We start from the raw sequence: 56,816 nt of genomic DNA on the forward strand, positions 1-56,816 counted from the left end.
CATCAGCACCAGATCCGGCACGCCGCGCACCAGCGTGGTGTAGAGCGTGCCGATGCCGTGAATCAGCCGGTTGCGCGACAGCTTGGCGCTGGCGGTCAACAACCCCAGGATGACTGCCAGTATCAGCGAGAGCACGGCCAGTTCGACGGTGACCAGCGCCCCCTCGAGCAGCCGCGGGCCGTAGCCTTGCAGGTCGATCATGATGGTGTCCGCCTCAGTGCTTGGGCGCCAGGAACTGGCGCAGGCGCTCGGAGCGCGGGTTGTCGAGGACATCGGCCGGCGCGCCAACCTCTTCGACCACGCCCTGGTGCAGGTAGATCACCTGGCTGGAGACATCCCGGGCGAAGGCGATCTCGTGGGTCACCAGAATCATGGTACGGCCCTCGTCGGCGAGGTCGCGCATGACCTTGAGCACGTCACCGACCAGCTCCGGATCGAGCGCCGAGGTGGGCTCGTCGAACAGCATGACCTCCGGGTCCATCGCCAGTGCCCGGGCGATGGCGCCGCGCTGCTGCTGACCGCCGGACATCTGGGTCGGGAAGTAGTCGGCGCGATCCAGCAGGCCGACGCGGTCGAGCAGGGCGCGGGCCTCGTCGATGGCCTGTTTCCTGGTTTTCTTCAGCACATGGACCGGCGCCTCGATGACGTTCTCGAGCAGCGTCATGTGCGACCAGAGATTGAAGTTCTGAAACACCATCGAAAGCTTGGCGCGAATACGCTCGACCTGTTTCCAGTCGGCGGGCTCGCGGCCGTGCTTGGTGGCGCGGAAACCGATCGTCTCGTTGTGAACGATCAGCTCGCCTTCGTCGGGCTGTTCCAGCAGGTTCATGCAGCGCAGGAACGTGCTTTTCCCGGAACCGGAAGCGCCGATCAGGGTGATGACGTCGCCTTTCTGCGCCTGGAGAGAGATCCCCTTGAGTACCTCGTGATCGCCGAAGCGCTTCTTGATGCCCTTCGCTTCCAGGGGAATGGGGGTCGCGGCCATGATGTTGTCCACCGAGTGGGTTGGCTGGCTGGCGGGGAGCGGCTTGGCGTCTGACGGCCCTTGTCGCTGTCGATCGTGCCCTCGTCGATGGCGTGGGCGACGCCGACTCCCCGGCGAAAAATCCGGCGATTCTAGCAGTTTCGCCGTTAGGTTCCAGACAACGCCAGATCGGAGCGCCGGCGGGGTAGGGGTAGTGGAAGGTAATCGAACGGTAAGTCATTGTTCATTGTAGAAAACTCCTGGGTCGTGTTGTCGTTGTTGAACGCAGCGAAAATCGTCCTGCTCGACTCGGCGATCGTGGTCGTCGATGTCGTCGTCAGGGCGAGCCGGGAACCCCGCAGGGCCGGACCAGCAGTGCCGCGCGCGCGCCGAGCTCGACGCGGGCGTTGGGAAAGACCACCGACAGCGGCGCCGTTTCCACCACGAAAGGCCCTGCCTCTGCGTCCTCGGCCAGCCTTTCTCCCACCGCGAACTCGCTGAAATTGGCGACGTCCTCGGCAAAGGTGAGTCGAAAGGTATCGCTCGTGCGCATCAGCTCGAATGCGACCTGGAAGAACCGAAGATCGTCCACGTTGCCTTCGGCGGGCGGGACGCCCTGCGCCAGAGCGGCGAGCCACGCCCGCATGCCGTTCAGGGCGTCGAGGTCGTTGTCGCCGAAGGGGCGCACCTTGCCGAGTTCCAGCGTGTAGGCCTCGGCCGCGTGGTAGTGACGCGAGTAGTGGGAGAAGGTCCAGCTGTGTCGATGCTGCAGCAGCACGGCCTGCATGCCGGCCGCGGCCAGATCGGGCCATGCCGAGCGAGGCTGGGTCCCTGCCTGTCCGTCCGTATAGGGCACCACGGCGAAGCGTGGATAGCGACTGTCGCGTATGGCGGTGTGCATGTCGAGATGCAGCGGGCGATGGCGGTGGCGGGCGAAGAAGTCGTCGACCGCATGCATCAACGCCCGTGCCCGCTCGGGCTCCTCGCCCTCCTGGTCGAGCCCGCGCTGGAACAGTCGGTTGAGATTGGTGTCGACGAAACGGGTCTGCGCGCGAATCGAGGGAATGTTGCCGAGAATGACCAGCAGCGGCGCGCCCAGCGCGAGACGCCCGGCCTCCAGCGCGGCGAGCAGCTCGCCGGCCAGCTCGATGGGAGCGGTCTCGTTGCCATGGATGCCCGCGGAAATCACCACGCTGCGTGCGTCGGGAGCGGCGACATCCGGTATCAGTTCGAGAATCCCTTCGCCATGGACATGGTAGCGCCCGCCGGGGAGCGGGCCCGTGGCGGGTCGACCGGCGACGCTGCCCTCCAGCGTTGCGGAGAGCCAGTCATCGAGCATGGGGATCTCGAGGCATCGCGGCGCTTCCCGAACGCTCCTGGAACCACAGGGAGGACGCGGTCGGCGCGAACAGAGGGTGGATCGGGTTCATGCCGATTCTCGGCTGCTTCAGGGAAAGCCCAGCTTACCCCGATCGTGGATCCCGACAAGCGACCTCGTCGATACACTGAAAAAACGCGGCCTCATCGTGAAAACCGGGGGCACCGAACCCGACGGCGGCGTTGGCATTCATACCCCCCGGGTGCCGGTGTAGAGGGTGTAGATCGAACGGCTCGCCGCCATCAGCAGCCGGTTGCGATGTTCGCCGACGAAACAGAGATTGGCGCACACCTCCGGCAGCAGGATCCGGCCGATGCGGTCCCCGTTGGGAGAGAAGATCGAGACGCCGTCGTGGCCCTCGCCGCCGGATGTCGCCGCCCATAGGTTGTCGTCCTGATCCAGGGTGATGCCATCGTAGGTCTCGGCGTCCTTGCTCGATACCAGCGTCTCGCGGTTGCTGAGCGACTGGCCGTCCTGGGAGAGCGCCCAGCGCGACACCGTTGCCGGGCGGTCGGGGAAGTGAGAGGGAGCGGTATCGCTGGCATAGAGCGTCCGGCCATCGCCGGACAGGGCGATGCCGTTGGGCTTGCCCAGTTCGTCGCTCAGGAGCTTGGGGGCGTCCAGCGTGTCGTCGATGTAGTAGATCGCCGGCTTGATCTCCAGCTCTCGCTTCTCGCCCTCGTAATCGACGTGGGCGCCGTAGCCGGGATCGGTGAATATCACCCCGTCGTTGGGCAGGATCACCAGATCGTTGGGGGCGTTCAGCCGCTTGCCCTGATAACGGCTGGCCAGCACGGTGGTGGTGCCATCCCATTCGTAGCGCACGACTCTCGCCGGCGAATGCTCGCAGGCGACCAGGCGACCGTGATGGTCGAAGGCATTGCCGTTGGAATGGCCCACGCCTTCGCGCAATACGCTGACCTGTCCGGTCATCTCGTCCCAGCGCATCTGCCGGGCGCGGGGAATATCGCTGAAGACTGCATAGCGGCCGACCGCGTTCCAGGCGAGCCACAGCCCGCCGGACCAGTGGCGTTCGAGCGGCGTATTGAAGAGATAGTAAGGCTTGAAGCGGTCGTCCAGCACTTCCCACGCCTCGTCGGGATAGCGGGCGGGAGGGGCCTCGGTGGTCCGAGCCAGCAGGCTGGGCGAGAACGCGACGGAGGCGCCGATCAGGGCAGAATTACGCAGTAGCTGGCGACGATCGAGGGTCATGGTGGGCTCCGGGTGAGAATGGCTGTACCCACTATAGAACGTCTTTCGGCGGCTACCGCCGCAGGCCCCGGGATGTCGACCAAAGCATGAGTGCCAGCCTCAGCCGCGGGTTTGTCCCGGCCCGTCGGCACGCGGGCAGTCATCCGGGTCCTGGGAGACCTGGACCAGTTCGTCGACCGGAAACTCGAGTTGGCGGGCCTGCGATATCAGCGCCGTATAGGTGGGCTCGTCCAGTGTCGGATCCCGCGAAAGTATCCACAGGTAGTCACGGTCCGGACCGGCGACGAGGGCATGTTGATAACTCTCGTCCAGCGCCAGCACGCTGTAGCCCGCGTAGAAAGGCCCGAAGAAGCTGACCTTCAGGTGGCCGACGTTGGGGTCCCCGGCGAAGCTGGCGTGCCCCTCGGCGCTCTCCCAGCGCCCCTTCGCAGGGTCGTAGCCGCGATTGACGACGCGGATTTCGCCATCGGCGCGGCGAGTGTACTCCGCGGTGACGCACTCCAGGCCTTCCTCGAAGCCGTGGTCGAGCCGGGCGATTTCGTACCACTGGCCCAGATACTGGTCGATCTGAAAGTCACCGACGGGCTGCGTTCCCTCGGGGACGCCCGTACAACCCGCGAGCAGAGTAAAAGGGGCGAGCCAGGTCAGCCGCGGATATCGCGGGAGTCTCGAGGGCAGCAACATGAGGATCCTTCCTTTTATGGCTGTTGCTGAGAGTTTCCCGATGAGAAAAAGTTGCATCCGCCGTCGCCGGATCCTGGAGAGACAATGCAGACGACCGCTCCGGCTGGAGCGGTCGGCAGGTACCGTCATTCAGCTGGCTTCCCGGCTCTCCATCTCGTGCCGGTAGGTCCTGGCCAGATCGGCCTTTGTCGAGTCGTCCAGCGCGCGCCCCGCCAACTGGAAGACCTCATGCTCCTCCTCGTCGAGATGATGCGTCACCAGATGCTGGAGTTTCTTGGCGCTGGCCAGCCAACCCGGAGAGTCGTATTCGGTGGCTTCCAGCGTTTCCAGCAGCTCGTCGATCTCGTGGTGTTCGGCAACGCTGTGCCGGGCCTTCTCCTGGGTCATGTCATATTCCATCATCGGAATATAGAGCGCCCGTTCTTCGGCGGCGGCGTGATTCTCGAGTTCGGCGCGCAGTCGTTGGAACAGCTCGTCGCGGCCTTCACTGTCGCCGTGGGTCTTGACCAGCAGATCCAGCAGGCGGCGCTGCTTGTCGTGACTTTCACGTAGGTCTTCGAAAAGCGTCATCGTCCTCATCCTTGTGTCGCGGTCCTTGCGGGTATCGGCAGCGATTCATGGTCGCCGCTCGCTACAAGGTTAGGCGATGAAAGCGGGTGCTGCTAAATCCCGTTCATGCCCGCCTCACGACTGGTTGCGGCTTAAGTCGGATGTCATTGCCGCGCCAACTGTGGTTATTTGTGTCGATAATATTATTAATAATATTGACGATGAGGGCGCCATGGCAACCGACGGATCCAGCGACAAGCGGCATGACAACCATGACGAGGTGCGACAGACGGGCCTCAACCAGGGCCTGGTGAACTACGGCGACGCCGGTTTCTCCCTGTTTCTGCGCAAGGCCTTCATCAAGGGCGCGGGCTACAGTGACGATGCACTCAATCGCACCATCGTCGGTATCGCCAATACGGGGAGTGGCTACAACCCCTGTCACGGCAACATGGCGCAGCTGATCGAGGCGGTGAAGCGCGGTGTGATGCTGGAGGGCGGACTGCCGATCGAATTCCCCACCATCTCGATCGCGGAGAGCTTTTCGACGCCCACCAGCATGTACCTGCGCAACCTGATGTCGATGGATACCGAGGAGATGATCCGCGCCCAGCCGATGGATTCGGTGGTGCTCATCGGCGGCTGCGACAAGACCGTACCCGCCCAGCTGATGGGCGCCGCTTCCGCCAACCTGCCGATGCTCGAGCTGGTGACCGGCGCCATGCTCACCAGCGGCCATCGTGGCGTCCGCGTGGGCGCGTGTACCGATTGTCGTCGCTACTGGGGCATGTATCGCGGCCAGGAGATCGACGAGCAGGAGATCGAGGAGGTCAACGCCAAGCTGGTCGGCAGTGTCGGCACCTGCTCGGTCATGGGCACGGCCAGCACCATGGCCTGTATCAGCGAAGCGCTGGGCATCGCCTTGCCGGGCAGCGCCTCGCCGCCGGCGGTGACCGCGGATCGCATGCGCGTCGCCGAGGCGACCGGTCGCCAGGCCGTGATCAACGCGCGGGCAGGCGTGACGCCGGACAGGATCCTGACCGAGAAGGCGTTCGAGAATGCGCTGCGGGTGCTGCTGGCGATCGGTGGTTCCACCAACGGGATCATTCACCTGACCGCCATCGCCGGACGCATGGGCATCGACATCGATCTGGCCGCCTTCGACCGCATGAGCCGCGAGACCCCGGTGCTGGTCGATCTCAAGCCATCCGGTCAGCACTACATGGAAGATCTGCATCGTGCCGGCGGGCTGCCGACGGTGCTGCGCGAACTGAAGCCGTTGCTGCATCTGGATGCCATGACCGTGAGCGGTCGCACGCTGGGCGAGGAGATCGATGCCGTGCCGGTATTCGAACAGCAGGTGGTGCATCGCTTCGATGCGCCGCTCTATCCCGCCGGCGGGATCGCCTTCGTGCGCGGCAACCTGGCCCCCGACGGCGCGATCATCAAGCAGTCCGCCGCGGATGCCCGGCTGATGGAGCACGAGGGACGCGCGGTGGTGTTCGAGGATGCCGAGGACATGGCGGCGCGCATCGACGATCCGGCGCTGGAAGTGACGGCGGAGGATGTTCTGGTGCTCAAGCGAATCGGCCCGGTGGGCGCACCGGGGATGCCCGAAGCCGGGTATCTGCCGATTCCGCGCAAGCTGGCCCGGCAGGGCGTGCGCGACATGCTGCGAATCTCCGACGGCCGCATGAGCGGCACCGCGGCGGGCTCCATCGTGCTGCACGTGACGCCGGAAGCCGCCCTGGGCGGGCCGCTGGCACTGGTCGAGAACGGCGACCGGATTCGCCTGAGCGTCAGCGAACGCCGCCTCGAGCTGCTGGTCGATGACGCAGAACTGGCGCGACGCCGGGAAGGCTGGCGACCGGTCGCGCTGACCGCCGAACGGGGGTATCGCAAGCTGTTCCTCGAACAGATCACCCAGGCGGATCAGGGCTGCGATTTCACCTTTCTGCGGCCGCCGAACATCCAGCGTCGGGTGCCGAAGTGATGGCGGGCCTCGAGGCCGATCACTCGTATCAGCCGCCTTCCCGGAGCCGGTAGAGATGCAGATAACGCTCTTTCGAGGGCTGGAGATGCTGGTAGCAGAGGCGATGTAGCTCGGCGCGGTCCTGGCGCTCGAGCGCGTCGATCATGGCGAGATGCTCGTCCCGGGCCAGCAGGATGGCCTCACGGTCGGTGGTACCGATGAAACGAATGGCGTGGGCCTTCTGGGCGAACTCGTTGATCGTATCGGCGAGATAGTCGTTGCCGCAGGCCGCGAACAGCGTGCGGTGAAAGGCGATGTTGTGATGGAACACCGCGCGCAGGTCGCCGCTCTCCACCGCTGCGCTGTGCCGGTCCTGTATGTCGGTCAGGGCATCGATCAACGCGGGCGGCGCCGGCATCGGAATACGGTCCGCGGCGGCCTCCTCGAGGAGCTCGCGCATGACGTAGATCCCCTCCACCTCCTGGGGCGTATAGGACTTGACGAAGGCCCCGCGATTCTTGATCCGCTCCACCAGGCCGGCGTTCTCGAGCTGAAACAGCGCCTGGCGCACCACGTGGCGCTTGCCGGCGAAGCGCTGCATCAGATCCTCCTCGACCAGCCTCTCCTTGGGGTGCGCGCGATTGAGCACGATGTCCTCTTCGATGGCCGAGACGATATCGGCCACGTTCGCCCCCTCGGCCTGAGTGTCCGCGGGTTCGTCGGCGAGACGATGGCCGGTGTCGGCGGTGGTCGGTCTGGCGGTGTCTCGCTTTGGCATGGATGTGTTCCCGTCACGATGAAGTTCCCGTCACTCGGTTGCCATTGTCCGCAGCGGGCGGGGGTTGGAGCAAGCGTCACACGCTGCTGGATCGACGATATCGCGCCACGCCCGGCGGCAGAATCGATTCTGCCGCGCCGACTTCGGCGATGACGCTGGTTTTTCGGCTTATGGCGCCATTTTTCACGACGTTACTGCTTTAGTCTCTATTGGCGTCAATATTATTGACAATCTGATCGATAAATTAATACGTTCTTCTCATCGCGGCAAGAACAGCAAGACAAGAACCGGCGCGACAAGGACAGATAAGACAAGGACAGATACGACAGCGAACAGGCACGACAACGATAAACAGACTCCGTCAGAGAGGAATCGATCATGCACGCCAAAGCCCTTCGCCACTGGCTGACGATCACCGCCGTGGCCATCAGCCTGTCTCCCCTGGCGCAAGCCGCCGATTACGTGGGAGGCGATGAAGTCACCGTACTGCAGGGATTCAAACCGGGGGGCGGCAGTGACGCCCTGGCGCAACTAGTGCAGCCGCGCCTGAGCGAGATCCTCGGCGTCGATTTCGTCAACGAGTACATGCCTGGCGCCACCGGGGCCGTGGCCTGGACGCGACTGGCCAAGCAGTCGCCCAACGACGGCGGCACCATCAGCATCACCAACACGCCGATGCTGATGACCAACTACATCATGAACGATGCCATCACCTACAACACCGACGAGATGACCCCGATCGCCAACGTGGTGACCGACCCGGGCATCGTCGTCGTCAGTGCGGACAGTCCCTATCAGACCATCGAGGATCTCTTCGCGGCCGCCGAGCAGAGCCCGGGTACCGTGACCATCGGCAACTCCGGCGTCGGCGGCGACGACTTCTTCACCACCATCCTGCTCGAGCAGGCCAAGGGGCTGTCGTTCAAGAAGGTGCCGTTCCAGGGCGATGGCCCCTCCGCGACGGCGGCCATGGGCGGCAAGATCGATGCCAGCTTCAACAACGTGGGCAACGTCTACGGCCAGGTCGAGTCCGGCAACCTGAGGGCGCTGGCGGTGTTCGCCGAGAAGCGGCTGACCAGCCTGCCCGACGTGCCCACCATGAAAGAGAAGGGGGTCGACGTGGTGGCGGGCTCCTCGCGCGGCTACAGCGCGCCGGCGGGCATTCCCGACGAGGCCCGGCAGCAGCTGATCGAGGCGTTCCAGACCCTGGCCAAGGATCCCGACTTCCAGGCCCAGGCGGAAAAGCGGGCGATGAATCTCGATGTGGTCACCGGTGACGACTACCGCGCCATGATCGATCAGATGGAAAGCGACTATCGGGAAATCTGGGATTCGGTCAAGGATCAGGTCGGCCGTTGAGTGACCGCCAAGTTGCCGAGGAGGAGGGCGCCATGAACGTCAGTCGTCTGCTGCTGGGCGTGTTCGGCATCGTCGTGGCGGGCGTCTTCTTCTTCGACGCCAGCCAGTACCCGCGCGCCGCGGCCCAGATGCCGATGATCTACGCCGTGGCCGTGGCGCTCATGTCGCTGGCGATGGTGGCCAGCGAACTGCGCCTCGGGCGTCGTGCGCCGGCCACTCGCGATACCGCCACCGAGGCATCCGACCCGGCTTCGGACGCGACATCGCAAGCGGCGCCTCGGCGCTGGACGGCGGTCGCCGCCATCTTCCTGCTGGCGGTGGGGTATGTCGCAGTGATGACGACGCTGGGCTACGTGCTGGCCACGGCGCTGTTCATGGCCCTGGCGCTGGCGATTCTGGGCACCGTGAAGTGGACCTTCGCGCTGATCGCCGGAGCGGTATTGATCGCCATGGTCTGTCTGGTGTTCGTGCAGTTCCTGGGCCTGCCGATTCCGCTGTTGCCGAGCTTCCTCTAGGGCCCGTCGGAACGGGTGGCCACGACGCTCGATTCGAGCACAGGAGTGTAGACGCGCATGGATTCCTCTCTGGTGATGATCGGGCTGGCCAACGTGCTCAGCGTCAACAACATTGCCTGCATCCTCGGCGGTACGCTGCTGGGGCTGTTCGTCGGGGCGATGCCGGGGCTGTCGGCGACGATGGCCCTGGCCCTGCTGCTGCCGCTGACGTTCAGCTTCGATCCGGCCACCGGGCTGAGCATGCTGGCTTCGCTCTACGTGGGGGCGTCCTACGGCGGTTCCATCGCCGCGATCCTGCTACGCACGCCGGGCACGCCATCGGCGGCGGCGACCGTACTCGACGGTTTTCCGCTGTCGCAGCAGGGGCGTGCCGGCGAAGCGCTGGGGATCTCGCTGTTCGCCTCTTTCTTCGGCGGGCTGATGAGCGGCATCGCGCTGCTGACGGCGGCCCCGCTGCTGGGCACGCTGGTGCTCGAATTCGGCCCGGTCGAGCTGTTCGCCATCGCCGTGCTGGGCATCACCATCATCGGTTCGCTGGCCCAGGGATCGGTGATCAGCGGTCTGCTCTCCGGTGGACTGGGGCTGCTGCTCAGCACCGTCGGGATGGACCTGACCACCGGAACGCCGCGCATGACGTTTGGCCAGATCAATCTGTTTGCTGGGATCGACTTCACGGTGGCATTGATCGGGCTGTTCTCGGTGCCCCAGGCGCTGACGCTGATCGAGAACTCCCACCGCGGCGGCAAGGTGGCGAGCCGCATCACCGACCGCCTGATGCCGCGGTGGCGCACCGTCAAGCAACTGATGCCCAATATCCTGCGCTCCAGCGGCATCGGCATCATCGTGGGCTTGATACCGGGGACCGGTGGCGATACCGCCAGCTGGTTCGCCTACAACGAGGCCAAGCGCTTCGCCAAGGACAAGAGCCGCTTCGGCAAGGGCGAGATCGCCGGGGTCGCCGCGCCGGAGGCCGCCAACAACGCGGTCGTCGGTGGCGCGCTGATACCCACCATCGCCCTCGGGATTCCGGGCAGCTCCTCCACCGCGATCCTGCTCGGCGCGCTGATGGTGCAGGGCATTCTGCCCGGCCCCAATCTGCTCACCGACTATGGCGATGTCACCTACACCCTGATCTGGGCGGTGATTCTCGCCAACATCGCGCTGCTGGTGGTGGGCCTGGCGTTCACCAAGATGAGCGTGTCGGTGACCCGGATTCCCGACGGCTTCATCGCCTGCGCCATTCTGACGCTCTGCATCATCGGCGCCTTCGCCATCAACAACAGCCTGTTCGATGTCGGGCTGATGCTGGGCTTCGGTCTGTTCGGCTACTGGATGAGCAAGGCGGGTGTCTCGCCGGCGCCGATGGTGATCGGCCTGATCCTGGGGCCGGTGATGGAGACCAGCTTCCAGCAGTCGATGCTGATCGGCAACGACAGCTTCGGCGTGTTCCTGGAGAGCCCGATCGCCACCGTGCTGCTGATCCTCGCGCTGCTGTCGATCCTGCAGGCGACACCGTTCTTCCGCTGGCTGCGCGTGCCGTTCAAGCGTCGCCTCAAACCCGATTGATGCCTTGGAATGTCAACCACCCGGAGAGATGACCGATGACCCGAATCACCGATGTACAGGCGCGAACGGTCAATGTCGCGCTGGACAATCCGACCAGCTTCTCCAACCGGCAGGTCCTCAAGCGGGACTACGCCCTGGTCAAGGTGACCGGTGACGACGGTATCAGCGGTGTCGGCTTCTGCTACGGCGGCAACAACGCCGGCCACCTGGTGACCCAGGCCGTGCGCGATCTGCTCAAGCCGGTGCTGATGGGGCAGGACACCCATCGCGTCGAGGGGTTGTGGCAGGAGATGTATCAGGAGAGTTTGCTGCACGGCCGCGCCGGCTCGGTGATGCGGGCGCTAAGCATCCTCGACGTGGCGCTGTGGGATCGCAACGCCCGCGCCGCCAACCTGCCGCTCTACCAGTTTCTCGGTGCCAGCGACGAAGAGAGCGTGGCGGCCTACGCCAGCGGCGGTTACTACCTCGACGGCAAGACGCCGGCCAGGCTGGCGGACGAGATGACCGGCTACGTCGACAAGGGCTTCAAGGCGGTCAAGATGAAGGTGGGACGCGAGAACCTGGCTGGCGAGGAGGCGCGGCTGGCGGCCGTCCGCGAAGCCATCGGCCCCGATGTGCTGCTGATGATGGACGCCAACAACGCCTGGCACGATCTGCCGTCGGCCCTGGCCTTCGCGCGGATGGCCGAGCCCTACTCTCCCTACTGGATCGAGGAGCCGTTCAGCCCGGACGACATCGACAACCATCGCCGCCTGGCCGAGCGTACGCCGATTCCGGTGGCGACGGGCGAGATCGAGGCCGGTCGCTGGCGCTTCAAGGAGCTGCTGGACAAGGAGGCGGCGATGATCCTGCAGACCGATGCGGCGGTCTGTGGCGGGATCACCGAATTCCGGCGGATCGCGGCCACGGCGGCCAGTTACGGGGTGGAGATCTGCCCGCACTGGTTCCACGATCTCCACGTGCATCTGGTCGGCTCGACGCCGAATGCGCCTTTCGTCGAATTCTTTGCCGACGATCAAGTGCTTAACTTCCGTAGACTGATCGATACGCAGTTGACCTTCAGCGACGGGCGCCTGCAGCTGCCCCAGACGCCGGGATTGGGCTTCGACTTCGACGAGGCGGCGCTGTCGCGCTACGCCGTCGAACCCTGGTCCTGAGCCCAACGATCGGGGTCGACGCTTTCCATTTTTCCACTACCTGTTTCCCCATTACCTGCCTGCCAGAGGTCCGTGCTCATGTCGTCGAATGCGCCCTGCGGTACCGTACTTTCGCCGGTCATCACGCCGTTTCGCGATGACCTTTCCCCGGATGCGGCGCGCTTCGTCGACCACTGCCGCTGGCTGATGGCCAACGATGTCGGGCTGGCGATCTTCGGCACCAACTCCGAGGCCAACTCGCTGTCGGTGCAGGAGCGTCTCGAGCTGCTCGACCACCTGGTCGCGGCGGGGATCGACACCACCCGGCTGATGCCGGGAACCGGCTGCTGCTCGATACCCGACAGCGTGACCCTGACGCGACATGCCGTGAGCCAGGGCGTGGGGGGCGTGCTGATGCTGCCGCCGTTCTACTACAAGGGCGTCTCGGAGGAGGGGCTGTTCCGGTTCTACTGCGAGGTGATCGAGCGGGTCAACGACGAGCGGCTGCGCCTCTATCTCTACCACATTCCACCGGTGGCGCAGGTGCCGATCGGCCTGGGTCTCATCGAGCGACTGCTGAAGCGCTATCCCCAGGTCGTGGCGGGGATCAAGGACAGCTCCGGCGACTGGGCCAACACCCAGGCCGTCATCGACGCCTTCGGCCAGCAGGGATTTCGTGTCTACGCCGGCAGCGAGCGCTTCCTGCTGCCTACGCTGCGGGCCGGTGGCGTCGGCTGCATCAGTGCCACCGCCAACGTCAATCCCCGCGCGATCTCGGCGCTGGGCGCCAGTTGGCAGGATGACGACGCCGATGCGAATCAGCAGGGACTCAACGAGATTCGCGATATCTTCGAGAGTGTGCCGATGATCCCGGCGCTCAAGGCCGCCACCGCCCATTTCAGCGGCGATGCCGGTTGGGATCGCCTGCGGCCACCGCTGGTCTCGCTCGATGAGGGGCAGCGCGACAAACTGCTGACGGCACTGAAACGGGTCGGTTTCACGATGCCGGGCGTCGCAGGGTGACTATTGGTGATTTAGAGCCTTGGTGATTTAGAGTCTTGGTGACGTAGAGTCGATCGTCTTTTCAGTGATAAGGATCATCCGTGACGCGTCAACAGCGCCGCCTTTCCCGTATTCGCAACTTCCTGGATCTCGAGCGTGCCGGCAAGCGCCATCTTCCCCGGCCACTCCATGGATACGTCGCCAACGCGGCGGAAGATGGCAAGAGCCTGGCCGCCAACCGCGCGGCCTTCGACGATTACTGCTTCCTGCCGCGGGCGCTGATCGATGTCTCTCGCGTTTCCCTGGAAACCGAACTGCTGGGCCGCCGCTATGCGGCGCCGTTCGGGATCGCGCCCATGGGGATCAGTGCGCTTTCCGCTTATCGGGGGGATATGGCGCTGGCTCGCGCTGCAGCGCAGGCTGAGGTGCCGATGATCATGAGCGGCTCGTCACTGATTCCGATGGAAGAGGTGGCCGCGGTGGAGGGCTGCGACTGGTTCCAGGCCTATCTGCCGGGAGACCGGCCGGGCATCGAGGCGCTGATCGCCCGTATCGGGCGCGCCGGTTTCCGCAATCTGGTGATTACCGTCGACTATCCCGTCCCCCCCAATCCCGACAACAACCGGCGCAGCGGCTTCTCGTCACCGATTCGCCCCAGCCTTCGCCTGGCCCTGGATGGATTGGTCCGGCCACGCTGGCTCTACGAGACGTTCTACAAGACGCTTCGTCATCACGGGATTCCTCACTTCGAGAACAATCACGCGACCCGGGGCATTCCGGTCATCTCGCGTCACGTCAATCGCGACTTCTCGGGGCGCTCTCACCTCGACTGGGACTACCTCGCGCTGGTACGGGAGCGCTGGCCGGGGAACCTGATCGTCAAGGGCATCCTGCATCCCGATGACGCCCGGCGCGCCAAGGCGCAAGGTGTCGATGCCATCATCGTCTCCAACCACGGCGGCAGACAGCTGGACGGCACGATCTCGCCGCTACGAATGCTTCCCGAAGTGGTCGATGCGGTCGGAGACTTCCCCGTCATGATCGATAGTGGCTTCCGGCGCGGTACCGACGTGCTGAAAGCGCTGGCGCTGGGTGCCCGCTTCGTCTTCTTCGGTCGTCCTTTCAATTACGCGGCCGCCTACGCTGGCGAAGCGGGGGTCAGCCATGCGATCCAACTGATGCAAGACGAGCTCGCTCGGAACATGGCGCTGCTCGGCATCACGGAGGTTCGTCAGATGGACTTGAGCCGGTTACGAAAAAACGTCTGACGCCTCCGTCGCGAATCGTAACTCCCCGACAGCGTTTCCCGAGTCTCCACGATGGGTCTGGTCACTGGGCGAGTCACGCCAATATGAGTATGCTGTGATGGACGCTCTGCGAATTGGCGGACGAAGTCAAGGCTGCCTTTTGGCCCGGCCAAGCAGCGCACGGGGCAGCACATAATAATGTAGTGGTAGGGGACAGCAACGATGCTGAAAGAGAAAGCCGGTAGCCTAATCCATGAGATAGCCGCCGTTCCCGGTGTTGTTCCGGGAACATCAGCCACTCCGACCTGCCATGCTGGCCGATGAATCGAATAAGACCAAGTCGCAGATGTCTCTGAAATGCAATCGATTTCGGGTCGGAGTTTGTCTTTGACACTCATCATGGCGCAAGCAGACGGATCGGGGAGTCGTGACGCATGCGGCGGACGTTGACCGGCTGTGTGCTGCTGCTCTCTCTGTTATCCGTCGATAGTTTCGGAGACGAGCCCGCAACCGTCGTTATCGCCAACAAGTCGGTACAGCAGGCTTCTCTTCCGCTGGAGACGTTGAGGGCCATTTTCGCGATGCGACAGAGAACCTTCCCCGACGGGCAGGCCGTGCACGTCTTCGTCCTGCCGGACGACAATCCGATTCACGAGGATTTTTCCAAGAAAGTATTGGGTGTTTATCCGCATCAACTCCGACTCGCCTGGGATCGTGCCGTGTTCTCCGGCACTGGGCAGGCCCCCAACGAGGTCGCCAGCGAAGCCGAAATGATCGAGGACGTCGCCTCCACGCCCGGCAGTGTCGGATACATCAAAAAAACAAGCCTGAATGGTCAGGTTCGGGTGCTCGACATTGAATAAATCGTTATCAAGTGACTTTTCGAAAGCCGCCATTCTCGTCATGGTCGGCCTGCTGTTCCAGGTACCCGCAAGCAGAGCCGCACCGCTGCCCGATACCTTTCAGGTGCACGGTTTCATGAGCCAAGCCCTCATCGTGACCGACCATAACGATTTCTTCGGACCCAGTAGCGAGGGCGGCGGAAGCTGGGAATACACCGAACTGGGCCTGAATGCCTCTTTTCGACCGCTAAGCAACGTGTTGGTGGCGGGGCAGCTGCTTGCCAGGCAAGCCGGAGATGATGGCGAGCTGAATGATCCCGAGCTCGATTATGGTGTGGTGGATTATCAGTTTCTAACCGATAACGAAAATACAATGGGTGTACAGTTTGGGCGATTCAAAAACCCGTTCGGGTTGTACAACCAGGCAAGAGATGTAGCGATCACGCGCCCCGGCATACTGTTGCCACAGTCCATCTACTTCGACCGTACTAGAAAGCCGGCGCTGAGTTCTGACGGCGTCATGGGATACGCTGAACGGCGTATGGATAACAGTGTGGTTAGGTTTCAGGTCGGCGTTGGAAAACCCAGATTCGATAGCCAAGTGGCAGGATCATTGTTAGGTAGTGATGATTTAGGAGATTTTTCCGGAGAAAATTCCTACATTGGCCAGTTGAAATACGAGTACGGCGGCGGTGCCTTCGTGCTGGCACTGACCAATGCCAGGGTAAAAGCCGAATTCGACTCTAGGGAAGAGGCGCCGGGGGATGGGGACTTTTTCTTCGAGCCGTGGATTTTTTCCTTTCAATACAATCAGGAAAAATGGTCGTTTACGACCGAGTACGCGCTCAGAGGGTTGAAGACGGAAGGCTTTACCGACCCCTACAACTACGACGTTACCGGTGAGAGCTGGTATGTCCAGTACTCAAGACGCCTGAGCACAACCTGGGACTGGATTTTGAGGTATGATTCCTACGTCGTGGACCGTAAAGATAGACGGGGAGAAAAATTCGCGGAACAGACCAATCGGCCTGCGTTTTCTCGATATGCAAAGGATTGGACAACCGGATTTCAATGGCAAGTTTATCCCCGTTTCCTTCTGTCGTCAGAACTGCATCATGTTGAAGGCACAGGATGGTTGCCGGTGACTGGTGGTGGTTCTGAAAACCAAGATAAATATTGGAACATGCTGCTATTCCAGGCTTCTTATTTTTTCTAGCGACGCCAGTTTAAGGCTGATTAAATGCGCAATCGGAAGGGCTTTTTTCGGGTTAGTCTCAAGTGGAGGGCATTGGCATTTACCAGTCTTTTGCTGCTGGCATTAGCAAGTCTCGTTGCATGGGTGAGCAATCACGCCTTGGTACAGCAATTCAGCCAGTCTCAAAAAGCTTTCTATGATCGACAGCGGTATGAAGTATCACTGACTTTACAAAGTTCGGCAGATACCATGCGGCAAATAGCTAGCTTGTTGGCATCCTCCCCCAGCTTGAGTCATGCTCTACTTGAAGGCGATTCTTCGGACATAGAGTCAGCTTTGTCACCCCAGTGGCCAACGCTGCAATTAGATGCAGGGCTTGATGACGTCAGCGTCTACGATAGTGATACTAAAAGGATAATAACACTGGGCCAAGGGCAAAACGCCAGTCGAGCAACGATGGATGCCAAGTGGCTGAGAGAAGTCATAAAAGAAGAGAAGCCAATGAGAAGGCTTGTCTGCTATCGGGAGTGTCGCCAATATGTGGCCGTTCCTATATTGGCAGAAGGCACGGATGCCGGAGTCATCATCGTTTCCCGTTCTCTTGCCGACGTGACTCGCTATATGCAAAGAAGCTCGGGTAGCGAAGTTGCGCTGCTAGTCACTACCTCGGAGCCGACCAGCTTTGCCAATGACAGATTTTTGGAAAGCTGGAATGCAAATTTGATTGCCTTGACACATGAAGATACCAGCTGGCCATTATTCAATTCCATTGCCAAAGGAATAGCGTTCTCAGACGTCAATGGCAAGGTCGCTCGATATCGCGAGGGTGACAAGACTTTTGAAGTCATTGCGATTGCCATTGATAAAGACAATCAACAGACGGGCGGGAGATCCGGATATTTCCTGCTGGTTTCGGATGTCACTGCTCAGATAAGTTCGATTTCCAGCACGACGCGCATGGTTCTTCTGATCGCACTGCTAGGATGGCTGGCTTCGGAAGCCATCCTGTTCATCATGTTGAAAAATCGAATGGATAGATTGAGGCTGATTAGTCGAAAGCTGCCTTTGTTGGCACAGCGAAGGTACGACGTGATGCGGGATTCGATGCCGCCAACAAAGGCTTTCTTCCTGGATGAGCTCGATGTGCTGGAGGGCACGGCGATCGAGCTGGAAACCAAGCTGGAGGATATGGAAAGAGAGATCGGCCTTCGCGGAGTCGAACTGGAAGATCGCGTGAAGGAGCTGGCAAGAGAACGAGACTTCGTGTCGGGTCTTTTCAATACGGCTCAAGTTTTGATCGTGATTCACAATCGTAATGGCCATATCACCTTGACCAATCGATTTTGCGAGTGGCTGACGGGGCAGTCGGGTGATCAGCTGTCTGATAATAAGTTCCAAGACGTGTTTGCGGCGGATCTGGTTAATATTGATGAATTTTTTGATGGTGGTGGTCAACAGGAAAGCAAGTTAGTCTCGGGGGGTGGCGAGGTTAGAACTATTGTTTGGTATCACACTCCATTGGATACGGATGGTCGAAGTGATTATCAGGAACTCATCTCCGTAGGGGTGGATATTACCGAGCGAAAGCTGGCGGAAACGAGGCTGCTTTGGCTGGCCAGTCGAGATTCACTGACCGAACTTTACAATCGACGTTTCTTTGAAGAGGCCCTGTCTCGCGCTGTCACGCCCAGCTCTTTTGGTGCGGTTCTCTACCTGGACCTGGACCGCTTCAAGGAAGTCAACGAGACGAGTGGGCATCAGTCAGGCGATCAGCTGTTACGGTCGGTTGCCACGGACTTGTCGGAACTGGGCCAGGGCCACGTCGTGGCCCGCCTGGGAGGCGACGAATTCGCCATTCTCCTCGAACATGCCTCTCAGCAGAGTGCTATCGATATGGCTCAGCAAATCGTGAACCGTCTGGAACAGAAGACATTGCATGTCGAGGGCCGTATCCATCGGGCCAGCGCCAGCATTGGTATCGCGATCTACCCGGACAACGGTGCGTTTCCCGACGAGCTGATGGCCAATGCCGATTACGCGATGTACCTGGCGAAAGACGATGCCGTACAACGATGGCACCTTTTGTCACCTGAACAGCAGGGACGGGAAGAGATAAAACAGCGTGTGTACTGGGTCGAGATGATTCGCAATGCGCTACTCAATGACGATTTTGAACTCATGGTTCAGCCGATTTTTCGACTGGTCGATTTCGACGTTCAACACTATGAGGTTCTTCTCCGGTTAAAAGACGCCAATGGTGAGAGTTTGTCTCCCGGTACTTTTATCCCGATCGCCGAGCAGAGCGGACAGATCGTTGCGATCGACAGATGGGTGTTGTCGAATGGTATTCGCTTGATGTCCACGCTGGGAGACACTACGGCTAATTTGGCTATCAATCTATCCGGGCAGTCTTTACATGACAGTGACTTGACCTCCTTCATGAGACATGAATTCGAGCGTTACGCGGTTGACCCTACCCGGATAATCATTGAGGTTACCGAGACTGCCGCCGTGACTGATTTTGCCTCGGCGAGAGGGGTATTGGAGAGCGTTCGAGCATTGGGCTGTAAGGTGGCGCTGGATGATTTTGGCGTTGGCTTTAGTAGCTTTCATTACCTGGGACAGTTTCCTGCCGATTATATAAAAATAGATGGTTCTTTTATTCAAAAGCTTCCCGAGAGCGAAGAGAGTCAGTTGATAGTCAAGGCCATTGTGGATATTGCTAAGGGTATGGGTAAGAAAACAGTGGCGGAGTTTGTCGATAGGCCTGAGCTGTTGCCTTATCTTCTAGGTTATGGTGTCGACTATGTTCAGGGGTTTTATTTGGGGAGACCTTCTTCTGTAGCCGATGCCAAATTTTACAAGGTATAAGGGGGACGGGGTGGAGAATGACTTTTTTGACCTTTTCAAGGTGGTTTTTGCTGCGTCGGACAGTGACCGGCTACGAGTCTTTTCTCTCAGACACAAGGTTTATTGTGAAGAACTTGGATATGAGCCCATTGACGCGAAGAACCGGGTCGAGCGGGACGAGTTCGATGACCGGTCTCTCCATTGCCTGATAGAGCACAGGGCGACGGGGCTCTCCGCGGGCTGTATGAGAATCGTGTTTCCCGATACCCATAATCGACCCGGCTATGGTCTCCCCATCGAGGAACACTGCGGTGAACACGGCGTCAAGATTGAGCTCGATCCCAAGATTCGATCCGAGGGCCTTTGCGAGATATCCCGTGTGGCGATCCCGAGTCATTTTCGGTCCAGCAGGGTTGAGGAAGCAGAGGTGGATGGCTTTGGTGAGTTCGTTTTTTCGCAGCAGGAAAGGCGCTTTTTCCCCATGATCGGAGTTAGCCTTTTTCTATGCGCTACGGCATTTACGGGTTTGATTGAGCGCTTTCACGTTCTTGCAATGATGGAAAATCGTTTTCAGAGGTTGCTGGCGAGGTCCGGTATTCGCTTCTCCCAGGTATCCCAGCCGATCCATTTTCGCGGTGAGCGTGCTGCGTTCTATATCGACCAGCGGTATGCCGAGGATGGCATGCGAGGCTCGATTCTTCCCCTGTATCGTTCGATTCAGGATGAATTGTCGCGACAACTCCTTGAAAAAGGCAGCGTCCCCGGCGTTTTGAGCAGTCAGGCGCTCTGTAAAATACTACTTTGATGCCGGCTTGCCGTGGCCGATCGCGGCGACGCCATCATTGGAAAGCGACGACGGGCCGACCCGCCGTCGCCAGTCTCGCTTCAACCGATCGCTGCGGCGATCTTCTCGCCCAGGCTCTGGGTCGTTCCCTTACCTTTCAGGTCCGGGGTCAGCGCTGACTTGTCGTCATCTGCCAGGACTTGCTCGATCGCACTGACCATCGCGTCGCCCGCCTCCTTGTAGCCCAGATGCTCGAGCATCATCGCGCCACACCAGATCTGGCCGATCGGGTTGGCGATGCCCTTGCCGGCGATGTCCGGGGCGCTGCCGTGGACCGGCTCGAACAGGCTCGGGAACTTGCCTTCCGGGTTGATGTTCGCAGAGGGCGCGACGCCGATGGTGCCGGTGCAGGCGGGGCCGAGGTCGGAGAGAATGTCGCCGAAGAGGTTGCTGGCGACGACGACGTCGAACCAGTCCGGGTGGAGCACGAAATTGGCGGTCAGGATGTCGATGTGGAACTGGTCGATGCTGACGTCCGGATAACCCTTGGCCATCGCTTTCACCCGTTCGTCCCAGTACGGCATGGTGATCGAGATGCCGTTGGACTTGGTCGCGGAAGTGAGTTTCCGGCGCGGTCGACTCTGCGCCAGGTCGAAGGCGTATTTCAGCACCCGGTCGACCCCGGTGCGCGTCATCACGGTCTCCTGCATGACCGTTTCCCGCTCGGTGCCCTCGAAGATTTTGCCGCCGATGCTCGAGTATTCCCCTTCGGTGTTTTCCCGCACCACGTAGAAGTCGATGTCGCCGGGCTCGCGGTCGGCCAGCGGGCTCTTGATGCCGGGCATCAGGCGGCAGGGCCGCAGGTTGATATACTGGTCGAAGTGGCGCCGGAACTGCAGCAGCGAACCCCACAGCGAGATGTGGTCCGGCACCTTGTCCGGCCAGCCTACTGCGCCATAGAAGATGGCATCGAAGCCGGAGAGCGTCTCGAACCAGTCGTCCGGCAACATCTTGCCGTGCTCGAGATAGTAGTCGCAGCTGCCGAACTCGAAATGCTCGAACTCGAGACCGATATCGAAGCGCCTGGCGGCCGCTTCCAGTGCGCGCAGTCCCTCCGGAACCACCTCGGTGCCGATGCCGTCGCCGGCGATGACGGCGATCTTGTGGGTCTTGGCTTGAGCGGGTTTGTGAGCCATGACTGGCTTACCTCATGAAGTGGGTGAGTTGCTGGAAGAGCGCATCCGGCGCTTCCTCGGGAAGATAATGGCCGCAGGGCAGGGTGCCGCCTTCGACGCTGTGACGGGAAACCGCCCGCCACTCGCCGAGAGCATCGAAGCAGCGCTCGATCACGCCGTGCTCGCCCCACCACACCGCCAGCGGAACCTGAAGATGCCGGCCGGCATCGCGGTCGGCGCGGTCGTGCTCCAGATCGATGGTGCGGGAGGCGCGATAGTCTTCACACAGGCCATGGGCCGCGCTCGGGAGGGCCAGGCAGCGCTGGTACTCCGCGATCGCTCGCGGATCGAACGGGCCCAGCCCGGCATGACGGCCACCCACGATCCGGGTGACGTAGTCGGCGGGCGCGGCTTCGATCCAGGATTCCGGCAGAGGCCTGGGTTGAATCAGGAAGAACCAGTGCCAGTAGGCCGTGGCGAAAACGAGATCGGTGGCCTCGTACATCGCCAGCGTCGGCGCGATGTCCAGCACCATCAGTTTGTTCACTCGCTCGGGGTGGTCGAGCGCCAGCCGGTGCGCGACTCGTCCGCCGCGATCGTGCCCGCAGAGGAAGAACCGCTCGAACCCCAGGGCCCGCATGACCGCAACCTGGTCATGCGCCATCCGGCGCTTGCTGTAGTTGAGGTGCCGTGCGTCCCCCTCCGGCTTGCCGGAATCGCCATAGCCGCGCAGGTCGGTGGCGACCACGGTGTAGTGCTCGGCGAGCCGAGGGGCGAGAAGATGCCAGATGACATGGGTCTGCGGATGACCGTGAAGCAGCAGTAGCGGCGGGCCTTTGCCCCCGATCACGCCGTGGATGGCGATGTCCCGTTCTACCTCGATATCGAACTCGCGAAATCCATCGAACATCGGTCTGGCCTCGTTCTTGGGCGCATTGGGTCGCTGGCACCAGTGTAGTCGCTGCCGGATTCGGGATAATCCGGTTAGAATCGAAACGACTATTGCGCTGAGGTGGAGAATTCGATGTCCGCGGTCGACGATCTGGCCTTCTTCCAGCGGGTCGCCCAGGCAGGCAGCCTGACCGGCGCGGCCCGGGAACTGGGGCTGTCACTCTCGGCGGTCAGCAAGCGGCTGCAGCAGCTGGAGAGGCGTCTCGGCGTGTCACTGGCGGCGAGGACGACGCGGCGCTTGTCGCTGACAGCGGAGGGGGAGCGCTATCTGAAGCGCGGGGCGATGATCCTCGATGACCTGGGCGATCTGGAGAACTCGCTGCGGGACCAGGGCGCCGTGCTCTCGGGGCGGCTGAGAATCAACGCCACCTTCGGTTTTGGCCGGCGCCATGTGGCACCGCTGATCTCGCGTTTCGCCGCGCGTCATCCGCAGCTGGAACTGCTGCTGGAGCTGACCAGCTTCCCGGTCGGACTCGACGAGCAGGGGTTCGACATCAACATTCGTGTCGGTGAGCCGCCGGCGTCGCGCTGGATCGCCAGGCGACTGCTCGCCAACCGCCGGATACTCTGTGCCACCCCCGGTTATCTGGCGAGCGCGCCCAGGCTCGAGCGGCTGGAGGATCTGGCACGGCATCGCTGCCTGATCGTGCGGGAGAACGATACCGACTACTCGCTGTGGCGGTTCGAGGCCGCCGACGATACCCGCACCCGTCGTGCCATCCGCGTTCATGGCCGGCTGGCGAGCAACGATGCCGAGGCGATGACGCGAATGGCGCTCGATGGCCACGGCGTCTTGCTGCGCTCCTGGTGGGACGTTCACGAGCATCTGGCCAGCGGTGATCTGATGCCGTTGTTGCCGCAGTGGCAGGGGATCCGGGCTGACTTCCACCTGCTCTACGCCGAGCGGGCAAGAGACAGTGCCCGGATTCGGCAGTTCGTCGATTTCATGACGACCGAGATGACGGGACGGGTGCCGCCACTGCCTTGATCTCGGGGAAGCACCGACGAGCGCTGAATGCCGGGAACACGGACAAGAAATTTCCGGGAGAAATTCCTGACGTCGCGTCAGGGATGGCAGAGCACAAAAAAATGCCCACCAGGGGATGGTGGGCAAGTAAGGGATCATTCAAGGGAACACCTACTCAGAGTCAGCCTTGCTGCATTAGTTCCGGGCGAAGACAAAAAAATCGCCACGAATTTGTAACGGTTTTTTGCTACGTCAAGCCGTGACCCGGCGGTGACTCCCGATATCTTGATCTACAAGGAGAATTTTTTCTGCACCGCTTCCCAGGCCGGCTCGCCTTCGCGCGTGGTGACCCCCTTCATCATGGCTTCGACGCGATCCGGATGGTTCTCGATCCAGGTCGTGGCGACCTCTTCCATCGGCTTCTCCTCCTGGCCGTACTGCTTGATCATCCAGCTCTGCTCCTCGGCGGAAAACGAGAACTGATCGAAGAAGGCCACCAGATTCGGGTTGGCCTCGGCGTAGTCGCTGGCCATCAGCGTGCGCACGTCGCTGGCACCGTTGCCTTCGCCGAACAGGTTCTTCGAATCGCTGAGGTAGCGCATCGGCAGTTCGAGGTTCATCCAGTGCGGCGTCCAGCCGACCCAGACGATGGGCTCCTCGTTGGCGATATGGCTCTTGGCGGCGCTCAACATGCCGACGGTGCTGGTATCGACCAGGGTCCAGTCGCCGAGGCCCCAGGTATCGTCCTCAATCGCCTTGTTGAGGATTTCGCTGGCAGCGGAGCCGGCACCGAACCCGTAGATCTCGCCATTGAACTCGTCGCGATGGGCATCGAGGTCGGCGAAGGAGGTGACGCCGCTGTCGTAGACATAGTCCGGCACTGCCAGCGTCATCTGTGCGCCGGTGACGTTGGTGGCCAGGCGGGTGATGCTGCCGTCGGCTTCCAGTGGCTCCAGCATCGGGTTCTGGGCCGGCAGCCAGGCCCCCAGGAAGACGTCCACATCGCCAGTATTCAGCCCCTGATAGATCACCTGCAGACCGATCTCCTGGGCCTTGCCCTGATAGCCCAGCGGCGCCAGCAACTGGCGGGCGATCTCGGTCTTCACGGTGATCCCGGGCCAGGACGGCACGCCGAAGTTGATGGGTTCGTCAGCCGCCACTGCCGAACCCGTGCCGGCCAGCACCACGCCGGTACCCATCATCAAGCCGGTGGTCAGCGTCAGGGCGGAAATCGTCTGCGGTCGTTTCATTTGTTGTCTCCTGTCGTTCCCTAATGGGCGTGTCTTCCCTGGCCAGAGTGTACCGGGAATACACGCGGAAGAGCCGCCCGGTCATGCAGTGATGACGTCGGGCGGCTCGTATCAACGCGGTGCCGTGCGGTTCATCTCGACAGCACGCGCAGATGCGATTGCAGCATGTCCAGATCGAGATAGGTGCCCTGGAGATGGCGTTTGCCGGTGTTGGGGTCGAAGGCGTTGCGACCGTGCAGCACGCGGCGGTTGTCGAAGGCGACCATCTGGCCGGGTTCCAGCGTCAATTCCACCCGGCCCTCCGGCCGACGCAGGATCTGCCACAGTGCACGATAGGCGTCGTACCACGCCTCGATCCGGTCCGACGGCAGGCTCAGCGTGTCGCGAATCCAGTTGTTGAAGCGGATCTCGCGGGGGCGGCCTTCGCCATCCAGATCGATCACCGGCTCGCGCACGGCGATATCGTGGCCGTCGTCCTGGAAGCGGAAGTCGATGGGCGTTTCCGCCAGTATCCGGAAGGCTTCGGGATCTCCCGCCCGCAGGGTCTCGGCGGCGGCGAAGCCGTCGGCAAAGCTGGACTCGCCACCCTCGGCGTCGTTCTCCAGGCAGTAGAGCAACTGGATATCCGGCGGTTGGCGCCAGTTGGGCAGGTCGGTGTGCAGCTCGAGGCCGATCGCCGTATAGGCGGCGTTGTTCGGATTGGGGACCGAACGCACGTCGAACCGGCCGCCGAAGTTGGTCGAACGCATGGGGCCGATGCTCTCGGCGATACGCGACACTTCCTCCAGCTCGCAAGGCCCCTGATCGAGTATGACCAGGCCATCACGCAGCAGGGCGGTGGCCCAGCGGCTGCGGCCGTCGCTGCCATCGACGAAGTCGGCATGGCTGACGCGGCTCGGCGTGAAGTGCGTCGGCCACGGCTTCGGTGTCGGCAGCAGCGTGGCGAGTTCCTGTCCGGGGCAGCGCTGGTGGAGCCAGCCGGCATCGAAGCGCGATACGTGGCCATCCTGCCAGGCCAGCGTCAGTGCGTTGGCATCGAACGCGAACGAGGCCAGCGCGTCGTCGCCGTCGAGGCGCTCCCACAGGGGATCGTCGAGCAGCTTGTAGAGGCGTTCACGGGTCAGCGGATGGCGGCACTGGTCGCAGGCGCAATGGTCACGCAGCCACATCATCGGAAACTGCCCGGTGCGGCCGTCGGACCAGTTCAGCGTCAGGCGGCGCGCCTTGCGCGTCACGCTCTCCAGCGTGGCGGCCGGTGCGCCACTGCCCTGGCGATAGCGGCGCAGTTCGGCCATATCGATGGGCGTCTGGCCCTGACGAGCAGTCAGAGCGTCGTTGAAGGCGCCTCCGGATGATAAAAGAGCGGATGACGAAAGAGCGGATGACAAAGGGCACTTCCTCGATGGCTGTCGCGGCCATCTTCGTGAGTAACGTGTGTTATTGCGTTTCACTAGGATGCGGATTGCTTCTGGCCATGACAAACGATTAATCTGGCCGCTGAGGCCAAGCTTGGCTAATGGCTGGCTTTGGCTATTAGCCCAATGGTTGATTTCGGTAGCGCGATTTCAGCCAGACCCTTTCCGCGAGACGCTTTCAGGAAACGAGATGTCCGAACTTCCCCCGGTACTGTGGCTGCAGGCGTTCGAGGCGGCAGCGCGAACGCTGAGCTTCACCGAGGCGGGGCGTGAGCTCGGCGTCACCCAGTCGGCGATCAGTCAGCGTATCCGGCTGCTGGAGGATCGCGTCGGGCAGTCGCTGTTCGTGCGCTATCCACGCAGTCTGGCGCTGACGCCGGCGGGACAAGCCTGGTTACCCAGCGTTCAGGGCGCTTTCACGCGCCTGGCGGAGGGCACGTCCGAGGTGTTCGGTCCCAGCCCCGGCGCGCCGGTGACGCTCAGAGCCACGCCGGCCATGCAGCAGACCTGGCTGGCGCCTCGGCTGATCCATTTCCAGCGGATGCACCCCGAGATCACCCTGCGCCTGGTCAGCGCGATCTGGGCGGACGATTTCGGCGCCGAAGGAGCGGATCTGGAGATTCGCTACGGCCATGGCGACTGGAACGATGTGACGGCGGAGTGCCTGGGGGAGGAGCGGCTGCTGCCGGTCTGCTCGGCCGCGCTGGCGGCGGAACTCGAGACGCCCGAGGATCTCGCCGGCAAGACGCTGCTGCACGCGGCGGGATTCGCCGCCGGCTGGCCGCGCTGGCTGGTGGAAGCGGGGTTCGCCGGCCTTGAGCACCGTTGCCAGGCGATGATCTGCGACACCCACGTGACCACGCTGGCGCTGGCTTCCTACGGCGGCGGTATCGCGCTGTCGCATCGCCGTCTGCTCGAGGCCAGCCGCGATCTGGTGGCACCGTTCGATCTCGACATGCCGACCGACGAAGCCTTCTGGCTGGTCCGGCCCAGCCGTCGGCAGCTGCGCCCGCCGGCGGCGGCGCTGTGGGAGTGGCTCTCCCAGACCAGTGAATCGCCGCCGTGAATCCGCGCCCGGAATCGCGGCGGGCGCTACACTATGCTGACGCAGCAGATTCTTACCGGAGGTGGACCATGCGAACGCCCTTCACGCCCGCCAGGCGCCGAAATACGCTGACCGCGACCTGTCTCGCGCTGATGCTGGCCGGCACGACGCTGGTCAGCGCCCCCGCCGTTGCCGATGGCGTTTCCGTCGTCGACCCCCAGACCGGCCACCGCGTCAGGCTGCCGGACAACGACCGTGACGGACGCGCCGACTACGTGCCCAAGCGCCTGGACGTCCACGTCAGCCCCGGATTGACCTATCCGCGGGAAACGCGAGAGCAGCGGCCCAGTGGTGGCGGCTCGATCTGCCACGGCAACGATGGCGGCTCGACCATCTCCACCGCACGGCGGAACTGCGACCCCAGTGCCCCAGCCGGCGATGGCGGCGCCCAGGATGCTCCTGGCACTTCCACGAACTCGCCGTCGACACCGACTCGCCCCAGCTCCTCTTCGTCGACTCAGCTCAACTGAGCGAATCGCTTCACCCGCGTTCGAAGTACTCGCCAACGACGTCGACGACGCGGTCGATATCGGCCATCGAGACATCGCGGTGGGTGACGAAGCGCGGCGCGTAGAGTGCGCCGACCAGGATGTCGCGCGCTTTCAGCCAGGCGTGCAGATGGGCCGGATCGAGCGCCGGGCGGGTGAACTCGACGAACACCATGTTGGTGGCCTGTGCCGTCACCGTGATGCCGTCGATCTCCGCCAGGCCCGCCGCCAGACGTTCGGCCTTGGCGTGGTCTTCCACCAGCGGCGCGAGCTGATGCTCCAGCGCGTATTCGCACGCCGCCGCCAGCATGCCGACCTGGCGCATGCCGCCGCCGACCACCTTGCGCCAGCGCCGGGCCGTCTCGATGAAATCCGCAGCCCCGACCAGCACCGATCCCGCCGGTGCCCCCAACCCTTTCGAGCAGCAGATCGAGATCGTGTCGAACGGGCTGCACAGCGCTTTCAGGCTGGCACCGGTCGCCGCCGCCGCATTGCCGATTCGCGCCCCGTCCAAGTGAGTCGCCAGGCCGAAGCGCCGTGCCAGGATCGTGGCCGCTTCGACATAACCGGCGTCCAGCACCTGGCCGTGGAAGGTGTTCTCAAGCGTCAGCAGGCGCGTGCGCGCGAAGTGCGGATCGATCGGTTTGACGGCGGCCTCGATCTTCTGCAACGGCAAGGTACCGTCGGCCTCGTTCTCGATCGGCTGCGGCTGGATGCCGCCCAGCACCGCCGCGCCACCGCCCTCCATGCGATAGGTGTGCGCCTGCTGGCCGACGATGTACTCGTCGCCGCGCTGGCAGTGGCTCAACAGCGCCACCAGGTTGCTCTGGGTGCCGGAGGGGAAGAACAGTGCCGCCGCCTTGCCGGTGCGCTCGGCGATATAGGCTTCCAGGTGCGCCACGCTCGGGTCGTCACCCCAAACGTCATCGCCCAGCGGTGCCTCGAACATCACCCGGCGCATCGCCTCGCTGGGGCGGGTGACGGTGTCGCTGCGGAGATCGATCATGGGGATAGCCTTGAGAGGGTTATATGGTAGGCGTCGATGTGTGCTTCGATGACTAGCCCCTAGTATCCATCATCTACGGACTCTGTTGTCCAACTCGTCCAGCCACCGCTGGATATGCCCTGCGACTTCCTTCGGCGCTTCCAGTGGCAACAAGTGGCCGACACCTGCCAGTTCCTGTATTTCCGGGGTCGGTAGAAAGGGCACGAGTCGGTCGGCGAGCACGGCTGGAGGATCCACTCGATCGCACTCACCGGTCAACAGTAGCGTCGGCACATTGATGCATTGTGTCGTCTCGCTGATGTCCTCGAGCATGGCGGCTGCAGGCCAGGCGGCCTTGGCAGCCGGATCGCCGGCCAAACTGTCGGCAATGGCGCGTTCGCGGATCATCCCGGCGAGCGGCGTCTCCGTGAGAACATTATCGAGTGTCTCTTCGACACTCGCGCGGCTGTCATAGGCCGATTGCATGGCAAGACGCTGAGACTCCGGAATATCCATTGGCAGGGCAGGGGACGATGCCACCAGCACCAGTTCCTTCAGCCAGGCCGGCCGCTGGCCCGCGAGATACTGGGCAATCTTGCCACCCATGGAATGACCGACCAGCACGACATCGCAAAGCTGATACGCGTCAATCATCCCGCTAACCGACTCGGCCAGGTCCGCAATCCGATACCCGCGCCGCGAAGGACCGGACTGCCCCCAACCCGGTAGATCCGGCATCAGGCAACGACTCTGCCCGCCAAGTGTCGTGGCCACGTCGGTCCAAGTGCGGCCGGAACCGCCCCAGTAGTGGAGAAACACGAGCGTGCGGTACGCAGCGCCATGCTCCGAGACATGAAGAGCGGCGCCATCCGTTTCGATCATCATCGCTTTCTACTCCCAACATGTACGAGAAGCCGCTATCCTGAATAAGATCGCCAGGCGATGGAATGTGGCATAAATGAAACGCCATCGATCATGAAATGAGGGAATCGGGTTGATGGATCGTTTCCGACAAATCGAAGTCTTCATCGCGGCGGTCGAACACGGCAGCATCGCCGCCGCTGGGAGAGCGTTGGATCTTTCGCCTGCCATGGCCGGCAAATATCTGAGTGCGCTTGAATCGACGTTGGGAACGCGACTCATGCATCGCAGCACCCGCGCGTTGTCGCTAACCGACGCCGGCCAGCAATACCTGGTGGCGTCAGAGCGCATCATCGATGCCCTGTTGGAGGCGGACGCCGAGGCACGCGAGGGCCGCAGCCAGCTTGCCGGGGAGATCCGTCTCGGCGTGCCGCGTGCGTTCGGCACATTGACGCTGGCGCCGATACTGGCCGCGTTCTGCAGGGCGCACCCGCGGATCACGCTGAATCTGCGCACGGATGAGCGTTACGTGGATCTGGTCGATGGCCGGCTGGACCTTGCCGTGCGTATCGGGGAACTCCCCGCTTCGGCTTTGCATACACGCCCGCTCGGGAGTATCCGTATGGGCCTCGGCTGTGCGCCCGGCTTGCTAGCCCCTGGCGCGCGGCGTGATGTTTCGCACATTTGCCAGCTACCACGACTGGTGTTCACGGAGGCCCGCTCGCCCGGCGACTGGATGGTAAGTGACGGCAAGAATGGTGCGCACGTCATCGACGGCCCTGCCGTCATGCGCTCGGACGACATCACCCTGCTGGTTCGTGCGGCGATCGAAGGCCTCGGTATCGTGTATGCGCCCATGTTCGTGCTCGACGAGCCGCTGAAAGAGGGCCGCCTGGTACGGCTCTTGGCCGATCACCAGGCGACACGACTCGGCCTGCAGATCGTCTACACCGATCGCCACCATCAGCCCGCACGGGTTCGCGCCCTGATCGACCATCTGGCGGCCGGTTTTCATGAGACACAGACGTGAGGCGGCAGTCGGCGTGGCCTCCCTCCATCAACAGGGTTGGCTCGAGGCCGGGCTCTCAGGTCTGTCGACTTACGTGTACACAAGAACTTTCCCAATGACTTGGTGTGACTCCAGTGCCTCATGGGCGGCGACAATATTTTCCAGAGGAAAATTCAATCCGATTCTTGGAGAATATTTTCCCGCCAATAGACAAGAGGTGATGTCCTTGATGGCTTTCTGCTTTGCCTCGTCAGGCACGTTGTAGATATAGACGAAGCGGAAGACGCATCCATGAATCATGGACTGCAGTAACGGAATGGATAGTTCGTCCATCGCGCTATCGGTGGCATAGGCGCTAATGATTCCGCCTTGAGATAAGCAGGCCAAGTTGGTGGCAAGGTTTGACTTCAAAGCGACATCCACAATATGGTCGACGCCGAGCCCATCGGTTGATTCTAGAACAAGGCTCGCAACATCTCCCGATGCTCTGTCGAGAACCATATCCGCCCCGTTTTCCTTTGCTACAGCAGCCTGATCGGTATTCGTCACCGTTGTTGAAACCCATGCGCCAGCCCATTTCGCCAACAGAGTTGCCGCTGTTCCGACCGCTCCGGCACCGCCATGTATCAATACCCGCCGACCTTCGAGAGTGCCATCGGAAAACAGGCAGCGGTGAGCGGTTAACGCCGGGATGCCAAGCGAGGCACCCACTTCGAACGATACCGCGTCAGGCAAATGAACTGCCTGACTCGACGGTAGCACGACGTATTCTGCCGCCGTTCCCATGGCTCGGCCAAACTGCGCTTCATAAACCCAAACCCGCTCGCCACGTCTGTCGGGTGATACATTGGCGCCGACAGCATCAACAACGCCTGCGCCATCCTGGTGAGGAATGATTCGCGGGTAGGGCATTTCCGCTGAGAATCCGGTTCTCGCCTTGATATCAGTCGGGTTCAATCCGGAAACATGAATGCGTACCCGGACCTCATCCGGACCGGGTTCTGGAGTCGGCAACTCGTCGACAACCAATACCTCCCGGGCGCTGCCCTGGGCCTCATAGTAGGCTGCTTTCATCAGTATTCTCTCCACGCCCTATATCAGAAATGCACGCGACAAGGCTGTTACCGCTGCGGGAATGGATTCTGGAGTCTTTCATGCACGTTGAAAAGTAGGTACATTGTTTATACATAGGTATAAAATTTATACTAATGGGCCCTTTTTGGACAATGAAAAATCGAGATATGCACGAATATCGATGCACTGTAGAAGCAACCGTTGCCGTCGCCGGCGGTAAATGGAAGCCGCTTATCATTTACTATTTATTGAGTGGAACGAAACGGTTTGGGGAGCTTCGTAACCTTATCGGTGGTGTGACTCAACGGTCTTTGACGTTGCAGCTTCGAGAGCTTGAAGCGCATGGCATCATCTCCCGCGAAGTGTTTGCGGAAGTTCCTCCTCGCGTAGAGTACTCACTCACGGAGCTTGGGTTGACGCTTTCCCCTGTGCTTGATGCCATGAAAACGTGGGGAGACAACTACTTATCGTGGCAACAGGCCGACGAATAACAGGTGCGCAGATTGATGTTTCGGGTAGATGACACCTTCGGAAAATGTAAAGCCAAGGTTGACCACCGAGGCCAATTTGCTTGGTCAAGAAAGCTGACGCATGATGCCGATTCTCTCCAATGATCAACGAACGGCAGGAGCACCGCATGAAGCAGTATGCCGTGGTGGCTTACGACTACACCGACGACGACGCGCTCGAGCGCCGGCTGGCCAATCGCGAGGCGCATCTGGCAGGCGTACGGGAGCTAGCCAAAAAAGGGAAATTCCTCAGCGGCGGCGCGATCCTGGATGATGACGGCAAGATGGTCGGCTCCAACGTGCACTTTCGTTTCGACGAGCGCGCCGATCTCGACGCCTGGCTCGAGACCGAGCCCTATATGACCGGGCGGGTGTGGGAGCGAATCGACATTCGCGAAGTGAAGCTCTTCGATCCGAACGCCTAAGAATCATGACCGACGCTCAATCCCTCCCCGCGCAGGTTCGTCATCTTCTCGAGACAGCGCCTCGCGAGACTCTGCCGCTGACCTACCAGCAACTCGCTGAGGCGTTGGGATTGCGACCGCCGCGCACCATCCAGCGCGTCGCCCAGGCACTGGAGAGCACGATGCGCGAGGATGCCCAGCAAGAACGGCCCTTTATCGCCGCAATGGTCGTCAGCCGCCGTGGGGAAGGGCTGCCGGCGCAAGGCTTCTTCGATCTCGCGGTAGAACTCGGGCGATTTCCCGCCGAGCCGTCACGGCAGGCCGAGGCTTGGCGGGAGGAGGCCGAGCGTGTGCTGGCGGCTATGAGGTAGGAGCCGTTGGGAGGCCGGCTTCCCGCGCCCATTCCAAGGCGTCCGCCCCCGCGGGCGTGTGCATCGGCGCGGCCGGATCGGTTGCTGCACGCCAGACCGCCTCGGCCACATCCATGGCATGGGTGACCGGGCCCGATTCGTCGGTGATCCGTGCGATAGTCTGTTGAATCAGATCCGCGTAGTCAGCACTCTCCAGGCCGTGACGGTACGCGTTGTCACCGAACTGCGTTTCGGGAGAACGGCCGGGCAGCACGACGCGCACACCGATGCCGAACGGTGCAAGCTCAATGGCCAATGACGCCGAGAACGCATTCACCGCGGCCTTGCTGGCCGTATACATCGATAGCAGCGGCAATGCCTTGAGCGTGACGGTCGAGGTCACATTGATGATGGTGCCGGCGCCCCGAGCACGAAATTGCGGCAGGAAGGCTTGGGTCATCGCCATGGTGCCGATGGTGTTGGTCTCGAACAGCGCACGTGCCAGGTCCGGGCCGGTGAGCTCGAACGGTGCGGCCGCGCCCACGCCGGCATTGTTGACCAGCACGTCGATCGGGCCGGCGGCGTCGACGGCCGCGGCTATGCTGGCGGGATCGGTCACGTCGAGTGCAAGCACGCGTAGACGATCGGAGGTCGGTAATACATCCGCGCGCGGCGTGCGCATGGTGGCGATGACGCGCCAGTCGCGCTCAAGAAAATACCGCGCGATCTCCAAGCCGAAACCGGACGAACAACCCGTGATCAGAACCGTCTTCATGGGAACTCCTTTGATCCGAACATTGAGCTACACACGATAGGCGTCACTCACCGCACTCACTACAATCCATAATCCAAATTTCATTGGTGAGAGTCCGATCATGATCGATCCGCTGGCCGAGGTGGTTTCCTTGCTACAGCCCAGCATGCGGTTTTCCAAGCTGATCGTCGGTGGCGGGCCCTGGCGCGTGCGCCGCAGCGATCCGGGCGACTTGTTCTATTGCGTCGTGCTGGAAGGCGAGTGCCTCTCCTCCCCCGGTGCCGGGGAGCCGATCCATCTCACTGCCGGTGATTTCCTGCTGGCTCCATCGGCGCAGGACATCGTTGCGTCCAGTCATCCTCCACCGCCACTCGATGTCGAGAACTGGCCTGTCGCCATCGGTGACGGCGTATTCCGGCTTGGCGCGGCGGACGCGGCGCCCGATGTGCGCATGCTGATCGGCCATTGTCACTTCGAATCGCCCGACGCGGCGTTGCTGGTCTCGCTGTTGCCGCAACGCGTGCATATTCGCGGTCAGCAGCGACTGGCGATGCTGGTCAAGCTTGTCAGCGAAGAGTCGCGCGCCGATCGGCCGGCGCGCGATATGGTGCTGTCGCGGCTGCTGGAGGTACTGATGATCGAAGCGCTGCGAGTCACCGGAGAAACAGCGGCCTCGCCCGGCCTGGTGCTCGGGCTCGCCGATAATCGCCTGGCGAACGCGATACGCGCCATGCACGCCGAGCCGACATACGCATGGACGGTTGCAGAATTGGCGCGGCAGGCGGCGTTGTCACGGTCGGCTTTCTTCGAGCGCTTCAAACAGACGGTCGGCCTTGCGCCGATGGCGTATCTGCTCGCCTGGCGCATGGCGCTAGCCAAGCGAATGTTGAGAAACGATCGGAGTCGTATCGCCGATGTTGCCGAGCGGGTCGGCTACAGCTCGGCGAGCACCTTCAGCGTTGCCTTCACGCGCCACGTTGGCACGCCGCCGACGTGGTACGCCAACGACAGAAAGCCGCTAGAAGCTAAATCAGATCAGTCGTCAAATGATCAGGGTCAGTGACGACCTTGGACTGCTTACGGACAAAAGTTGGGTGCTTACATTGGGTGCCATCCAATGACTCGCAAAAGAACTGCCGGCTCGGCGCTTCTTCGGCTCCCCGCCGATCCGGCGCAATATACCAAGGCTTGGCGGCAGGAGTTCGAGCGCGTGCTGGCGGCGAAGGCATAGGCGCACGCTGCTAACTGCCGATGCAAACCGAAGCGTGGATCAGTCGTCCTTGGCGCCGATCGCAGGCAGTTCCATCAATAGCGGCCCGCCGGCCAGCGCCTGCTGCAGGCGAGTGGCGAGAAGTTCCAGGATGGCGTCGTTCTCGCCCACCAGCCGGGTCGTTACGACATTCAGGCCAGGGGCGCGAGACATCGCCTGGGCGCAGATCTCGGCGATATCGCCGCCTTCGCCGGCGTGTCGGCCCGGCGAAAGAAACAGCATCGAGAGGATCACGTCACCTTCGGCCAGCTCCGGTGAGGCCAACAACGTCTCCAGCAGTGGCTCGTTGAAGCGGTAGGCGTCGCCCTCGCGGCGCTCCATGGAGGCAAAGGTCACACACTCGGCCTCATCGGCCAGCAGCGCACTCAGTTGCCCGGCGAGATAGTTGCGCACCGCCGTGACCTCCGGGATCGGGCTGCCGTGGTCGACCAGCACGACCTTGGGCCGCGATAGGCCGGTCATTCGCTCGCGCACGTTCTCCGCCAGCAGCCGGGCCAGACGCAGATCCGGCGCCAGCAGCGTATCGACCAGCGGCGGGGCGACCTTCACCGACAGCTGCGGGTAGCTGGCCTGCACCTCGGCCAGACGCTCCGGCAGGTAGCGGGTCAGCGCCTGGCTGGGCCCGAAGAAGAACGGCAGGATCAGCAGTTCGGTCACGCCCTCGGCCGCATATCGTTCGGCCAGCGGCCCCACCGAGACGGCCTTCTGCCCGCCGAGCTGCTCGGGCGGAATCTTGAACGAGTGCAGTAGCGATGCGGCCTCGACCGCCTCGCCCGTGGCCTGGCTCAAGGCGTCGGCAAGACGACGCAGATTGAGCGTCGCGGCGGGGCGGAGGGAGCCGTTGTCGACGAGCAGTATCTTTCGCATGGGGCCTCAAAGCTGGCGCAGATGGGTGTCAAATCAAGCCTTTCGCGGCAAAACGAGCCGACACAAAACCAGCATAACCGGGTTTTCCCAATAGGGAAAAATAGCCAAGCGGTGGGCCGATGGCGCTCTGGCTTTCCCTATCGGGAAGTGGGTAGCCTTCTGAGCGGTCTGATCAGATGAGATGGCTAATTAGTCCGCTTTCGGCCAAAAGCGGTCATTGGTTTATCTCCAATTCCTCTTGCTTAAAAATTTGAAACCCGCGCGCCTGATAATTTCCAAGCGCAGCATGATGATCGAATGTGCAGGTGTGCACCCACACCCGTTCTGTATTAGGCCACTCCCATGCCGACTGGATTGCGTGAGTTAGTAGCGCGCCGCCGAAACCGCACCCCAGAAACTGAGGTGCCAGTCCGAAATAACGGATTTCGGTGTTGCAACCATCAGGGCGATACAGTTCATAATAGCCGGCGATTGCTCCGCGGTGATAAGCGACCCAGGTTCGGTGGCAGTCCTGTTCGACGAGAGTCTGCCAATCAGCATCGCTCCAGGCATCCAGGTCTCCCCACTCCCAGGGCGTGCCAACAAGCTCGTAAAGAAATCGATTTAATGCTGCCTGAGGCACCTCGCATTCGATGATATTCAGATCATGCGGCTGCGACTTTTCTCGCAGTGCTTCAGCTGAGGTCATTTCCAGGTAATAAGTGGTGAAAGTTCGCTCCATCGGTAGATTCCCTTTATGTCCTGGAGGCTGCTATGCAAACATACTCGCTGCCGGCCAGTCTCGGCTAGTTCCATCGGCAGCTTCAAATCGCTTGTGCTGATCGTAATGGACAGCAACCGGCCTATCTGACATGCCGAAGCCACCAAGAGCTGCCGATGGAAACTGGTACAAATCGGCCAGTAGGTTTTCGTTCTTATCAGACCAAAATAAGCGAACTTAATGTGACGTGAAAATTTTAAAATCAACATCAAGCTCATCCGCAGTGCTCAACCAATCCTCAATAAGCTGATATGCTTGAATGCTAGTGGCCGAACATGTTGACGGGGTTTCCATACTCTTGATGAAGTGCTTGGCGGAAAAGGAATTCCCGGCAACAATCCAGATCTCTTTCTTGCATTTCATGGATGCTCTCCGCTTGCAAATAACATCCCAGACCTTTTCAGAAATTGAATCGTCGGGTGGTGCAGGATGATTGATAATTCCTTCCGCCAATCTATAACGAGTGTCCAGCGGAAACTCTGCACCAGCCGCAGGCCAAGAATGCTTCCATGTAGTAAAATTTCCAGGCTTCACCTTGTTAAGGCCTGAAACCAGCATGTGAATGTTTTTTATGGCCTGACTACCAACTTCAGCAAGAGCGCCGGCTGAAGATCCTGGATTTAAGGAGCTTCCACATTTAACATGAACGAAACACAACTTGTCCGGAGAGGATAAAATGAAATCAGCTGGTTCAACGCCCATGTCACAGCAAAGAACGATGTCGCAGCCAGGAATATGTGTTGCAAACGGCCCAAGTGATCCAACTGAAGTTGCTGGATCACCATAACCCTTCAATAAGTCAATCAGATGAAAAATGGAATCCGTATCAAAACTATCACTAGTGGTCCGATGGTAATTGTTATTTAGGGTGTGACCCTTCTCTTTAAGGTTCGGAGCTTTAAGTGCATCAAGCGGGAAAAGGGCGTTACCTGCAAAACTGTCTTCTACAGGAATCCCACGCTCATAGGGTAAGGCCAGCTTATAAAAGGCTCCTGCGAGATACGTTATGCCATCTTTGTACAGCACTTTAATTCTTTGACCAGAGTTTAAGTACTCAACGATCCAGTCGATGTCCGATCTTCCTGCGGAAGCTCCAGCTAAAAGAACCTCAAAACATCCATTGTCATTCGAATAATTCAGCGCAAGTTCTATAATATCACCTTGAGCGTCGAAAAAAATCCCTTGCTGGTAGTCCGTATAAACAAAATCGGGGTAAACTACACCATTATCAGTGTATGCCGGGCTATCAAGATCCGTAAAATCTAGTAGCACGGACAAAATTTCTGAAGCGGGTTCTTCCGTAATGGGCTGCGCATAGGACTTGATCAGCCGCCCAGCGTGTCCTCCAGTATTTATACATTGACCGACAGCATCGATCCATTGAGATATATCTTGAAGGGTGAAATTGGATTCTTTTTGGTCGACGACTCGTCCCGACCTAGCACCAATGTAAAAGCTGCTATCTCTTTTTCCGTCTAGACCAATATTATCGACCTTCACCATAGTCAATGCGTACCTTGAATTGCTCTGACTACCCCGTCCACCGTCTAGGTTCTGTCCCTTTAGAGCTACGGATTCTGGACGACGTACAGCTTGGCCGACGGCGCGGGCGTGAGTTTCTTTGATCTGATGAATTGCTGTTTTTGCAGCTAAAGCAGTCAGTTTGTCAATGTGAATCGCATTGCCGAGTCGGTAATTTTCCTGGTTATAATATCGTCCGCCGGAACTATCGAAAACAGCTACGGCAGAATCAACTTCTTTCACAATAATAACGTGAAGCTTTGGTTCAAAGAAAAGCTTGCGTGTAAAGAATTTCGAGCTATTGAATTCCACATAAATCAACACGCGCAGGTCAAGAACCTCTTCATATGTCTTAACTAGTGAGCCAGAACCGTGCAACTTCCAATATATTCGATCCATTAATAGAGGAAGAGAGAAATCATCTTTCTTCTGGATAAAGCATACCGATGCATGTGGTATCTTGATGTCGTCTTCTGGGTCGATAATATTAAGATCAACCCTCTCTTTGAAGCTGCGATCAAAGTAGCTGTACTTAGGAAAGTTATCGAGAAATGACTCAATTAGATAACTTGTGCTTAACGAGCCAACAAATTCTGATGTGCCACCATTAGCGAGATAGTCATCAAATTTTTGATACCCTTCCCACATACTATTATTCGCGCCACGGCTTAGGTCGATCACCAATGGCTGGACTTCTCCATAGCTGCGAATTATCCTACCTACTGCTTGTACTAGCTCACGTCCGCTCCCTAATTCATAGGTGAGGATCAGTAGCTTAGCCTCAGGGATATCAATTCCTTCGTCAAGTTTATGCTGGTGAACGATCACCTGCAGCCCTTCGACTTTAAGTGCTGGACCAACTCGCTTGAACTGATTTTGTGTATCGTCGTTTTCAAGTCGCTCATGCACACTTGCTGTGATAAATGATTGAGAAAGAAGGCGATGATATTTTTGTATTTCCTCAAGGCTCTTGCACTTCACGATACATTTTACATTTTTGCTCACTCCTAGATAGTCCTGAATGCGTGAAAATAGGGCGGCCTCACCATCAACTTGTTCATAATGGGGATCCATGATGACCCTATCTTTGACGGCATCTCTAAATGTAAAAACATAAAAATGGTTAGTGCTTACATTCAGCTCGAACAAATCATTGCGATAAGGCGTTGCAGTAACCACTACTTTCATTGCCGCGGACTGACGTATTATTTCTCGCCAAACAGGAGAAGGCTCGGAGTGTCCTTCGTCCACAATGATGAGGTCAAAGTTGCCTTGTACACTTCTTAATTCTTCATCACTCAGCATGGTCAGTTTTTGGAAGCTGGTGATATAGATTCCGTCGCCTTGATCGAAATTAGAGTCCCGATAAGTCTTCTTTAGCTCCAATTCTTGGTCATTGATCGTGCCACGAAAAAATTTCCTTGACACTTCTCGGAATAACTGATCTTTTACGGCTTTTCGATGACATATAACAAGAACTTTCAAAGCATCTGATAGATGTGATATTAAAGAGATAACTCCTGTTTTCCCAGCGCCTGTGGGCAGGTTGATCAGGAAACCTCTCTCATTATTGTTTTCTTCGACATACCTCACGAAACTGCGCACTGCTTCAAGTTGACATTTTCTTAGCTTTTCTTCAGCAGAATCTAAGTATTCCAAGATGGTCACGGCTGTCTTCCAAGAATTAATAAAAATCGTATCGGCTGTTCAGGCCAAGATGTGCAGAATGAATGTTAAAAGGCCATGACTTCACCTACATTGGAGCCAATAGCGCTCTATGATCACCATAATCAGAATAGTAGAGCCTCTCCGGTCTAACTACGTCAAAAACTCACGCTCGATAGCCGCTCTAAGCCAGAAGCTAACATTCAGCGCGGAGAAATATATCGCCCAAGTCAGTCGACGTCCGAAACATGCCAACGTTTTGGGCGACAATTGCAGCGAACCCTTAGAGCGCAACCAGTTCAGAGAGCTTCGCTGCGATGTCCGCCATTGGCTCTTCAGCAGTACTCAAACCACTACGTGAGCCAAGCAGGGGACTTACTTCACGAAGATCTTCATAAGTGGTGTCGTGCACGATAGGCACGAGCAGATCACGTGCCAAGAGAGCCGAGAGCTCTTTATCTGCAATACCCTCTGCTTTAACGCGGCGCAGTAAAGCAGGCGTAACGAGTACGATGCCGACTCTTGAATTAGCCAATCCCTTATCGATTTCACGAAGTAAGGACGAGCCTAGAACAACATCTTTTTCGCTGAACCATACAGAAACGCCTTGAGACTGAAGCTGATCATATAGCTCTTTAGCAGCTACTTTGCGGTCGTCCCACGCATGGCAAAGGAAGGCGTCACGTAGATCAGGCACAGAAGCTCGCCGTTCGACGCTTTCACGAATTGGATCAAGCGTCCGGATCTCCGCGGGCGTGTACATCACAGATGAACTGGTTTTTGACCAACGAGGCTTTCTCGTTCGCCCGGAACCACCTCTTCCACTGCTTTTAAAACGCTCCCCGCTGCCGCCGTCTCCGTAGGGGGAGTAAGATGACGGTGAATATGAATGTGACCGGTAGCCGCTATAGCGACCGCCACAGGCGGGACAAGCAGCTGCACCACTAGCTGTACGGTGACCATTAACTGGCGCTGTGCATCTAGCCATATCTTATTCTCCTTGCTACTAGTAGTGACTCTTTAGAATTCTGTCGCAACGCGCCTCAGATACACCACAAACCACCTCGCACTAAATCGGGTGCGCTTCAGCAGGTATGGGTCGCAAGCCGCCTTGACCTTCTTATGCCAATCCCCTAGCCGCGTTTTCTCGCCGCACCGGCTCCTTAGTATCTGCACCAATGTAAACCAATGTTTACTCCGAGTAACGCCTCTGAGACCAATTCTCTAGTCAGGGTTGGCTTGAGCGTCAAGATCAGCAGGGCGGGATGATGATTGGTGCGCGGCAAGAAGAATCGAAGTTCGATCCTATGGTTGATCGACCCCAGCCGTCTGCCTCCGCTCAAACCGCGCCAGCGTTTCCTGTCGGAAGTAGCGCTTCAGCAGGTCATAAAGCTCGGGGTAGACCTCGATCAGTTGATCCGGGGCGGTGAAGAAGAGTTCGCAGCATACCGCGAAGCATTCGCCGGGGTGGGTGGCGGCGTAGTCGTCGATGGGGGTGGGTTCGTCGCGGGCGAGGTGGGCCTGCAGGTCGTCCCACACCGCGGTGAAGATGCGATGCCACTCTTGGGCGGTGACATCACTGTTGGCGGCGAGCGGGGGGAAGCCGTCGACATCCTGCGAGTTGCCCAGGTCGAGCTTGTGGGCGAATTCGTGAATGATGACGTTGTAGCCGGTGTAGTCGCCGCTGTCGGCGACATCGGGGATCGCCAGCACCACCGGGCCGCGCCAGGAGGTTTCCCCGGCGCGCTCGTCGACGTATTCGTGCATCACGCCGAAGTCGTCCATCTCCTCGACGTGGCGATGAAAGGCGTCCGGCAGCAGGACGATCTCGGTGACGTTGTCGAAGGCGGCGCTGGCGTCGCGGTCCGACCAGCCCAGGGTGAGCAGGCTGGCCTGGGCGGCGATGGCGAGCAGGGCGGCATCGTCGACCTCGACCCCATCACCGGCGACCCAGCGTTTGCTCTGCAGTAGTTGCCAGGCGCGCGGGCCGAGACGCTCGGCATCGGCATCATCGAGATCGGCCAGCAGCGGCAGGCCGTGGCGAATCGGCCGCCATGCCTCCGGGTCGAACGGCTGGCGCGTGCGTTGTCGGGCATCGCCGCTCAGGCCCAACCAGGCTTTCCACGAACCACTCCGCAAGCCCATGGATCAGGTCTCTTCCTGGCGCGCCCCGGATTTCCACGACCAGTCGCGCAGGCGCAGATCGAACAGGTCGAGACGGCGATCCTTGAGGTTGGTCACCGCGCCTTCGGAGCGCACCAGCTTGAGCTTGGTCAGGTCGAGATCGGAGAACATCACCATTTCGGTGTTGGGGGTGGTTTCCGACAGCACCGCATCGTGGGGGAAGGCGAAGTCCGACGGCGAGAACACCGAGGACTGGGCGTACTGGATGTCCAGGTTCTCGATCGAGGGCACGTTGCCCACGCTGCCGCAGACCACCACGTAGCACTCGTTCTCGATGGCGCGGGCCTGGGCGCAGTGGCGCACGCGCAGGTAGCTGTTCTTGGTGTCGGTCCAGAACGGCACGATCAGGATGTCCATGTCCTGCTCGGCCAGCAGCCGCGGCAGTTCGGGGAACTCGACGTCGTAGCAGATCAGGATGCCGACGCGGCCGGCATCGGTCTCGAACACCTGCAGCTCGTCGCCGCCCTCGACCACCCAGTCGCGCCGCTCCTGCGGGGTGATGTGCAGCTTGGCCTGGCGGTCGATCTCGCCGTCGCGGTGGCACAGGTAGGCAACGTTGTAGAGCTTGCCATCCTCGCCCAGCTCGACCATCGAGCCGGCCACGATGTTGATGTTGTAGGAGATCGCCATGCGCGAGATCTCGGTCTTGAAGCGCTCGGTGAAGCCGGCCAGGAACTGGATCGCGGCGACCTGGTCGGTCTGGTCGGTCAGCCCCATCAGCGGGGTGTTGAACAGCTCCGGGAAGACCGCGAAATCGCTCTGGTAGTCGGAGATCGCGTCGACGTAGAACTCCACCTGCTGGAGCACCGCCTCCACCGAGTCGAATTCGCGCATCTGCCACTGCACCGCGCCCACGCGAACCTGGGTGCGGCGGGTCTCGATGATCCGGCTGGCCGGTTCGTAGAGGATGTTGTTCCACTCGAGCAGGGTGGCGTAGCCCATCGACTTCTCGTCTTCGGGCAGATACTTGGTCAGCAGGCGCTTGACCAGGAAATCGTTGGCCAGCTGGAACGACAGGATCGGGTCGTAGAACTCCTTGCGCGCCACCCGATCGATGTACTCGGCGGGGGTCATCTCGTCGGCGTGCTGGTGGTAGTTGGGGATCCGGCCGCCGGCGAGAATCGCGCGCAGGTTCATCGAGCGGCACAGATCCTTGCGCGCTTCGTAGAGGCGTCGGCCGAGCCGGTAGCCGCGATAGGCTGGGTCGATCAAGACATCGAGCCCGTAGAGCGCATCGCCGTTGGCATCGTTGAGAATGATCTCGCGATGCCCGATCAGCTCGTCGTACTTGTGGGGGTTGGAGAAGCGGTCGTAGTCGACCAACACCGTCAGCGCGACACCGACGATCTTGCCGTCGTCCTCGATGATGATCTGGCCGTCGGCGAATTCGCCGATCAACTTGTCGATCGTGAGCTTCGACCAGGCGCCACCGATGTCGTCGTAGACGGCATCCATCAGTCGCTTGAGCTGCGGGTAGTCCTCGGGCGTGAGGTTGCGCAGATTGAGGTGCAGTTCTTCCAAAGACATTGAGCGCCTGACTCCATCCGGAAAAAGAAATAGGGCGTCGCCAACCGGCTCTGACCACCGGGCGTTTAATGACAAAGTCTAACACGCCGAGTTCCCCGCGCCCCCGCGGTATCGGGATCTGAATCGTCGTACCTCGGCGAATCGACCCTTCAGAAAGATACCGGCCTGCCGACAATGTCTCCCGCAACCCTAATTTTCCTTTGCGGCGGCGACAGGTCGAACGCGCCGCCGGAGACGCTGCATGAGACGATTACTTCCGGTCTGCCTGGGGCTGATCCTGTCGGTGACGAGTGTCGCCGCCGAGGCCCGGCCGCTGACGGACGATGGCCGACTGAGGTTCAGCGGCTTCGGCACCCTGGGGCTGATTCACAATGATCTCGACGAGGCCGATTTCACCCGCGATATCAGCCAGCCCAAGGGCGCCGGCAAAGGCTGGAGCGCGCGCACCGATTCGCTGCTCGGCGCGCAGGTGGGTTACCGCTTCACTGACCAGCTCGATACGGTGGTTCAGGGGATCAGCCGCTACCACGACAGCGGCGATTTCAGCCCGGAAGTGAGCTGGGCGTTCCTGCGCTACCGGCCGGACCCTGGGGTGCAGCTGCGCCTCGGCCGACTGGGCTGGGATGTCTACCAGCTCTCCGACTCGCGCTACGTCGGTTATGCCTATCCCTGGGTACGGCCGCCGGTGGATCATTTCGGCACCCTTCAGCTGACCTACATCGATGGCGTCGATGTCACTTTCAAGCAGCCGGTCGGCAGCGACCTGGTGCTGCTCAAGCTCTACACCGGCCGCTCCGATGGGGATGTGTTCATCGGCAAAGGGCTCGAGGCCCATTTCGACGTCGACAAGGTCTACGGCGGGCATGTCGACTACGAGACGGGGCCGTGGCGCTTTCGTCTCGGCTACACCGAAGTCGAGTCCAATATCGACTTTTCCGGCGACGCCCCGGATCAGCTCGACGCCCAGTTCGATCAGATCCGCGCATTCGATCCTTCGTTCGACCTGACCGCCAACGGCGTTCTCGGAAGTTCGTTCGGTTTCGACCGTCTCAAGCTCTATTCGGTGGGGGCGGTCTTCGATCGCGGCCCGGTGCAGCTGCAGGCGATGTGGAATCGCAGCAAGACCAGCGCCGACGGCGCCGTGGACTCGGGGTTCGTCTCGGCGGGCTATCGCATCGAGCGCGTCACGCCCTACCTGGTCTATTCGCAGGTCGAGACGACGTCGGACGGGGAGGGGGGCAGCGAGGGCGACTTCAAGCAGCGGACCTATTCGGTGGGCGCGCGCTATGATTTCACGGCCAACATGGCCCTGAAGGCGCAGCTGGATCGCGTTCACGTTCAGCGCCCCGGATTCTTGTGGCGAGACATCGACAGCGACTGGAACGGAGGCTGGGGATCGATCTTCAGCCTCGGTCTGGACTTCATTTTCTAGGGGAATGTCCATGAACCGAGTCCAAAGGCTTCTCATCGCCTCAACCCTCTCCGCCACCCTGGTCGCCGCCGTTCCCGCCAGCGCCGACATCGCGGTGGTGGTCAACGCCGGCAGCGGTATCGATCGGCTGACACGGAGCGACGTGGTCAATATCTTCATGGGGCGCTATCGCAAGCTGCCCACCGGCAACGTCGCGCTGCCGGTGGATTCGTCCTCGCTCAAGGCGCGCTTCTACCGGGCACTGGTCGACAAGGATCTGGCGGAGATCAACTCCTACTGGGCCCGGCTGGTGTTCTCCGGTGAGGCATCGCCGCCGCAGCAGATCGTCTCCATCGGTGACGTGCACCAGTTGGTCATCCAGAACATGAACGCCTTGGGCTACGTCGATAGCAGCCAAGTACCCGCCGACATGCACGTCGTGCTGACGTTGAGCGAGTGATCGCATGTCTCGCCTGTTGCTGTTGCTGCATACCCGGCTGGCGCTGCGTACGACGGCGATCATCCTGCTGATCGTCACGCTGCTGGGCGTCCTGTTCCTCGCGCTGGCCGTCTACCTGCGGGCGGAGAGCGTTCAGCGGGAACAGCAATCGCGGGTGCAGGAACTGCTGACGACGGTGGAGCGGACCGCCCAGATTGGCTGCTTCCTGGGGGATCGGCAGCTGGCGCAGGAGGTCACCGACGGCCTGCTCAGCAACAATATCGTCAGCGCCGTGCGCATCGATTCCAGCGACGGTACGATCCTCGCCAGCGGTCGCGCCGACCCGGAAGGGGAGCCGGCGGCCAGTGTCGTCCGGGACGTCTCCTCGCCGTTCGAGCCGGGAACGTCGGTCTGCCGGATCACGGTGGCGCCCGACCAGGCCTATATCGACAAGCTCGTGGCGCAGGCCTCGAACTTCATCGGCGGCGCGTTGCTGCTGCAGCTGATAGGCATCGGCTTCTGTGTCGTGCTGGTAGTGGTGAAGTTCGTTACGCGGCCGATCACTGGCCTCTCGCATCGGCTGAGCGAGCTGGAGGCGGAGACCGGCCAGCAGTTGCAGGCGCCGCGTGGCAACAAGGACGACGAGATCGGTCAGCTCGTCATCAGCGTCAACGCCATGATCGACAACCTGGTCCAGAGCCTGGGCGAGGAGCGCCGGCTACGGCTCGAGCGCGAGGTCGAGGAGCGCCGCTATCGGGCGATCTTCGACAACGTGGAAGCGGGGATCTTCGAGCTAGACAGCGCCGGCTTCGTCCGCTCGGCCAACCCCGCCTTCCTGCGACTGTTCGACATGGCGAGCGGCACCGACCTGGAGCGCCATCCGGTCGCTTTCGCCTCGCTGGTGGGTGACGGCGAGGGTGAGATGCATGCTTTCGCCGTCGACGACGAGGCCGGCGGGTACGAGCGACAGTGGGAAGTGGCGCTGGACAGCGGCGAGCGGCAGCGCTGGATCAGCCTGATCCTGAGCCCGCTCGAGACGGGGCGGCTGCAGGGCGTGGCGCACGACGTTACCGAGCGCAGGAAAGCCGCGGATGCCGCCGAAAGGATGGCGATGACCGACGCCTTGACCGGCTTGGGTAACCGTCGCGGCTTCGACCATCGCCTGGCGGTGATGGCGCGTCACCATCGTCTGTATCCGGAGCGCTGCCATGCGCTGATCACGCTGGATTTCGACCATTTCAAGCAGATCAACGATACCTACGGCCATCCGGTCGGCGATCGCGCGCTGTGCCATGTCGGCGACATCCTGGCCGGGCTGATGCGTCAGCGTGACTACGTCGCCCGGCTGGGGGGCGACGAGTTCGTCGTGCTGCTGGAAGGGTGCAATCAGCGCAGCGATGTCGAGGTCGTGCTGGAGCGTTTTCTCCATCGCCTCCGGAAGCCGCTCGAGGTGGAGAGCGGTATCGAGATCGTGATCGGGGTCAGTATCGGTATCGCCATGGTGGGGCTGGATACCGATGATGCCGAGCAGGCGGTCCGGTTCTCCGACATCGCGATGTATGCGGCCAAGCGTGCCGGCCGCAATACCTGGCGATTCTACGAACCTGTCACGCAATCCTGAGTCACCTTTGGAACAGGATTCACCAGGTCGCCCGGATTCGCCACGTCACCCGTGGCTGTCATCCGTCAGCTCGGCCGGTACATCTTGAAGTTCTGTTCCTGGCTGATCTCGAAATAGTCCGCCGGGCCGCCGCCACGCAGGATCGGCCGGGCGGCGGCGGTTTGATAGACGCCGTCTTCGAGGAGTGTCGGGTCGATATGCACGCCGACCACCTCACCCAGCACCATCCAGGTTTCCAGCTTGTCGCCGGCGGCGGACTGTAGCTGCAGCGTCTGGGTCAGGCGGCACTCGAACACGACCTGGGCCTCCTTCACATGCGGGACGCTCACCACGCGCGAATCGGCCGGCGTCAGCCCGGCGAGTTCGAATTCATCCACCTCGGGCTCCACCGCCGCGCAGCTGGCGTTCATTGGTTCCGCCAACGCACGGGTGGCCAGCTGCCAGCAGAATTCGCCGGTCGCTTCGATATTGCGCACGCTGTCCTTGTAGCCGACGCTGGCGAAGCCGACGATCGGCGGCGTGTAGTTGAAGCCGTTGAAGAAGCTGTACGGGGCGAGATTCAGATGGCCCGCGGCGCTGCGGGAGGAGATCCAGCCGATGGGGCGGGGGCCGACGATGGCGTTGAACGGATCGTGCGGCAGGCCATGGCCACGGCTGGGTTCGTAGAAGTGAGCATCGGTAGGCATGGGAGGTCTTTTACTGAGCGTAGGCTGTCATTGAGGGAGAAGCTGTGGAGGGCGAATCTGGACAATCGACGGTCGGTGGCGACGAGCGCCACCGACCGGACCTCGGTTTCACAGGCGCAGGTCGGTCACTTGCGCACGATACGATAGATACCGAGCAGCACGATCGCGCCGATCACGGCGATCACGAAACTGCCGAAGTTGAAACCGGAAACGTCACCGAAACCGAGAGCGGTACCGATCCAGCCGCCGACGACCGCGCCCAGAATCCCGAGGATGATCGTGACGATGAAGCCACCCGGATCCTTGCCCGGCATGATCAGTTTGGCAATGGCTCCGGCGATCAGGCCGAAAATGATCCACGCAATAATTCCCATGGCGTCTATCCCTGTTGATTCATGGTAAGTCTTTCATGCCAGCGGCATGCCATCCTGACATGCCTCCTCGGAACCTAGTCGTAGATCGGGGAAACGACAAGCGAGGATCGCCGCTATCATCATGTCCTGCGCCCGATTTCCGGGCATCATGGGGCAGGGGGCGCACCGGTGAGATGCTCCTCGAGGTATCAATCGATGGGAAAGGAGGGGGTCATGTCGGCAGGCGGAGTCGGACAGGCGATCGCTCGGCGTGTGTGGGCGCCGGATCGGTTGTCGATCGGATTGACGCTGCCGCTGATGCCGAGCGGCCAGGCGACGGTCGACGTCGTCGAACAGCGGCGCCTGGCCAGGCTCGCCGATGACGCCGGATTTCGCGCGCTGTGGATTCGAGACGTGCCGCTCAACAGTCGCGACTATCCCGATCCGGTTGGTCACCTGGATCCGTGGAGCTGGCTGGGTGCGCTGGCGGTGGAAACGAGCCGGGCCGCACTGATCAGTGGCGCCATCGTGCTCACGCTGCGGCATCCCCTGCATATCGCCAAGGCGGCCGCATCGGTTGCCACGCTCTCGGAAGGTCGCTTCATCCTGGGACTGGGGTCCGGCGACCGGCCGCCAGAGTTTGCCGCCTTCGGCGAGAACGTCGCCGAGCGGCGCCGGCTGTTCGCGGATCACTGGCAAGTCGTGGCGAAAGCGCTGGGCTCGCCGCAGCGAGTCGTCCCCGACCGCCACGAGGCGGGTTCTCCGGAATTCCAGCTGCGGCCGCAGCCACCGGCGCCCGTGCCGTTACTGGCGGTCGGCTCGGGCGGTCAGAGCGTCAACTGGATCGCCCGTCATGCGATCGGCTGGATGACCTACCATCGCGAGCCGGCCCAGCAGCTCGATCGCTACCGGATGTGGCGTGCCGCCGTCGAACAGAGCGTGCCCGGCGAATTCCGCGGGTTCGGCGAGGCGATGCGTCTCGATCTCGACCCCGATCTGGGCGCGCCGGCGACACCCATCGACCTGGGCTATCGTGCCGGCCGCGATGCCCTCGTCGAGGTGTTCGATGCACTCAGAGAGATGGGCGTACACCACGTGGCCCTGAATCTACGTCTCGAGGAGCGGCCAGCCGAAGCCATCATCGAGGAACTGGCCGCTCACGTGCTGCCGCATTTTCATCGGCCCTGACTCATCTGCCCTGGTTCATCGGCCCTGGTTCATCGGCCCTGGCTCATCAGCCCCGACCGTTCGAGAGTCGCGCCGAACCGCTATCCCCTCCACAGGCGAGGCACTACTCGGTGTGGCTGGCCAGGAAAGTCAGCGTGCGGCCATGGGCCAGTGCGGATGCATGCTGGTTGTAGCTCGCCCGCGCCCAGCAGTTGAATCCGTGTTCCGCACCGCCGTACAGATGCACTTCGATATCCCTGTTGCCGGCAAAGGCCTGGCGGGTCTGTTCGACGTGTTCCAGCGGGATATGGTCATCCTCGGCGCCGAAGTGGAACTGGGCCGGCACCTTGAGCTCGTCGGCGCGCGGCAGGTATTCGGTCACCCCGCCAGCGTAGTAGCAGATCGACGCATCGACGCCGGCATCCAGGCCGCAGAGGTAGGAGAGCACGCCGCCCATGCAGTAGCCGATCGAAGCGACCGGGCCGTCGCAGGCGGGGCTTGCGCGCAGCGCCTTGACCGCGGCGCGCAGATCGCTGATCGCCGTCGGGTAGTCCAGCGCCTGCTTGTGGGCCACCGCCGCTTTCCAGTCGTCGCCGTCGTAGCCGAGTTCCACGCCCGGCTCGTCGCGCCAGAACACGTCCGGTGCGATCACGCTATAGCCATCCATCGCATACTGCTCGGCGACGCCGCGGATGTGGCCGTTGACGCCGAAGATCTCCTGGATCAACAGGATGCCGGGGCCTTTACCCTTGTGCGGGAGGGCCTGGTACGCCTTGAAGGTCTTGCCGTCCTCGGCGGTGATCTCGATCCATTCGGTCTTGATGTTCGTCTGGGAATCGCTCTGAGACATGGGGTTCTCCTGATGGGCGGTTGGCTGAACTTGAGATAAACGGTGAAGCCCGAGCCAGGAAGTTTAGCAGGCAATGAAAAAGACGAGGGTATGGTGTGTCCTTACCTTTCCAGCGCGACACCGTTTCCTTTCGTCTTTCCCAGAATTCTCACGGTATCCCGGGCCGGCGGCAGCCCGAATACCCGGGCGTAATCACGGCTGAACTGGGTGGCGCTTTCATAGCCGACTTCTAAGGCCGCGCTGGTGACGCTTTTGGCACCGGCCACCATGAGCATGCGTGCCTTGAGCAAGCGAACCCGCTTTTGATACTGCAATGGGCTCAGCGTCGTCACCGCTTTGAAGTGCCGGTGGAAAGCGGACACGCTCATCGACGCTTTCCGAGCCAGTGTCTCCACTCGGATCGGTTCGGCGAAGTCCCGACGGATCCATTGAATGGCCTGACTGACGCGTGCCATGGCGGTATTCGGTGCCGCGATGTCGCGCAGCATCCAGCCGTGAGGCCCTTGCAGAACGCGGTAGAGAATTTCCCGCTCGTACACCGGCGCGAGGGCTGTTATCTCTTCGGATCTGTCCATCAATCGCAGCATGCGTAGCCATGCATCCATCAATTCTGGCGTGGTAGCCGCCACCGAAAAGCCTGCGTCGCTTTCGTTGCGTTCGGTGGGCGGGGGCAGGTCGGTCAGCAACGTCGCGAGTACTGCGGGATCGAGCGTCAGGCTCAATGCAAGATAGGGCTCACCCATAGCCGTAGGATGGACCGTGCCCACTGCCGGCAGTTCGATGGACATGACGAAGTACGTGGCCGGGTCGTAGCGCAGCGTGCGGTTGCCGACGGTCATCGTCTTGCTGCCCTGCAGGATCAGATTGATCATCGGCTCGTAGACGGCGGCCAGCGTATGCTCCGGGATCTCGCCCTGAATCATGGCCACGCGTGGGATGCCCGTCTCGGTACGGCGATTCTCGGCGTTGGCAGCCAGGGCGCGAAGCTCGAGCAGTTGGTCGTTCATGGCGAGCAGTTTTTCGTTTTATGGCGAACGGTTGGTCGCTTCTGAAGCGATATGCTGATCCTGGGCCCACGTCCGCGCAAGCAAAAAGCAGAAACGGGCAGGTTTCGGGCAGGAACGGCTGAGCCCGCGATGAGGGTAATGGTTACGGTAGCCGCTGGCGACATCGTCTGAATCGCGAGGCTACTCCATGCTTGATCATCTCTTTCTATCCGTCAGCGACATCGAACGCTCGATTCGCTTCTACGAGGCCGTGCTCGCCCCGCTGGGGATCACGGCGCGGCTCGATTACGACGGCAAAGACGGCCCGCCGGGCCATCCGGATCTCAAGGGTTTCGGCGCCAACGGCCGGATGTTCTTCTGGCTACGCGAGGGCGCGGTCGAAGGAAAAGCCGTTCACGTCGGTTTCGTGGCGAACAGCAAGGCGGAGGTCGAGGCAGCCTACGCCGCGGCCATCGAGAACGGTGCTGTCAAGAACGATGCCATCGACAACGGTGCGCCCGGGGCCCGGCTGCATTACGACCCCGACTACTACGCCGCCAATGTTCTGGATCCCGATGGCTACAGTCTCGAATTCGTCTACAAGAACTGGCAGCACGCCCAATGAAAAAACTCCTGATCTATGGCGCGACCGGCTACACCGGCCGCATGGCGGCAGCGCGTGCCAAAGCGTTGGGACTCGATTTCGAGATCGCCGGACGCAACCAGCAAAGGCTAACCGCCCTCGCTGAGCAGTTGGGGGTTCCGTCGCGGGTATTTGAAGCCGTCGATGGGGCAGCGAAAGCTCTGGCCGGTATCGATGTGCTGCTGAACGTCGCAGGCCCTTTCGCGCAAACGGCGGAGCCATTGATGCGGGCGTGCCTCGAGGCCGGTGTCGATTACCTGGATATCACCGCCGAGATCAACGTCTATCGGCTGGCGGAACGGCTGGGCGCCGAAGCGGTCGAGGCCTGCGTCATGCTGCTGCCCGGCGTCGGCTGGGACGTGGTGCCGACCGATTGCCTGGCGGTGCACGTTGCGCAGCGCGTGCAAGAGCCGCGGTCGCTGAGGGTCGCGCTTCAGGTTCCCGGCTCCATGTCGCGGGGCTCCGCCATGAGCGTCAGCGAGATCGTCGGCGCGGGCCTGATGGCGAGGGTCGACGGCCATCTGGTTTCGGCCCCCGATGCGCAGCCGCAAGCGTTCGATTTCGGCGAGGGGCCGGTCGAGTGCGCGCCACTGTCGTTCGGCGATCTGGTCACCGGCTGGCAATCCACCGGCATTCCCAATATCGCCATGTTCGTGCATGTCAGTGGCGAGGCTTTCCCTGAGGGCGATCTGTCACAACTGCCCGATGGCCCGACCGCGGCACAACGCGATGCACATCGCGCCCGCGCCTTAGCTGAGGTGACGGGAGCCGACGGCACGGTGGCCCGATCGGTGATCGAAACCGTCAATGGCTATACCTACACACCGCTGGCGGCCGTTGAGGCCGCACGCCGGGTGCTCGAAGGGGAACGTCGGACGGGTTTCGAAACACCAGCACGGCTATTCGGTGGCGGATTCGCCGAGACCATCGAAGGGACGACCATCACGGATCGATAGAGACCGATCCACAGAACTGCAGGGAGAGAAACGACTCACCCCACGACCACCCACAACGGCTTCACGGCTCAAGAAGCTGTCGTGGGCTCGTCGGCTTCCAGTTCATGCGCGATAAGTAGGCCGGCGGTCCGGGCGACTTGCGTCAGGCGCTCGTAGGGCATGCCGTGACAGGCCGAGGCCGACAACCCGCGCAAGGTGACCGACACATAGTCGGCAAGAGACTCCGCATCCTGCGGATGGACCTGATCGAGGTAGGCACGAATCGCCTGGAGGCCGCCGCTGGCAAGACTCTCGGCCATCCGACGGGCCGCCGGGTCATCTGCCCGCATCCCCTCCGTGATCATGCAGCCTCGCAGCACGCTATCTCGACCGTATTGTTCGGCGGCGGCGAGCAGCAGCGCGGGAAGCGCTTCGGCAGGGGGGCGGTCTGGCGCCAGAAGTTCGTCCAGCGGCAGGGCGTTTTCCTGCGCATAGCGCAGCATGGCCCGCTCGAACAGCGCCGCCTTGCTGCCATAGGCGGCATAGAAACTGGGCGGCTTGATGTCCATGGCTTGGGTCAGGTCCGCAAGGCTGACCGCGTCATAGCCGCGCTCATGAAAAAGCGCCTGGGCGATGGCGACGCCCGCTTCGCGATCAAAGGCCGGGCGACGTTGCCGGGTCTTGGCGTTCATGGGACCTCGCAGGATGAAAGTTGCATTGTAGCGACTGCTATATCAAAGCTCCAATGCATGAGCAAGGACTTCTATATATCGACCGCTAAATAAAGTGCGTGACACATCTTGTCATGTAGCGTTCACTACATGTGGCGTTTCCGTCTCCTTCCTCGTACAGGAAAATTCCCATGTCATTCCAAGATAAAGTCGTGTTGGTCACCGGTGGCTCATCCGGTCTGGGGCTCGCGATTGCGCAGGAGTTCGCCGAGCAGGGCGCTCGCGTGGTCATCACAGGGCGCCGGCAGGAGGCGCTGGACGAGGCCTTGTCCAGCTTGGGCGACAACGCGGTCGCCATTGCCGCCGATGTGGCGAACACCTCCGATCTCGCCTCGCTCTTTAGCCGTATCGAGTCGCTGCATGGCCGTCTCGACGTCCTGATCGCCAATGCCGGGACGGGAGAAATTACGCCACTGGGTACGATCACCGAAGCGACCTTCGATCGCATTTTCAACCCCAACGTGAAAGGGGTGACGTTTACCGTCCAGGGCGCGCTGCCCCTGATGCCCAGGGGCTCCAGCATCGTCATCATCGGCTCGACCGCCTCGATGAACCCCGGCCCGGGCTTGAGTGTCTACGGCGCCACCAAGGCCGCTCTGCGTGCCATGGTCAGAAGCTGGATTCTGGATATCAAGGGTTCCGGCGTGCGGATCAATCTCCTCAGTCCCGGCCCTGTCGATACGCAATCTCTGCGCAGCATGCTGGCCGATGACGCGGAGCAGATCATTCAAGCGTTCAGTGAAAAGAGCACGCTGGGACGGATCGGCGAGGCACACGAAATCGGCAAGGCGGCGGCGTTCCTGGCGAGCGATGCCTCGAGCTATATCAACGGTGTCGAACTGTTCGCCGATGGTGGCGCGTCCCAGGTCTGATCAGCCAGCGAGCCGGTAACCCATACCACTGGAGCCTCTGCGCAAAACCATGAGCATTCTCGACCACATCGAATTCGCCGTGGGCGACGCCGAGGTATCGCGTCGCTTCTACGAACTGGCCCTCGCGCCGCTGGGTATCGTCCGGGTCATCACCGTCGGACCCGAGCGCACCCGAACCGGGGGCACGCGTCACGGTTTCGGCAAGGACGGCTACCCGCGCCTCTGGATCCATGACAACGAGGTACCAGGCGCCGGCACGCACTTGGCGTTTGCGACGCAGGATCGAGCCATCGTCGATGCGTTCCATCAGGCCGCACTGAAGGCCGGTGGTATCGACAATGGCTCGCCCGGTGTCCGAGCGCACTACCACGAGCACTACTACGCGGCGTATGTGCTGGATCCGGACGGTATCAATGTGGAAGTGGTGTGCCAGCATCATCGCCCGGATTAAGCCTGCTGGCCCGTACGATCAGATGACTTCGAACACTGCACGTTCGTGAGAAAGCTCGCGGAATCCATGGATGCTGTGGTAACGACCTGTTCCGCTGGTATTGATTCCACCAAACGGCAGATGGCTCTCGGGCCAGTTTCTGGCCCAGCCGTTGACTGATACGCCTCCGGACGAAGTGTTGCGGAGTACGTCTTCGATGAAGTCGCGTCGCTCCGAAAAAATATTCATACCCAGTGGCTTGCCGCTTTTACGAATGAATGTGTAGACCTCTGAGATGTCGCGATAAGTGACGATTGGAAGAACGGGACCAAATATCTCCTCCTGCATGACAAGTGCATCAAGTGGCGTATCAAGCAGTATGGTCGGCTCTATCGTCAGGTTCTCTTCATCGCAGTTTCCGCCAAAATCCACCTTCGCACCACGTGCAACGGCGTCATCAATATATCCCTTTACACGTGAGAAGTTGCGAGAGTTGACCATGCGGGAATTGCGGTCCGCCATGAACGTCTCGCCATCATAAAAGCTGTCTCGCCATTGGTTTTCGAGCGCCTCGACGAACTGATCGCGTAGTGATTCTGGCAATGCGACGTAATCGACGCACAGACAGGTTTGCCCATTATTCGTCATGCGCCCCATGCCGATCTCGGAAACGGCGGTGTCGAAGTTGGCGCTGTCGTCCAGAATGGCAGGGCATTTGCCACCGAGCTCCAATGTCACCGAGGCCAAATGTTTGGCCGCTGCAGCCATCACAATCTTGCCAACCGCTGGGCTCCCGGTAAGGAAAATGTGATCGAAGGGTCGTTCCAGCAGCGCGTTGGCAATATCGACACCGCCTTCGAACACTGCGACCTCGCGCTCGTCGAAAGCCTCGCGAATGATTTTGGCTGCCACGGCGCTCGATGCGGGTGTAAGTTCGTTTGGCTTGGCGATGACGCAGTTGCCCGCGGCGATCATCGGCACCATGGGGGTAAGGAGCAGGCTTATCGGGAAATTCCATGAACCGAAGACGAGAACGACGCCCCGCGGTTCATAGATCATGTACGCTTGACCTCCGGGCGCAGAGGTCTGGACCGGTACGGGCTTCATCCACTCGTCAAGATGCTCGATGGCTTCATCGATATCTTCCAGGGTGACGGCCAGCTCGAACGTCATCGGCTCTTCGGCGGGGCGCCCCAAGTCAGAGGCAAGCGCCTCACGGATTTCATCCTCGTATTTGACCAAGACTTCCCTGAAACGTCGGAGACGATCCTTTCGTTGTTCCGCCGTCGAAGCCCTTAGATGCCATTGATGGGCTTGCTGTAATGCGAAAACACGGTCGATTTCGGATTCCATATTCATGACGAATTCCTTCGTTGTTGGGGGCGCAGGGGGGGGGGGGCTTTCTTGCATAGGGACGGCCCCCTTCGAAGCTGGGGATTAGCCGATCCGCTTTGCGTTTAGGTGAGCGCGGAGCACCGAGCAGGAGCAACGCCGCTCTCATTCAATCTAAAGAGGTCAGCGCTGCGCGTGGCACTCCGATCCTTCCTGATCTTTGCCTGATTCTCTTGGCCTTCCACTAAGTCGCTGAACTGTTGGGAAGACAAAGCCAAGAATCGCCGTGTGATCGATCGCTCCCGTTGCTGAATCAGGCGATCTTGATGACGACCTTGCCAAACAGGTCCGGGGCGCCCTGGGCCTGGTAGGCATGCTTCGCATCGGCGAACGGGACCACCCTGTCGATCACGGGCTTGATCTGATGCTTGTCTATGAAGCTGACCATCTCCTCCAGGCCGTCGCGAGAGCCGACCGGGATGCCGCGAACGCTGACGCCCTTGGCGAGGAACGAGCCGGGCTCGATCACGTCGCCGAAGTCGAACAGGCCAATCAAGCCAATGTCGCCGCCAAAGGCCAGCGCCTGAACGGACTGATTCATCGATCCGAAGCCGGCGGTATTCACCACCTTGTCCACGCCGCCGGTGGCGTCGTAGATGGACTGTCCCCAGTTTTCGTCGTGGCGATAGTTGAAGACAGCCTCGGCACCGAGCTCGAGCAGGCGCGAACGCTTGTCGTCCTGGCTGGTGGTGAGATAGGTTTTCGCCCCCAGCGCTTGCGCGAATGCCATCGCGAACAGCGATACGCTACCGGTGCCCAACGACAGCACCTTCTGGCCCGATGTCACTGGATAGGCGTTCTGCAACGCCGTCCATGCCGTCAGCGCAGCGCAAGGCAGGGTCGACGCTTCCACATCATTGAGCGTGCCCGGCGCGCGACTCAGGCGATCAGCCGACAACACGACGTACTCGGCCAGCACGCCATCCTCGTCCAGCGACCCCAAGCCCAGGCCGATATCCGCATGGGGCGGCCAATGGATGAAGTCGCGCAGGTAGACCGTGATGACCTTGTCACCTGGGGACCACTGCTCCACGCCTTCTCCCACCGCATCGATATCCCCGGCGCCATCGGCGACCGGAATCAAGTCGCGGTCCACGCGCCAGTTGCCACCGGCATTGCCCAGGATCAGTTGTTCCCGGTAGTTCAACGACACCGCCCGAATTCGCACACGGACTT

Annotated in this window: 55 protein-coding genes (1 of these 55 running past the window's edge); 27 read left to right on the forward strand and 28 right to left on the reverse strand. The window is 61.0% G+C overall.

Translation table 11 applies throughout. The features are described 5' to 3' along the window. From Q0602_RS15355 to Q0602_RS15380, 6 genes are all read right to left on the reverse strand, one after another. A partial coding sequence (locus Q0602_RS15355; RefSeq protein ID WP_298845151.1) for an ABC transporter permease subunit occupies positions 1-201 on the reverse strand: 201 nt, incomplete at its 3' end. Positions 202-214: 13 nt separating this feature from the next. Then, the gene (locus tag Q0602_RS15360; protein WP_298845154.1) at positions 215-985 is read right to left on the reverse strand and encodes an ABC transporter ATP-binding protein; all 771 of its coding nucleotides are present in this window, start codon (positions 983-985) and stop codon (positions 215-217) included. Positions 986-1,301: 316 nt separating this feature from the next. Continuing rightward, on the reverse strand, positions 1,302-2,303 hold the full coding sequence (locus Q0602_RS15365; protein WP_298845157.1) for a succinylglutamate desuccinylase: 1,002 nt from the start codon (positions 2,301-2,303) through the stop codon (positions 1,302-1,304). Positions 2,304-2,531: 228 nt separating this feature from the next. Then, positions 2,532-3,554 (reverse strand): SMP-30/gluconolactonase/LRE family protein, encoded by a 1,023-nt coding sequence (locus tag Q0602_RS15370; protein ID WP_298845160.1) that lies wholly within the window; start codon positions 3,552-3,554, stop codon positions 2,532-2,534. Positions 3,555-3,653: 99 nt separating this feature from the next. Beyond that, the gene (locus Q0602_RS15375) at positions 3,654-4,238 is read right to left on the reverse strand and encodes a lipocalin family protein (protein WP_298845162.1); all 585 of its coding nucleotides are present in this window, start codon (positions 4,236-4,238) and stop codon (positions 3,654-3,656) included. Positions 4,239-4,367: 129 nt separating this feature from the next. Then, a complete protein-coding gene (locus Q0602_RS15380) occupies positions 4,368-4,808 on the reverse strand; it encodes a hemerythrin domain-containing protein (RefSeq protein ID WP_149434309.1) in 441 nt (146 codons plus the stop codon). Positions 4,809-5,019: 211 nt separating this feature from the next. Between Q0602_RS15380 and Q0602_RS15385 the strand changes: the two genes are divergently transcribed. Next, positions 5,020-6,780, forward strand: coding sequence for an IlvD/Edd family dehydratase (locus Q0602_RS15385; RefSeq protein ID WP_298845169.1), 1,761 nt, complete (start codon positions 5,020-5,022; stop codon positions 6,778-6,780). A gap of 28 nt (positions 6,781-6,808) precedes the next feature. Here the strand turns inward: Q0602_RS15385 and Q0602_RS15390 are convergent, their stop codons facing one another. Then, entirely contained in the window at positions 6,809-7,537 is a 729-nt protein-coding gene (locus Q0602_RS15390; RefSeq protein WP_298845172.1) for a GntR family transcriptional regulator, read from the reverse strand. A 378-nt stretch (positions 7,538-7,915) separates the two neighbouring features. On the opposite strand from Q0602_RS15390, the gene Q0602_RS15395 reads away from it, so the two are divergent. The 10 genes from Q0602_RS15395 to Q0602_RS15440 all read left to right on the forward strand — a co-directional run bounded on the left by Q0602_RS15395 (position 7,916) and on the right by Q0602_RS15440 (position 20,054). Next, positions 7,916-8,896, forward strand: a complete 981-nt coding sequence (locus tag Q0602_RS15395) for a tripartite tricarboxylate transporter substrate binding protein (RefSeq protein ID WP_295037788.1) — start codon at positions 7,916-7,918, stop codon at positions 8,894-8,896. 32 nt (positions 8,897-8,928) lie between these two features. After that, a complete protein-coding gene (locus tag Q0602_RS15400; protein ID WP_298845176.1) occupies positions 8,929-9,411 on the forward strand; it encodes a tripartite tricarboxylate transporter TctB family protein in 483 nt (160 codons plus the stop codon). A 57-nt stretch (positions 9,412-9,468) separates the two neighbouring features. Continuing rightward, positions 9,469-10,977 carry a tripartite tricarboxylate transporter permease gene (locus tag Q0602_RS15405; protein WP_295037785.1) on the forward strand — a complete coding sequence of 503 codons (1,509 nt, stop codon included), beginning with the start codon at positions 9,469-9,471 and terminating at the stop codon, positions 10,975-10,977. A gap of 35 nt (positions 10,978-11,012) precedes the next feature. Next, positions 11,013-12,134: a mandelate racemase/muconate lactonizing enzyme family protein gene (locus Q0602_RS15410; RefSeq protein ID WP_298845180.1), complete on the forward strand. Its 1,122-nt coding sequence runs from the start codon at positions 11,013-11,015 to the stop codon at positions 12,132-12,134. A gap of 78 nt (positions 12,135-12,212) precedes the next feature. Next, entirely contained in the window at positions 12,213-13,136 is a 924-nt protein-coding gene (locus Q0602_RS15415; protein WP_298845185.1) for a dihydrodipicolinate synthase family protein, read from the forward strand. Positions 13,137-13,216: 80 nt separating this feature from the next. Beyond that, a complete protein-coding gene (locus Q0602_RS15420) occupies positions 13,217-14,383 on the forward strand; it encodes an alpha-hydroxy acid oxidase (protein WP_298845189.1) in 1,167 nt (388 codons plus the stop codon). 413 nt (positions 14,384-14,796) lie between these two features. Further along, a complete protein-coding gene (locus tag Q0602_RS15425; protein ID WP_298845192.1) occupies positions 14,797-15,225 on the forward strand; it encodes a hypothetical protein in 429 nt (142 codons plus the stop codon). Next, entirely contained in the window at positions 15,218-16,420 is a 1,203-nt protein-coding gene (locus Q0602_RS15430) for a hypothetical protein (protein ID WP_298845195.1), read from the forward strand. The genes Q0602_RS15425 and Q0602_RS15430 overlap by 8 nt, the downstream gene beginning before the upstream one ends. A 72-nt stretch (positions 16,421-16,492) precedes the next feature. Continuing rightward, the gene (locus Q0602_RS15435; RefSeq protein ID WP_298845198.1) at positions 16,493-19,270 is read left to right on the forward strand and encodes an EAL domain-containing protein; all 2,778 of its coding nucleotides are present in this window, start codon (positions 16,493-16,495) and stop codon (positions 19,268-19,270) included. A gap of 10 nt (positions 19,271-19,280) precedes the next feature. Beyond that, a complete protein-coding gene (locus tag Q0602_RS15440; protein ID WP_298845204.1) occupies positions 19,281-20,054 on the forward strand; it encodes a PEP-CTERM/exosortase system-associated acyltransferase in 774 nt (257 codons plus the stop codon). 80 nt (positions 20,055-20,134) lie between these two features. Here Q0602_RS15440 and Q0602_RS15445 read toward each other — a convergent pair whose 3' ends face one another. Both Q0602_RS15445 and Q0602_RS15450 read right to left on the reverse strand, forming a co-directional pair. Continuing rightward, on the reverse strand, positions 20,135-21,229 hold the full coding sequence (locus Q0602_RS15445; protein WP_298845208.1) for a tartrate dehydrogenase: 1,095 nt from the start codon (positions 21,227-21,229) through the stop codon (positions 20,135-20,137). Between the two features lie 7 nt (positions 21,230-21,236). Next, positions 21,237-22,118: an alpha/beta hydrolase gene (locus Q0602_RS15450; protein ID WP_298845211.1), complete on the reverse strand. Its 882-nt coding sequence runs from the start codon at positions 22,116-22,118 to the stop codon at positions 21,237-21,239. A 114-nt stretch (positions 22,119-22,232) separates the two neighbouring features. Between Q0602_RS15450 and Q0602_RS15455 the strand changes: the two genes are divergently transcribed. Beyond that, a complete protein-coding gene (locus Q0602_RS15455; protein ID WP_298845214.1) occupies positions 22,233-23,147 on the forward strand; it encodes a LysR family transcriptional regulator in 915 nt (304 codons plus the stop codon). A gap of 269 nt (positions 23,148-23,416) precedes the next feature. Here the strand turns inward: Q0602_RS15455 and Q0602_RS15460 are convergent, their stop codons facing one another. Together Q0602_RS15460 and Q0602_RS15465 are read right to left on the reverse strand one after the other, a co-directional pair. Next, positions 23,417-24,328 (reverse strand): ABC transporter substrate-binding protein, encoded by a 912-nt coding sequence (locus tag Q0602_RS15460; protein ID WP_298845434.1) that lies wholly within the window; start codon positions 24,326-24,328, stop codon positions 23,417-23,419. Positions 24,329-24,507: 179 nt separating this feature from the next. Next, positions 24,508-25,671, reverse strand: coding sequence for a TauD/TfdA family dioxygenase (locus Q0602_RS15465; protein ID WP_298845217.1), 1,164 nt, complete (start codon positions 25,669-25,671; stop codon positions 24,508-24,510). A 310-nt stretch (positions 25,672-25,981) separates the two neighbouring features. Here Q0602_RS15465 and Q0602_RS15470 point away from each other — a divergent pair, with 310 nt between their 5' ends. Together Q0602_RS15470 and Q0602_RS15475 are read left to right on the forward strand one after the other, a co-directional pair. Continuing rightward, complete coding sequence (locus Q0602_RS15470; protein ID WP_295036486.1) at positions 25,982-26,857, forward strand: LysR substrate-binding domain-containing protein; 876 nt, start codon at positions 25,982-25,984, stop codon at positions 26,855-26,857. 68 nt (positions 26,858-26,925) lie between these two features. Continuing rightward, positions 26,926-27,366 (forward strand): hypothetical protein, encoded by a 441-nt coding sequence (locus tag Q0602_RS15475; RefSeq protein WP_298845222.1) that lies wholly within the window; start codon positions 26,926-26,928, stop codon positions 27,364-27,366. Positions 27,367-27,376: 10 nt separating this feature from the next. Here Q0602_RS15475 and ltaE read toward each other — a convergent pair whose 3' ends face one another. Beyond that, positions 27,377-28,390: a low-specificity L-threonine aldolase gene (gene ltaE, locus Q0602_RS15480; RefSeq protein ID WP_298845225.1), complete on the reverse strand. Its 1,014-nt coding sequence runs from the start codon at positions 28,388-28,390 to the stop codon at positions 27,377-27,379. Positions 28,391-28,459: 69 nt separating this feature from the next. Then, complete coding sequence (locus Q0602_RS15485; RefSeq protein WP_298845228.1) at positions 28,460-29,254, reverse strand: alpha/beta hydrolase; 795 nt, start codon at positions 29,252-29,254, stop codon at positions 28,460-28,462. 112 nt (positions 29,255-29,366) lie between these two features. On the opposite strand from Q0602_RS15485, the gene Q0602_RS15490 reads away from it, so the two are divergent. Further along, entirely contained in the window at positions 29,367-30,260 is an 894-nt protein-coding gene (locus Q0602_RS15490) for a LysR family transcriptional regulator (protein ID WP_298845233.1), read from the forward strand. A 69-nt stretch (positions 30,261-30,329) separates the two neighbouring features. On the opposite strand, the gene Q0602_RS15495 is transcribed toward Q0602_RS15490, so the two are convergent. Further along, entirely contained in the window at positions 30,330-31,313 is a 984-nt protein-coding gene (locus tag Q0602_RS15495) for an NADPH:quinone reductase (protein WP_298845238.1), read from the reverse strand. Positions 31,314-31,480: 167 nt separating this feature from the next. Between Q0602_RS15495 and Q0602_RS15500 the strand changes: the two genes are divergently transcribed. From Q0602_RS15500 to Q0602_RS15510, 3 genes are all read left to right on the forward strand, one after another. Next, positions 31,481-31,804 carry a winged helix-turn-helix transcriptional regulator gene (locus Q0602_RS15500; RefSeq protein ID WP_367276981.1) on the forward strand — a complete coding sequence of 108 codons (324 nt, stop codon included), beginning with the start codon at positions 31,481-31,483 and terminating at the stop codon, positions 31,802-31,804. Positions 31,805-31,950: 146 nt separating this feature from the next. Beyond that, positions 31,951-32,247, forward strand: a complete 297-nt coding sequence (locus Q0602_RS15505) for a YciI family protein (RefSeq protein ID WP_298845244.1) — start codon at positions 31,951-31,953, stop codon at positions 32,245-32,247. A gap of 5 nt (positions 32,248-32,252) precedes the next feature. Next, complete coding sequence (locus Q0602_RS15510) at positions 32,253-32,597, forward strand: hypothetical protein (RefSeq protein ID WP_298845247.1); 345 nt, start codon at positions 32,253-32,255, stop codon at positions 32,595-32,597. Here the strand turns inward: Q0602_RS15510 and Q0602_RS15515 are convergent. Further along, positions 32,587-33,351, reverse strand: coding sequence for an SDR family oxidoreductase (locus tag Q0602_RS15515; RefSeq protein ID WP_298845250.1), 765 nt, complete (start codon positions 33,349-33,351; stop codon positions 32,587-32,589). The genes Q0602_RS15510 and Q0602_RS15515 overlap by 11 nt on opposite strands. 100 nt (positions 33,352-33,451) lie before the next feature. On the opposite strand from Q0602_RS15515, the gene Q0602_RS15520 reads away from it, so the two are divergent. Continuing rightward, complete coding sequence (locus tag Q0602_RS15520) at positions 33,452-34,393, forward strand: AraC family transcriptional regulator (protein WP_298845254.1); 942 nt, start codon at positions 33,452-33,454, stop codon at positions 34,391-34,393. Positions 34,394-34,600: 207 nt separating this feature from the next. Here Q0602_RS15520 and Q0602_RS15525 read toward each other — a convergent pair whose 3' ends face one another. The 6 genes from Q0602_RS15525 to Q0602_RS15550 form a co-directional block, all read right to left on the reverse strand. Next, positions 34,601-35,467 carry a sirohydrochlorin chelatase gene (locus Q0602_RS15525; protein WP_298845257.1) on the reverse strand — a complete coding sequence of 289 codons (867 nt, stop codon included), beginning with the start codon at positions 35,465-35,467 and terminating at the stop codon, positions 34,601-34,603. A gap of 214 nt (positions 35,468-35,681) precedes the next feature. Then, positions 35,682-36,188: a GNAT family N-acetyltransferase gene (locus Q0602_RS15530; RefSeq protein ID WP_298845260.1), complete on the reverse strand. Its 507-nt coding sequence runs from the start codon at positions 36,186-36,188 to the stop codon at positions 35,682-35,684. A gap of 216 nt (positions 36,189-36,404) precedes the next feature. Then, entirely contained in the window at positions 36,405-39,416 is a 3,012-nt protein-coding gene (locus Q0602_RS15535; protein WP_298845263.1) for a DEAD/DEAH box helicase family protein, read from the reverse strand. A 280-nt stretch (positions 39,417-39,696) separates the two neighbouring features. After that, on the reverse strand, positions 39,697-40,110 hold the full coding sequence (locus Q0602_RS15540; protein WP_298845267.1) for a toll/interleukin-1 receptor domain-containing protein: 414 nt from the start codon (positions 40,108-40,110) through the stop codon (positions 39,697-39,699). Between the two features lie 608 nt (positions 40,111-40,718). Then, positions 40,719-41,558 carry a zinc-dependent peptidase gene (locus tag Q0602_RS15545; protein WP_298845271.1) on the reverse strand — a complete coding sequence of 280 codons (840 nt, stop codon included), beginning with the start codon at positions 41,556-41,558 and terminating at the stop codon, positions 40,719-40,721. 3 nt (positions 41,559-41,561) lie between these two features. Continuing rightward, positions 41,562-43,124, reverse strand: coding sequence for a bifunctional GNAT family N-acetyltransferase/carbon-nitrogen hydrolase family protein (locus Q0602_RS15550; protein WP_295036472.1), 1,563 nt, complete (start codon positions 43,122-43,124; stop codon positions 41,562-41,564). 241 nt (positions 43,125-43,365) lie between these two features. On the opposite strand from Q0602_RS15550, the gene Q0602_RS15555 reads away from it, so the two are divergent. The 3 genes from Q0602_RS15555 to Q0602_RS15565 are packed head-to-tail and all read left to right on the forward strand — an operon-like array spanning position 43,366 to position 46,595. After that, on the forward strand, positions 43,366-44,556 hold the full coding sequence (locus tag Q0602_RS15555; protein ID WP_298845277.1) for a porin: 1,191 nt from the start codon (positions 43,366-43,368) through the stop codon (positions 44,554-44,556). A gap of 10 nt (positions 44,557-44,566) precedes the next feature. Further along, positions 44,567-44,995, forward strand: a complete 429-nt coding sequence (locus Q0602_RS15560) for a hypothetical protein (RefSeq protein WP_295036470.1) — start codon at positions 44,567-44,569, stop codon at positions 44,993-44,995. A 4-nt stretch (positions 44,996-44,999) separates the two neighbouring features. Next, positions 45,000-46,595, forward strand: a complete 1,596-nt coding sequence (locus tag Q0602_RS15565) for a sensor domain-containing diguanylate cyclase (RefSeq protein WP_298845281.1) — start codon at positions 45,000-45,002, stop codon at positions 46,593-46,595. 65 nt (positions 46,596-46,660) lie between these two features. Here Q0602_RS15565 and Q0602_RS15570 read toward each other — a convergent pair whose 3' ends face one another. Both Q0602_RS15570 and Q0602_RS15575 read right to left on the reverse strand, forming a co-directional pair. After that, positions 46,661-47,281, reverse strand: a complete 621-nt coding sequence (locus tag Q0602_RS15570) for a flavin reductase family protein (RefSeq protein WP_298845283.1) — start codon at positions 47,279-47,281, stop codon at positions 46,661-46,663. 125 nt (positions 47,282-47,406) lie between these two features. Then, positions 47,407-47,655, reverse strand: a complete 249-nt coding sequence (locus Q0602_RS15575) for a GlsB/YeaQ/YmgE family stress response membrane protein (RefSeq protein ID WP_110597918.1) — start codon at positions 47,653-47,655, stop codon at positions 47,407-47,409. A gap of 213 nt (positions 47,656-47,868) precedes the next feature. On the opposite strand from Q0602_RS15575, the gene Q0602_RS15580 reads away from it, so the two are divergent. Further along, entirely contained in the window at positions 47,869-48,822 is a 954-nt protein-coding gene (locus tag Q0602_RS15580; protein WP_298845286.1) for a TIGR03571 family LLM class oxidoreductase, read from the forward strand. A gap of 103 nt (positions 48,823-48,925) precedes the next feature. Here the strand turns inward: Q0602_RS15580 and Q0602_RS15585 are convergent, their stop codons facing one another. Further along, positions 48,926-49,651 (reverse strand): dienelactone hydrolase family protein, encoded by a 726-nt coding sequence (locus Q0602_RS15585; protein ID WP_295036465.1) that lies wholly within the window; start codon positions 49,649-49,651, stop codon positions 48,926-48,928. 101 nt (positions 49,652-49,752) lie between these two features. After that, positions 49,753-50,658: an AraC family transcriptional regulator gene (locus tag Q0602_RS15590; protein WP_298845291.1), complete on the reverse strand. Its 906-nt coding sequence runs from the start codon at positions 50,656-50,658 to the stop codon at positions 49,753-49,755. A gap of 187 nt (positions 50,659-50,845) precedes the next feature. Here Q0602_RS15590 and Q0602_RS15595 point away from each other — a divergent pair, with 187 nt between their 5' ends. Together Q0602_RS15595 and Q0602_RS15600 are read left to right on the forward strand one after the other, a co-directional pair. After that, entirely contained in the window at positions 50,846-51,262 is a 417-nt protein-coding gene (locus tag Q0602_RS15595) for a VOC family protein (RefSeq protein ID WP_298845294.1), read from the forward strand. Next, positions 51,259-52,236 (forward strand): trans-acting enoyl reductase family protein, encoded by a 978-nt coding sequence (locus tag Q0602_RS15600; RefSeq protein ID WP_298845297.1) that lies wholly within the window; start codon positions 51,259-51,261, stop codon positions 52,234-52,236. Before Q0602_RS15595 ends, Q0602_RS15600 begins: the two co-directional genes overlap by 4 nt. 68 nt (positions 52,237-52,304) lie before the next feature. On the opposite strand, the gene Q0602_RS15605 is transcribed toward Q0602_RS15600, so the two are convergent. Beyond that, entirely contained in the window at positions 52,305-52,907 is a 603-nt protein-coding gene (locus Q0602_RS15605) for a TetR/AcrR family transcriptional regulator (RefSeq protein ID WP_298845300.1), read from the reverse strand. A gap of 170 nt (positions 52,908-53,077) precedes the next feature. On the opposite strand from Q0602_RS15605, the gene Q0602_RS15610 reads away from it, so the two are divergent. Further along, positions 53,078-53,818, forward strand: a complete 741-nt coding sequence (locus Q0602_RS15610; RefSeq protein WP_298845303.1) for an SDR family oxidoreductase — start codon at positions 53,078-53,080, stop codon at positions 53,816-53,818. Between the two features lie 49 nt (positions 53,819-53,867). Further along, positions 53,868-54,269 carry a VOC family protein gene (locus Q0602_RS15615; RefSeq protein WP_298845306.1) on the forward strand — a complete coding sequence of 134 codons (402 nt, stop codon included), beginning with the start codon at positions 53,868-53,870 and terminating at the stop codon, positions 54,267-54,269. 18 nt (positions 54,270-54,287) lie between these two features. Here Q0602_RS15615 and Q0602_RS15620 read toward each other — a convergent pair whose 3' ends face one another. Beyond that, positions 54,288-55,607 carry an aldehyde dehydrogenase family protein gene (locus Q0602_RS15620; RefSeq protein WP_298845309.1) on the reverse strand — a complete coding sequence of 440 codons (1,320 nt, stop codon included), beginning with the start codon at positions 55,605-55,607 and terminating at the stop codon, positions 54,288-54,290. A 286-nt stretch (positions 55,608-55,893) separates the two neighbouring features. Next, positions 55,894-56,816: the 3' portion of an NAD(P)-dependent alcohol dehydrogenase gene (locus Q0602_RS15625; RefSeq protein ID WP_298845312.1), read on the reverse strand. It continues 88 nt past the right edge of the window; only the last 923 of its 1,011 coding nucleotides appear in the window; the start codon falls outside the window, past its right edge; its stop codon occupies positions 55,894-55,896.

This window comes from uncultured Salinicola sp., assembly GCF_937921195.1.
Taxonomy (GTDB): Bacteria; Pseudomonadota; Gammaproteobacteria; order Pseudomonadales; family Halomonadaceae; genus Salinicola.

Coding starts and splice junctions, on each gene's coding strand:
- Q0602_RS15380 (WP_149434309.1), bottom strand. CDS start 4,808: ATGACGCTTTTCGAAGACCTACGTGAAAGTCACGACAAGCAGCGCCGC.
- ltaE (WP_298845225.1), bottom strand. CDS start 28,390: ATGATCGATCTCCGCAGCGACACCGTCACCCGCCCCAGCGAGGCGATG.
- Q0602_RS15615 (WP_298845306.1), top strand. CDS start 53,868: ATGAGCATTCTCGACCACATCGAATTCGCCGTGGGCGACGCCGAGGTA.
- Q0602_RS15520 (WP_298845254.1), top strand. CDS start 33,452: ATGATCGATCCGCTGGCCGAGGTGGTTTCCTTGCTACAGCCCAGCATG.
- Q0602_RS15620 (WP_298845309.1), bottom strand. CDS start 55,607: ATGAATATGGAATCCGAAATCGACCGTGTTTTCGCATTACAGCAAGCC.
- Q0602_RS15510 (WP_298845247.1), top strand. CDS start 32,253: ATGACCGACGCTCAATCCCTCCCCGCGCAGGTTCGTCATCTTCTCGAG.
- Q0602_RS15375 (WP_298845162.1), bottom strand. CDS start 4,238: ATGTTGCTGCCCTCGAGACTCCCGCGATATCCGCGGCTGACCTGGCTC.
- Q0602_RS15405 (WP_295037785.1), top strand. CDS start 9,469: ATGGATTCCTCTCTGGTGATGATCGGGCTGGCCAACGTGCTCAGCGTC.
- Q0602_RS15590 (WP_298845291.1), bottom strand. CDS start 50,658: ATGAACGACCAACTGCTCGAGCTTCGCGCCCTGGCTGCCAACGCCGAG.
- Q0602_RS15560 (WP_295036470.1), top strand. CDS start 44,567: ATGAACCGAGTCCAAAGGCTTCTCATCGCCTCAACCCTCTCCGCCACC.
- Q0602_RS15400 (WP_298845176.1), top strand. CDS start 8,929: ATGAACGTCAGTCGTCTGCTGCTGGGCGTGTTCGGCATCGTCGTGGCG.
- Q0602_RS15565 (WP_298845281.1), top strand. CDS start 45,000: ATGTCTCGCCTGTTGCTGTTGCTGCATACCCGGCTGGCGCTGCGTACG.
- Q0602_RS15365 (WP_298845157.1), bottom strand. CDS start 2,303: ATGCTCGATGACTGGCTCTCCGCAACGCTGGAGGGCAGCGTCGCCGGT.
- Q0602_RS15580 (WP_298845286.1), top strand. CDS start 47,869: ATGTCGGCAGGCGGAGTCGGACAGGCGATCGCTCGGCGTGTGTGGGCG.
- Q0602_RS15555 (WP_298845277.1), top strand. CDS start 43,366: ATGAGACGATTACTTCCGGTCTGCCTGGGGCTGATCCTGTCGGTGACG.
- Q0602_RS15465 (WP_298845217.1), bottom strand. CDS start 25,671: ATGGCCGAACTGCGCCGCTATCGCCAGGGCAGTGGCGCACCGGCCGCC.
- Q0602_RS15530 (WP_298845260.1), bottom strand. CDS start 36,188: ATGGAGCGAACTTTCACCACTTATTACCTGGAAATGACCTCAGCTGAA.
- Q0602_RS15470 (WP_295036486.1), top strand. CDS start 25,982: ATGTCCGAACTTCCCCCGGTACTGTGGCTGCAGGCGTTCGAGGCGGCA.
- Q0602_RS15460 (WP_298845434.1), bottom strand. CDS start 24,328: ATGATGGGTACCGGCGTGGTGCTGGCCGGCACGGGTTCGGCAGTGGCG.
- Q0602_RS15450 (WP_298845211.1), bottom strand. CDS start 22,118: ATGTTCGATGGATTTCGCGAGTTCGATATCGAGGTAGAACGGGACATC.
- Q0602_RS15490 (WP_298845233.1), top strand. CDS start 29,367: ATGGATCGTTTCCGACAAATCGAAGTCTTCATCGCGGCGGTCGAACAC.
- Q0602_RS15545 (WP_298845271.1), bottom strand. CDS start 41,558: ATGGGCTTGCGGAGTGGTTCGTGGAAAGCCTGGTTGGGCCTGAGCGGC.
- Q0602_RS15395 (WP_295037788.1), top strand. CDS start 7,916: ATGCACGCCAAAGCCCTTCGCCACTGGCTGACGATCACCGCCGTGGCC.
- Q0602_RS15410 (WP_298845180.1), top strand. CDS start 11,013: ATGACCCGAATCACCGATGTACAGGCGCGAACGGTCAATGTCGCGCTG.
- Q0602_RS15415 (WP_298845185.1), top strand. CDS start 12,213: ATGTCGTCGAATGCGCCCTGCGGTACCGTACTTTCGCCGGTCATCACG.
- Q0602_RS15550 (WP_295036472.1), bottom strand. CDS start 43,124: ATGTCTTTGGAAGAACTGCACCTCAATCTGCGCAACCTCACGCCCGAG.
- Q0602_RS15425 (WP_298845192.1), top strand. CDS start 14,797: ATGCGGCGGACGTTGACCGGCTGTGTGCTGCTGCTCTCTCTGTTATCC.
- Q0602_RS15570 (WP_298845283.1), bottom strand. CDS start 47,281: ATGCCTACCGATGCTCACTTCTACGAACCCAGCCGTGGCCATGGCCTG.
- Q0602_RS15360 (WP_298845154.1), bottom strand. CDS start 985: ATGGCCGCGACCCCCATTCCCCTGGAAGCGAAGGGCATCAAGAAGCGC.
- Q0602_RS15575 (WP_110597918.1), bottom strand. CDS start 47,655: ATGGGAATTATTGCGTGGATCATTTTCGGCCTGATCGCCGGAGCCATT.
- Q0602_RS15595 (WP_298845294.1), top strand. CDS start 50,846: ATGCTTGATCATCTCTTTCTATCCGTCAGCGACATCGAACGCTCGATT.
- Q0602_RS15585 (WP_295036465.1), bottom strand. CDS start 49,651: ATGTCTCAGAGCGATTCCCAGACGAACATCAAGACCGAATGGATCGAG.
- Q0602_RS15385 (WP_298845169.1), top strand. CDS start 5,020: ATGGCAACCGACGGATCCAGCGACAAGCGGCATGACAACCATGACGAG.
- Q0602_RS15505 (WP_298845244.1), top strand. CDS start 31,951: ATGAAGCAGTATGCCGTGGTGGCTTACGACTACACCGACGACGACGCG.
- Q0602_RS15475 (WP_298845222.1), top strand. CDS start 26,926: ATGCGAACGCCCTTCACGCCCGCCAGGCGCCGAAATACGCTGACCGCG.
- Q0602_RS15610 (WP_298845303.1), top strand. CDS start 53,078: ATGTCATTCCAAGATAAAGTCGTGTTGGTCACCGGTGGCTCATCCGGT.
- Q0602_RS15500 (WP_367276981.1), top strand. CDS start 31,481: ATGCACGAATATCGATGCACTGTAGAAGCAACCGTTGCCGTCGCCGGC.
- Q0602_RS15600 (WP_298845297.1), top strand. CDS start 51,259: ATGAAAAAACTCCTGATCTATGGCGCGACCGGCTACACCGGCCGCATG.
- Q0602_RS15515 (WP_298845250.1), bottom strand. CDS start 33,351: ATGAAGACGGTTCTGATCACGGGTTGTTCGTCCGGTTTCGGCTTGGAG.
- Q0602_RS15605 (WP_298845300.1), bottom strand. CDS start 52,907: ATGAACGCCAAGACCCGGCAACGTCGCCCGGCCTTTGATCGCGAAGCG.
- Q0602_RS15495 (WP_298845238.1), bottom strand. CDS start 31,313: ATGAAAGCAGCCTACTATGAGGCCCAGGGCAGCGCCCGGGAGGTATTG.
- Q0602_RS15390 (WP_298845172.1), bottom strand. CDS start 7,537: ATGCCAAAGCGAGACACCGCCAGACCGACCACCGCCGACACCGGCCAT.
- Q0602_RS15455 (WP_298845214.1), top strand. CDS start 22,233: ATGTCCGCGGTCGACGATCTGGCCTTCTTCCAGCGGGTCGCCCAGGCA.
- Q0602_RS15525 (WP_298845257.1), bottom strand. CDS start 35,467: ATGCGAAAGATACTGCTCGTCGACAACGGCTCCCTCCGCCCCGCCGCG.
- Q0602_RS15445 (WP_298845208.1), bottom strand. CDS start 21,229: ATGGCTCACAAACCCGCTCAAGCCAAGACCCACAAGATCGCCGTCATC.
- Q0602_RS15370 (WP_298845160.1), bottom strand. CDS start 3,554: ATGACCCTCGATCGTCGCCAGCTACTGCGTAATTCTGCCCTGATCGGC.
- Q0602_RS15485 (WP_298845228.1), bottom strand. CDS start 29,254: ATGATGATCGAAACGGATGGCGCCGCTCTTCATGTCTCGGAGCATGGC.